Source organism: Paraburkholderia sp., from assembly GCF_028283785.1.
Classification (GTDB): Bacteria; Pseudomonadota; Gammaproteobacteria; order Burkholderiales; family Burkholderiaceae; genus Paraburkholderia.
Window position 1 is genome coordinate 114773 of sequence record NZ_JAPWKB010000013.1, and the last position, 57671, is coordinate 172443.

A 57671-nucleotide genomic window follows, 5' to 3' on the forward strand; every position below is an offset into this window, starting at 1 on the left:
ATGCCGTGCGCGAAGGCGCGCGCTACGCTGTGACGGGACGCAGCAATCTCGACCCCGCAGCGTCGAATCAGCAGCGCTATCTCGCGGTGTTGCAGGAGATCAAGGACAGCTCGATGGGGCTCTACAACCTCGTGTCGCCGAGTTACACGATCACCGTGAACGGCACGAAGCAGAGCTATGCCGGCGCAGGCAGTTATAGCAGCGGCATGTTCGGCAATCCGGGCGATATCGTCGTATTGCAGATCAACTGCGTATGGCCGTTGTTGACGCCGATGGTGCAGCCGTTTTTCGCGGCGGGAAATTTCAACTTCAGCGTCGCGGCGACGATGCGCAACGAGGGCTTCTGACATGGCACGGCCGTCGAAAACGCGAGGGTTCACACGTCGCCGCGCATCGGGCATCGTCGCGGTGGAATTCGCGTTGCTGCTGCCCGTGCTGATTGCGATTGCGCTGCCTGTCGTCGATATCGCGCGCAATATCCAGGCACAGTCGATTCTGATCAACGTCAGCCGCGAAGGAGCGAACCTGTCGTCGCGCGCGTCGTTGACGTATCCGATGCAGACCATCATGTCGTCGCTCGCGGCCACGACGCCGCCGCTGAGCATGAACACGCACGGCATGATCTATATCACCGAGATCATCGGCAACGACAGTTGCGATGCGCAAGGCAACGGCTGCACCGGTGTCGTGGTTGCGCAATACCGGTGGACGGGCGGCAACTATGCGCCTGCCAGCAAGATCTGGAATTGCGGCAGTAGCGGAAGTTCGTGGGCCACGGACGGTAGCGGCGGTTGCGCGAATCTGCCGGGCGTCGGTTCGAGCTCGCCGGCTGTGACCTTGCTGAAGGGCAAGCTGTCGAACGGGCAGATTGCATACGCGGTGGAATCGTTTTATCAGCAGTCGCAGATCGTCGGTTCGCTCGATCTGGGCGGCGGTTTCGTCACGCCTTCGCTGTCGCCGAACCTGTATGCGATGACGGTGTTTTAACGGCGGGTGTCCGGCGCGGGGGCAGCATCGCAAGCAGATTCATAAGCAACATTCATAAACAACATTCATAAGCAGCATAAGCAGTACGCTCGGGGGAGCAGCATGGCGGCCTTTCAACCTGCAAGCACGAAAAAGCGGCTGTATCGGCATACTCGTCGTCAGCGCGGCGCGGTCAATATTCTGGTCGCAGTGTTGCTGCTCGCGATGTGCGGCGTGCTCGGACTCGCGATCGATTCCGGCCTTGGCTATATGGTCCGCGCGCGTCTCGACGCAGCCACCGACGGCGCGGTGATCGCGGCCGGTCAGGCGGTGACGCGCGGCAATAACCAGTCCGAGCAGATTGCCAATGCGAAAGCGGCGGCTTCGGCATTTTTCGATGCGAATTTCCCGGTCGGCTTTCTCGGCTCCACGGTGACGGCGGGCACACCGTCCATCGTGTTCGATCAGGGCACCGTCACGATCGATATGTCCGCAAGCGCGAAATTGCCGGTGACCTTCGCGCAGACGATGGGCTTCAACTTGCTGAACATCTCCGCCGCGTCGCAGGCGATCCGCAAGACGCTGGATATGGCGTTCGTGGTGGACACGACCGGCTCGATGAATACTTCGGGCGTGCCGGCGGCTGTGCGTGCGAATGCAATCAACTTTCTGAACAACTTCGATGTGACGAACGATCGCGTCGCGTTGATGCACTTCGCGTATGGCACGCAGATCGATGTGCCGTTCAACGGCAATACCCGCGGCTTCGATCGCACCGCGATGGCCACCGCAATCAACAAGTACGCGTTTTCGGGCAGCACGAACTCCGCTGAAGGTTTGTGGCACGCGCGCGACCAGTTGAACAACGCGATCACGCAACCATCGAGTCTGCGCGTGATCGTGTTCTTTTCCGACGGCTCGCCGAACAGCTTCGCGTCGATGTTCGACACGACGGCGACCGCGTGTAACAACACGGCGGGCACGGTCGTGACGGACGATAACGGCAAACTGGGCGGTGCGCTTTACCGGATCGATCAGTTGAGTCAGGCGGTTGCTTCGCCTTGTTACAACGGCAACGCGGCCAGTCTGATCAAGACCTTGCCGCAGTGGTACAACGCGCACGACAAGAACGATCAGACCTTCCCGATCTGGCCGGTCAGTTCACCGCGTCCGGTGACGAATGGCAATGTGACCGGCACGAACGTCAACAACATCTCCCGCAACCTGCTCGAAGCGATTGCGGCGAAAGCGCGCTCGGAAGGCATCTACGTGTTCACGCTCGGCCTGGGCGACCTGTTGCTGACGAAGCAGGGCGCGGGAGATACCGAATATGGACAGGACGTGCTCAAGTGCATCGCGAATACGCCGGATTCGCTGTCGCGTTGCTATAACCCGAAACAGCCGGTCGGCGTGTATTGCCATGCGGCGACGGCGGCAGATCTGAAGCCGTGTTTCTCGCAGCTGGCATCGCAGATTCTGCGGATCTCGAAGTAGCTGCGATGCGCGTGACGCATACGCGTATGCATGCATGCGTCATGCATCGTGAGTGATGCATGCATGAGGCCAACGCATGCATGACCGCGATGCGCGTGACGTAAGTCCGTCTAGAACGAACCGACGATCGACCCGAGCACGATCACCGCGACGAGTGCGATCAACGCACCGAGAATGCCGACGATCACGATGTCGCGATAACTTTCTCGATGCGTCGAGCCGCAGACGGCGAGCAGCGTCACCACCGCGCCGTTGTGCGGCAAGCTGTCGAGCGTGCCCGACGAAATCACCGCGACGCGATGCAGCAGCGCGGGATCGATCCCGTGTTGTGCGGCAAGTTGCAGATAGGTACTGCCGAGCGCATCGAGCGCGATGGTCAGTCCGCCCGATGCCGAACCCGTCAGCGCGGCAAGCAGATTGGTCGAGACGGCCAGCGATACCAACGGTCCGCCGCCGATGCCGAGCACCCATTCGCGCACCAGCGAAAACGCGGGCAATGCGGCGATCACCGCACCGTATCCGACCAGACTGCCGACGCTCAGTACCGGCAACACCGACGCATTCGCGCCTGCATCGATGCTGTCGCGCAATGCGGGCAAGCGGCTGCGATTGAGCAGCACCAGCACGACGATCGCCACCGCCAGCGCAACGCACACGCCCCACACGCCGCCGACCGCCGCCAGCGACGTCGCGCCCCAGCGGGCGTCGGCGAGATAGCCGGCATCGAGGCGCGGCAGCACGATCATGTTCATCACGAAGTTCACGCAGACCACCAGCACCAGCGGCGTGAGCGCAACGCCGAACGACGGCAGATCTGCGCTGATATGGCCGCGTCCGGCTTCTTCGGGATCGAACGCTTGCGACACCGACGCCCGTTCGCGAACCAGATTCGCGCTGGGCTTCGACTTCGGCGCAGACGGCGTGGCCGCAGGCGAAACCACGGCCACGCCGTCGAAACCTTCGTTGGCCGAGCGCGCGCGCGCCTGTTGCCGCATCAGCCACCACATGCCGAACCCCGCCATCACGACGCTGGCGATCACGCCGAGTCCCGGCGCGGCAAACGGCGTGGTGCCGAAGAACGGCATCGGGATGGCGTTCTGGATCGCGGGCGTGCCGGGCAGCGCGGACATCGTGAACGTCGATGTGCCGAGCGCAATCGCGGCGGGCATCAGGCGACGCGGAATGTCGGCGGCCTGGAACAGCGCGGTTGCCATCGGCGCGATCACGAAGAACGCGACGAACAGGCTGACGCCGCCATACGTGACCAGCGCGCCGCCGATCACGACCGCGAGAATCGCGCGATGCGCGCCGAGCCGCTCGGTCATGAAACTCGCGATGGCCGTCACCGAACCGCTGTCTTCCATCAGCTTGCCGAACAGCGCGCCGAGCAGAAAGATCGGGAAGAACTGCGCGAGAAAGCGCGCCGCGCTGCTCATGAAGGTTTGCGTCCAGTGCGCGAGAACCGGCTCGCCGGAAATCGCGGCGGCGAGCATCGCGGCGATCGGCGCGAGCAGCAATACGCTCCAGCCGCGATACGCAAAGCCGATCAGCAGCGCGAGACTCGCGAGCATGCCGGCCAGTCCGACGACGAGCGCGAGCGGTGACAGGGCGGTCACGTCCATGGTCAGGCTCCGTCGAACAGCGAGTCGGGATTGTCGAGGCGGCGATCGGCCACGCCCAGGGTGAAAGCGCCGTGCGAACCGCCGGCTCGCCGTGCGCGACAGACGGGAGCAGGCGTGCGACGTACCGGTAGATCGGTTGAATCGGCCAAAAGAACTCCGGGTCGGGGAGTGGTCGAATCACGGGCGAATCCTGGACTAATCAACGAAGAATCCAGGCCCGTAGCGATGCGTCGGAATTTTAAAATGCCCGTTTGAATCTGTTATGGCAGTGATGGCAGTGAAAATGACGGGAATCGTCGGCAGGTAATCGTCGTATTACACCGGGCACCATTCGTATTCAAATTGGCAGGCGCTTAAAAGTCAAGAACGGATCACCGCGATGCCCATTGGAATAGTTCAGCCAGGCGTTGGAATAATTTTGGCGGCTTAATGGATTCGGCCTTGCGTTGAATTGGTCGCTTGATGCAGTATCGGTCGATATTCGCGTAGAGCACGATTATCGTCAAAATGGCGTCAAATTCACGATAGATCGAAGCGCGCGACGATTCACCGATAAAAACTGATGAGAGAGGGACCGTTATGCCTGTCGTCGATGGAGCGTGGGAGGATTGGCTCAAAACCAACGTGAATCGGGGCTGCACGGTGGATTCGATGATCGACGCGATGATGAGCGCGGGGTTCGATCGGATGTCGGCGGGCGCGGCGGTGCAGCGGGCCACCGGCGGCGCGACGACGGCCGCTGTCAAAGCCGGCACGGAAGCCGTAGCACCCGAGCGCCGGTCGCATGCCGACGCGCTGGACGAATATCAGTACGACGCCGCGCCGATCGCGCGCGGCAACGTGATCCGCGCGCACGACCGCGACGTCAGGGTCCTGATGCGTTGTGACCGTCCGCAGATCGTGGTGTTGGGCGACGTGTTGTCGGCGCAAGAGTGCGAGCAGATGATCGAACGGTCGCGTCACCGGATGAAGCGCTCGACCACCGTGAACCCGGAAACGGGCACCGAGGACGTGATCCGCAATCGCACCAGCGAGGGCGTCTGGTATCAGCGCGCGGAAGACGCGTTTATCGAGAATCTGGAGCAACGGCTCGCGGCGCTGATGAACTGGCCGGTTGAAAACGGCGAAGGCTTGCAGATTCTGCATTACGGACCAACCGGCGAATACCGGCCGCATTTCGATTATTTTCCGCCGGACCAATCCGGCAGTGCTGTCCATGTGGCGCGAGGCGGTCAGCGTACCGCGACCTTGATCGTTTATCTGAACGACGTGCCGGATGGCGGCGAAACGATATTTCCGGAAGTGGGAATATCGGTGGCGGCAAAGCAGGGTAGCGGAGTCTATTTCCGGTATATGAATGGCGACCGGCAACTCGATCCATTGAGTTTGCATGGAGGCTCGCCTGTCGTTTCAGGCGATAAATGGATCATGACGAAGTGGGTTCGCGAACGCGCTTACGTTTGAGTCGCTGACATTCGGATTCAGCCGGACACACGGCGATCGAACATGAAAAAGGGCGGTCCGCTTTCGCGAACCGCCCTTGTTTATTACGGAGACGATGACCGGTCGGCGATATCGCGTCAACCGGAAACCTGACTCACACGCGAGCCGTTCAGCTCGCTTGCAATGCGCCTTCAGTCAGCACCGCATCGAAGAATGTCGCCTTGGCTTCCGGATCCGAGCGGCCGTACGCGCGGTTGATACCGCTGATCGCGGCGCGAATCGATGCCGTCACCAGATTGGCGTCGATGCCCACGCCGAATGCACTGCCCACGACCGCAGCGCCCGCCATTTCGGCGATCGCGATTGCACGGGCGTCGGCGCCTTGCGTCAATGCACGTTCCTCGTAGTGCTGAATACGCACCGGCGTTTGCAATGCGTGCATCAACGCGTCCAGAGGACCGTTTCCTTCGCCGTTCAGCACCATCCGCTTGCCGAGCACATCGACGGTCAGCTTGATCCGCTCACGTTCACCGGCTTCCGACAACGAGTGCGACACGTACTTGACCGGCTCGGTCACGCGCACGTATTCGTCCTGGAACGCTTCCCAGATTTGCGCGGCGTTGACTTCCTGGCCGCTGTCGTCCGTCAAACGCTGGACGGCCGAGCTGAAATCGACCTGCAAGCGACGCGGCAACACCACGCCATGCGTCTGTTCGAGCAGATACGCGATGCCGCCCTTGCCCGACTGGCTGTTCACGCGGATCACCGAGTCGTACGTGCGCCCGAGATCGTGCGGGTCGATCGGCATGTACGGCACTTCCCAACGCGCGTCGGCCTTTTGTGCGGCGAGGCCCTTCTTAATCGCGTCCTGATGCGAACCGGAGAACGCCGTGAACACCAGATCGCCGACGTACGGATGACGCGGATGCACCGGCAATTGCGTGCATTCTTCGGCGGTGCGCGCGACTTCGTTGATGTTCGAGAAGTCGAGGCCCGGATCGATGCCTTGCGTGTACAGATTCAGCGCGAGCGTCACGAGATCGACGTTGCCGGTGCGTTCGCCGTTGCCGAACAGGCAACCTTCGACGCGATCGGCGCCGGCCATCACCGCGAGTTCCGCTGCGGCGACTGCCGTGCCGCGGTCGTTGTGCGGGTGAACCGAAATGATCAGCGAATCGCGGCGAGCGAGGTTGCGGTGCATCCACTCGATCTGGTCCGCGTAGATGTTCGGCGTGCTCATCTCGACCGTGGCCGGCAAGTTGACGATCGCCTTCTTTTCCGGCGTGGGTTGCCAGACGTCGAACACGGCGTCGGCGACTTCCTTCGCGAATTCGAGTTCGGTGCCCGAGAACACTTCCGGGCTGTATTGCAGCGTCCAGTCGGTTTCCGGCGATGCATCGACGAGGCGCTTCATGGTCGTCGCGGCGTTGACGGCGAGTTTCTTCACGCCCGGCTGATCGAGGTTGAACACGATCTTGCGGAATTCCGGCGCGGTCGCGTTGTACAGATGGACGATCGCGCGCTTCGCGCCGCGCAGCGATTCGAAAGTGCGTTCGATCAGGTCGTCGCGCGCTTGCGTCAACACTTCGATCGTCACGTCGTCAGGAATGTGATTGCCTTCGATCAGTTCACGCACGAAGTTGAAATCCGTCTCCGATGCCGACGGGAACGCCACTTCGATTTCCTTGAAACCAATCTGCACCAGCGTCTTGAACATGCGCATCTTGCGCTGCGCGTTCATCGGTTCGAACAGCGCCTGATTGCCGTCGCGCAGGTCGGTGCTCATCCAGATCGGCGCTTTCGTGATCGTGCGCGACGGCCACGTACGGTCGGGAATGTTGATCGGAGCGAACGGGCGGTACTTGGCGGCGGGATTTTTCAACATGTTGAGCCTCGGCAGATCGGATAGTCGAAATCAGAGAATTCGAGCGTGAAAAAAAGAATCAGGGAACGGTAGAAACGAGACGAAGCGCGGCCGCCGGTTGGGCAACCGGGGCAAGGTCAGCAATGCGGGAAATTCGTTGCGCTTGAGTGCTGGTTTATCAGCAGGCGCGTAGCAGCAGACCTAGCCCGGTAGAGCGGGCTAGTAGGAGGGATAGGGTGGTCTGTGCGGCAAACATGGGCGTAATGGAATCACATCCGGTGGCGCGCGTCAAGTTGTCGCTTGATTCGAGATAGCTTCTGTGCACGGTTTTGCAAAGAATTTGTGAATAAATTCAGCGCTCAAGCGAGCTTGCAATAAAACGCGGATCGACCGGCCGGACCGGTCGAAATCCGTCAACGGCCGGACGTATTGCCGATCGGCGACGACAGTCCTTCGCCGCGTTCGCGACGGGCGGTCGATGCGCCGGGTTGCCGCAAGCGCCTCGACGTCTTCCATTCTTTCGACGCCCGTCTGACCGTCTGATAGCCCATTCTCAGAATCAGCACGCCGATCATCGCCGAGGCGACGTGATCGAGCAGGGTGAGTCCGGCCATGCTGCCCGCGATCCCGAGCATCGCGACACAGGCCGATATCGCATCGACTCGCGCATGCCACGCGCTCGCTTCGATCAGGCTCGAACCGGTGCGGCGGCCTTCGGCGCGTAGAAAGCGGAACAGGATTTCCTTGGCGATGGCGACGAATACGGCGACGCCGAGCGCGCTCGCCTGCGTCGTCGTGCCGCCGCCGATCGCCGCCGGTTCCGCGATGCAACGCCAGAACAGTTCGATGGCGGTGGCGATCAGCAAGCCGCCGACCACCAGTTGCGCGATCGATTCAGGCGCATCGTGGCCGCGCCTGTCGCGGCCGCTGCCGGCGTTGCGCGTCCAGCCGGTCGCCCGCGATTGCGCGAGCGTGCCGACGAACAGCACGGCCAGCACGACGCCGTCGCCCGCGAGGTCGCCGAACGTATGCAAGCCGTCCGCGAGCAATGCGTCGGAGCCGACTGTGAGCGCAACGGCCAGCTGGAGCGTCATCAACGCCGCGTTCAGTGCGGCGCTGGCCGACGCGGCTTTGAGAAAGCGTCCGCGCGACGGGACAGGGTCGGCGGAATGGACGCTGGCGCTGCGGGTGGCGCAGTCGGCGGGCAGTGGCATCGTGGGAATATTTCTTGTAAGCGATGCGACACGCTAACCGCCCAACGTGGCGTGCAAATGACAATGTCTGACAATTGGATGTCAGTCGCCGGGGCGACCGACATCCGGTCGGTCGATCATCGACCCGACGACGTCCGTTGACGGCGCGATCCGCCGCCGACGCTCTGACCGGCATCGTGCGCCATGCCCCAGTAGCCGATCACGGAGACCAGCGTCAGCACGCCCGCGAACAGGAACGCCAGGCGGAAGTCGTCGAGCGAGAACGCGTGGCCCGTGTTTTCGCCGTGGACGAAGGCGCCCACGCGCAGCGACACCGCGCCGAACGCGATGCCCAGACCGATCGTCATTTGCGCGGCGGCGCTCCACAACGTACTGGCCGCGCTCATCTGCGGTTGCGCGACGTCGGCGTAGGCGAGGGTGGCGAGCGTCGAGAACTGCATCGAACGCGCGACGCCGTACACGAACACCACCAGCAGCACCCAGAACAGCGGCACTTCAGGCGTCAGCAAGCCGCAGACGATCGTGAAAATACCGCCGACCGTGACGTCGATGATCGACACCATCCGGAAACCGAAGCGCTGCAGAATGCGCGTGGTCAGCGCCTTCATCCCGAGATTGCCGACCGCGCTCGCGAGCAGCAGCAGCCCGGACTTGAACGCGGACATCCCGAAGCCGATCTGGAACATCAGCGGCATCAGATACGGCACCGCGCCGATGCCGATCCGCGTCACCGATCCGGTAACGACGGTCACGGAAAAAGTGGGAATCTTCAGCGTCGACACGTCGATCAGCGGATACGGATGCCGTTTCGCGTGCTGGAACGCGATCACGCCCGCCACCAGTCCGCCGACGATAAACGCGACCGCGACCCACGGGTTTTCGGTGGGCTGGCTCGCGAGTTCGGCGCCGTAGAGAATGGCCGTCAGCGTCAGCGCGCTGAGGATCAGGCCGACCACGTCGAGCGGACGACGCTCGGTGCCGCGCAGGTTCGGCACCATCGCCGCGACCGCGATCAGCACGGCGATGCCGAACGGCACGTTCAGCAGGAAAATCCAGCGCCACGACGCGTACGTCGTGATGAAGCCGCCGACCGGCGGACCGACCACGGGCGCGGCGATCGCGGGCCAGGTGATGGTCGAGATGGCCTGCATCATCCGGCTCTTGTCGGTGCTGCGGACCACGATCAGCCGTCCGACCGGCACCATCATCGCGCCGCCCATCCCTTGCAGCAGCCGAGCGGCGGTGAATTCCGTCACGTTCTGCGACAGCCCGCACAACACCGACGCGACCGTGAACACCACGACCGCGCTGAAGAACACCGTGCGCGAGCCGCAGCGGTCCGCGACCCAGCCGCTGACCGGAATGAAAATGGCGAGCGCGAGCATGTACGCGGTCATCCCGAGGCTCAGGCTGTTCGGCCCGACGCCGAACGAATGCGCCATCTGCGGCAGCGCGGTAGCGATCACCGTGGTGTCGAGGTATTCCATGAAAAAAGTCGCGGCGACGATATACGGCAGCCAGCCGATGCGGCTGGACGGGTCGCTGGAGGAGCGTGCGGTCATGCGGGTCGGGTTCCTTGCAAAAAGCTTTCTTATCAATGGTCAAGCGCCGAAAACGCGGCGAGTTGACGCGCAGACCGCCAGTATTGCGCAAGTGCTCTTGAATTTGCCGGGAATCCCACAATCTGCCGATGTCGGCAGTATGCCGAACCGCCATGTCGGGACCGGAACGGCGCAGAAGTTGAGGGATAGGGACAAGCAATGACCCTCATTTAAATAATCAACTTTTGCTATTAAGCGCGTCCCGACATAATGGCTTCACTTTCCAACCACCCAGAGAAGAGGACGCATCAAATGCCGATCATCAATTCCCAGATCAAACCGTTCAAGGCAACCGCGTACCACAACGGTGACTTCACGCAAGTCACGGAAGAAACGCTGAAGGGCAAGTGGTCCGTCGTGGTGTTCTACCCGGCCGACTTCACGTTCGTTTGCCCGACCGAACTGGGCGACCTGGCCGATCGTTACGCTGAATTCCAGAAGCTGGGCGTGGAAATCTACAGCGTCTCGACCGATACGCACTTCACGCACAAGGCATGGCACGACACGTCGGACACGATCCAGAAGATCAAGTACCCGATGCTCGCCGACCCGACGCTGGCAATCTCGCGCAACTTCGACGTTCTGATCGAAGAAGAAGGCCTGGCGCTGCGTGGCACGTTCGTGATCAACCCGGAAGGCGAAATCAAGCTGGCAGAAATCCACGACAACGGCATCGGCCGTGACGCTGGCGAACTGCTGCGCAAGGTGCAAGCGGCTCAATACGTCGCGTCGCATCCGGGTGAAGTCTGCCCGGCAAAGTGGACGCCGGGTGCGGACACGCTGACGCCGTCGCTGGACCTGATCGGCAAGATCTAAGCGCGGATCCGTCCACGCTTCAGCATCGAAGCTGCATCACGCGGTAAATCAAAAGTAGCACTCTGTAGCACGACGGCGCGCCTTATCCAGGGCGCGTCGATAGTGCGGGCCGGCGGCGCATCCCGCCGTCAGCCCGCACGTCATACCCGCCACGCCAACGCCGACAGGCGCTCGCTCACGCAAAACGTCAGGGAATCGAACACGCCATGCTGGACGCCAATCTCAAGACTCAACTGAAATCGTACCTGGAAAAGGTTAGCCGGCCGATCGAGATCGTCGCATCGGTCGATGACAGCGCCAAATCGCAAGAGCTGATGGCGTTGCTGAGCGATATCGCTACGCTGTCGGACCGTGTCACGGTGATCGAAAAGCGTGACGATGCCGAGCGCAAGCCGTCGTTCTCGATTGGCGAACCTGGCAAGGACATCGGCATCCGCTTCGCGGGCATCCCGATGGGCCACGAATTCACGTCGCTGGTGCTTGCACTGCTGCAAGTCGGCGGCCACCCGGTCAAACTCGACGACGCGGTGATCGAACAGATCCGCAGTCTCGACGGCGACTATCACTTTGAAACGTATTTCTCGCTGACGTGCCAGAACTGTCCTGAGGTGGTTCAGGCGCTCAACGTGATGGCGTTGATTAATCCGCGTATCCGTCACGTAGCGATCGACGGCGGTGTGTTTCCGGCGGAAGTCGAAGCGCGCCAGATCATGGCGGTACCGACCTTCTTCATGAACGGTGAAGTGTTCGGCCAGGGTCGCAGCGGCGTGAAGGAAATCCTCGCGAAGCTCGACACCAACGCCGGTGCGCGTGCTGCGAAAGAACTGGAAAACAAGCCGGTGTTCGACACGCTGATCGTCGGTGGCGGGCCTGCCGGCGCGGCGGCTGCCATTTACTCGGCGCGCAAGGGCATTAGCACCGGCGTGGTCGCGGAACGCTTCGGCGGCCAGGTGCTCGACACGCTGGCAATCGAAAACTTCGTCTCCGTGACGGAAACCGAAGGACCGAAGTTCGCGATGGCGCTCGAACAGCACGTCAAGAGCTACGAAGTGGACATCATGGACGTGCAGCGCGCCGAAGCGCTGGTTCCGGGCCGTATCCACGAAGTGCGGCTGGCCAACGGCGCAGTGCTGAAGGCGAAGACCATCATTCTGGCAACGGGTGCCCGCTGGCGCGAGATCAACGTGCCGGGCGAGCGCGAATACCGCAATCACGGCGTGGCGTACTGCCCGCACTGCGACGGCCCGCTGTTCAAGGGCAAGCGCGTCGCGGTGATCGGCGGCGGTAACTCGGGCGTCGAAGCGGCAATCGACCTCGCCGGTATCGTCAAGGAAGTGACGCTGCTCGAATTCGGCGCACAACTGCGCGCCGACGCGGTGCTGCAACGCAAGCTGCACAGCCTGCCGAACGTGAAGGTGATCACCCAGGCGCAGACCACGGAAGTGACCGGCGACGGCAAGAAAGTCGACGGCATCACCTACAAGGACCTGCAATCGGGCGACGTGAAGCGCATCGACCTCGAAGGCGTGTTCGTGCAGATCGGTCTGGTGCCGAACACCGAATGGCTGAAGGGTACGGTCGAACTGTCGAAGCACGGCGAGATCGTCGTCGATGCACGCGGCGCGACGTCGGTACCGGGCGTGTTTGCTGCAGGCGACGTCACCACGGTGCCGTTCAAGCAGATCGTGATCGCCGTGGGCGAAGGTGCGAAAGCATCGCTGTCCGCGTTCGATCACCTGATCCGTTCGAGCGTCGAAGACGAAACGCCGGTCGTCGTGGAAGAAGCGGCGCTCGACGCGGTGTAAAAGTTCTCTGGAAGGTTTGTCTCGCGCAACGACGCGGACAGAGGCCGGCTTCCGGCGCTGTCCGCCGTGTTCAAACCGAGTTTGAGCCGCGCTTGACGATTGGCCCGCCTGTCTCCGACAGGCGGGCTTTTTTTATGGCCGGCGGAGGCGCGCTTGCACCGGACGGCGTGGAATCCTCGACGGGCAAGCGCGCAGGCCTGTGCAATAATTGCAAAGTTTGCCCGGAGCGCGGCTCAAAAAGTTGTTCGCACGGGCGCGCGAGGGGCCTTTATCCCCGTGGCCCGCTTCCTTTTTGCGATCTTTCTTCAATAACCACGATGCCCGCATACCGTTCCAAAACTTCCACCGCCGGTCGCAACATGGCGGGGGCGCGCTCGCTGTGGCGCGCCACCGGCATGAAAGACGAAGACTTTTCCAAGCCCATCATCGCGGTGGTCAATTCGTTCACCCAGTTCGTGCCCGGCCACGTGCACCTGAAGGATCTGGGTCAACTCGTCGCGCGCGAGATCGAAGCCGCTGGCGGCGTCGCCAAGGAATTCAACACCATCGCCGTCGATGACGGCATCGCGATGGGCCACGACGGCATGCTGTATTCGCTGCCCAGCCGCGACATCATCGCGGACTCCGTCGAATACATGGTGAATGCGCACTGCGCGGACGCGATGGTCTGCATCTCGAACTGCGACAAGATCACCCCCGGCATGCTGATGGCTGCGATGCGCCTCGACATTCCGGTGATCTTCGTGTCCGGCGGTCCGATGGAAGCCGGCAAGACGCGTCTTGCCAATCCGAAGACCGGCACGATCGAGTTCAAGAAGCTCGACCTGGTCGATGCAATGGTGATCGCCGCCGACGCGTCCTATTCCGACGCCGACGTCGCCGAAGTGGAGCGTTCCGCGTGCCCGACCTGCGGTTCGTGCTCGGGCATGTTCACGGCCAACTCGATGAACTGCCTGACGGAAGCGCTGGGTCTGTCGCTGCCGGGTAACGGCACCGTGGTCGCCACGCACGCGGATCGCGAGCAGCTGTTCAAGCGCGCCGGCCGACGCATCGTCGAACTGGCTCACCGGTATTACGAGCAGGAAGACGCGTCGATCCTGCCACGCGCAGTGGGTTTCAAGGCGTTCGAAAACGCAATGACGCTCGACATCGCGATGGGCGGCTCGACCAACACGATTCTTCACCTGCTGGCGATCGCCCGCGAAGCCGAAATCGACTTCACGATGACCGACATCGACCGCCTGTCGCGGATCGTGCCGCAACTGTGCAAGGTCGCGCCGAACACCAACAAGTACCACATCGAAGACGTGCACCGCGCCGGCGGCATCATGGCGATCCTCGGTGAGCTGGACCGCGCCGGCAAGCTGCACACCGACGTCCCCACGGTGCACGCGCCCACGCTGAAAGACGCGCTGGACCAATGGGACATCGTTCGGACCGAAGACGAAGCCGTCCGTACGTTCTACATGGCAGGCCCGGCCGGCGTTCCGACGCAAATCGCGTTCAGCCAGAACACCCGCTGGCCGAGCCTCGACCTCGATCGTGCCGAAGGCTGCATCCGCTCGTATGAACACGCGTTCTCGAAGGAAGGCGGACTGGGCGTGCTGACCGGCAATATCGCACTCGACGGCTGCGTGGTGAAAACCGCGGGCGTGGACGAAAGCATTCTGGTGTTCGAAGGCACGGCGCACGTCACCGAATCGCAGGACGAGGCAGTCGAAAATATCCTGAACGACAAGGTCAAGGCCGGCGACGTGGTGATCGTCCGCTACGAAGGTCCGAAGGGCGGCCCGGGCATGCAGGAAATGCTCTATCCGACCAGCTATATCAAGTCGAAGGGTCTGGGCAAGGCGTGCGCGTTGCTGACCGATGGCCGCTTCTCGGGTGGCACGTCGGGTCTGTCGATCGGTCATTGCTCGCCGGAAGCGGCGGCGGGCGGGGCGATCGGCCTGGTTCGCGATGGCGACAAGATCCGTATCGACATCCCGAATCGCACGATCAACGTGCTGGTGTCCGACGAGGAACTGGCGCGTCGTCGCGCAGAGCAGGACGCGAAGGGCTGGAAGCCGGCCAAGCCGCGTCCGCGCAAGGTGTCGGCGGCGCTGAAGGCGTATGCGAAGCTGGTGATGTCGGCGGACAAGGGCGCAGTGCGCGACCTGTCGTTGCTGGACGACTGACGCTACGACGGGCTTCGCGCCCGTCCATAAAAAAGCCGCTCCGAGGAGCGGCTTTTTTTTCGCCGGCGCGGCGACTGTTTTTAGCTTTCAGCCGCCGCCGACACCATCAATTCCACAAATCCGACTGCTCGTTGTTGCGCAGGTCGAACGCGATCACTTCCGCGTCTTTGCCGTGGGTGAACGTCAACTGCTTTTCGTCGCGCACCCGCACGCCGTCGCCTTCGTTCAATTCCACGCCGTTCACCGTCACGTGACCGCGAGCGACGTGAATATACGCATAACGGTCGTCGGCCAGATCGAGTTGCGCGGTTTCGTCACCGTCGAACAGACCGGCATATACGCGTGCATCCTGTTGCAAGATCAACGAGTCGTTCGCGCCGTCCGGCGACATCACCAGACGCATCGTGCCGCGCTTGTCTTCCGGACCGAAACGACGCTGCTGATAACGCGGCGGCGTGCCCATCTTCGACGGCGCAATCCAGATCTGCAGGAAGTGCACGCGCTCTTCGGGCGAGTGGTTGTACTCGCTATGCGCGACACCCGTGCCTGCGCTCATCAACTGCACGTCGCCCGGCACGATCACCGATCCCGTGCCCATCGTGTCCTTGTGTTCCAGCGACCCTTCCAGCACGTACGAGAAAATTTCCATGTCGCGGTGCGGATGCTTGCCGAAACCCTGGCCCGGCGCCACGCGGTCGTCGTTGATCACGAGCAGATCCGAAAAACCGTTCTGCTTCGGGTCGTGGTAATTCGCGAAGGAAAACGTGTGACGCGAGCTGAGCCAGCCGTGTTCCGCGCGGCCGCGTTGATTGGCGTGTCTGATTTCAAGCATCTCTTGCTCCTCGTGAGTTCAATCTGGCGAACACCCGTGCGCCATCCATGAACAACATTGTAGTCAATTAAAACGCTTATAATCGACGCTGAAACGGAAACACTGTCTCACTGGAGTGGACGATAAAATGCAACTCGAAGACATGCGCATCTTCGTCGCGGCGGTTGACGCGCACAGTTTCACGACGGCGGCAAACCGGCTGTCGTTGTCCAAGCAGTTCGTCAGCCGTCGTGTCGCCGCGCTGGAAGAGGCGCTCGGCGTGCGGCTGCTGGTGCGCAATACGCGCAAGCTCGCCGTGACCGATCTCGGGCTGGAGTTCTACGAGCGCTCGAAACGCATCCTCGCCGAAGTGTCCGACGCGGAACAGGCGATGTCGCTGCGTCGCGCGGCGCCGCACGGTTTGCTGCGCGTCAGCGCGCCGATGTCGTTCGGCGTGCTGCATCTGTCGCCGCTGATCGCGCTGTTTCTGCACAAATACGACGAGGTGCGCTTCGATATGGAATTGAGCGATCGCACCGTCGATGTCGTCGGCGAAGGATTCGATATGGCGATCCGGATCGGCACGCTGACCGATTCGACGTTGATCGCGCAAAAACTCGCGGACGTGAGAATGATCGCGTGCTGCAGTCCGACCTATAAACGCCGGCGCGGCACGCCGGAGTCGCCCGCCGAACTCGAACGCCATGCGTGTCTGCTATACGGCCACGGCCGCCCGGCGAGCTGGTCGTTCGTGGTGGACGGCGCGCTGAAATCGTTCGACGTGCAAGGCCCGCTGCGCGCGAACAACGGCGATGTGATCCGCGACGCGGCGATCGCCGGGCTCGGCATTACGCTACTGCCCGATTTCATCGTCGCCGATGCGCTGAAGCGCGGCGACCTCGTGCCGGTGCTCGACGCGTATCTGCCGCGCGCGTCGACGCTGTATGCCGTGTACCCGCAGCATCGTCAAAGCTCCGCGACGATCCGCGCATTCACCGAATTTCTGCGTACCCAATTGTCGAGAGTGCTCCAGTAGAGGCTTCGCACTACGCGAAATGCCAGTTTTACCGCTGTCTGGCGGCGCGTAGGTCCGGTTTTTGCAGATCGCCGTACGCCGGGTGCGTGCACGGGGTGGTTGCGGAATCAGACGCGCGGGTGCCGGACGCCTGACACGGCGGTCCGCGCGCCCGATCGACGACATCGTCGCCGAACCGTTTTTTCGTACCGGCTGTGTGATGAAAGAATTACATGCCGTCACATCAAACGGCGGTCGTTCCGGACGGTTGCAGGAACGACGCGATCAACCATCTCCGCGGCAGCGGAATCGGAGGTTTGCGTGTCGAACAGGCGTACAACGCGGAGCAACACCCTCCGCCCACAAAAAATCCGCTTTGCAGCCACGCTGCTGACTTTCGCGGCCGTCGGCGGCGTCGTCGGCATGCCGGAACGCGCGCAGGCGCAAACGCCGTCGCCGCTTGGCGAATGGCAATACTCGGTAGGCATTCCGCTGCAAAAAATGTGGGAACCGCAACTTCCCACCTGGCAGGTGCGGGTCGGCGCGGCGGCGACCTTCGGGCCGCGCTACGACGGCGCGGAACGTTACCGGCCGCTCGGCGGCATCAACGTCGACGTGCGCTACAAAGACCTGTTCTTCGTCTCCACGGGCGAGGGCGCAGGCGTCAACTTCGCGCAGGGACCGAACTGGCGCGCGAGTCTGGCCGTCGTCTACGATTTGGGCCGACGCTCGCACGACGATCCGCAGCATCTCGACGGTCTGGTCAATATCAACGCCGCGCCCGCGATCAAGCTGTCCGGCGACTATGTGATCTCGAAGGACTTTCCGCTGGTGTTGCGCGCGGACGTGAAGCGCAGCCTCGGCGGCTCGAACGGCTGGGTCGGCGATCTCGGCGCGTATATGCCGTTGCCCGGCAGCAGCGACAAATTCTTCTGGTTCGCCGGACCGAGCGTGACGCTTGCCGATTCGACCTATATGAACAGCTGGTTCGGCGTGAATCGCAGCGCGCCCGGCGCGTCGAAATATCCGGACTACCACGCGAGCGCGGGCTTCAAGTCGATCAACTTCGGCGTGAGCCTGATCTGGGCGTTCAGGAAACACTGGTTCGCCACCGCCGACGGCGGCGTCGAACAACTGGTCGGCAACGCGGCGCGCAGTCCGATCGTGCAGCGCTCGACCAACGGTGTCGCCGACGTGTCGATCAATTATCAGTTCTAGCCGCTGCGATGTCTCGACGCCACGCATGAGGGCGCGCCCCATGCGTGGGAACAGGCATTGCTGACCTTCCTTGATGAAAAACGCCGAACCCCACCGGCGTCATTCGAACGCAAGGAGCGAGTCAAATGGCAGGTAAAACCAGCAAGCCGCAGTCTGCAAAAGCTGTCGATCATCAGTCACCGGGTCATGACCTGAAATCGAAAGACCTCGAACAGTTCCGCGTCAACCCTGAGGGCGCCGCGTTGCGCACCAACCAGGGCGTCAAGATCTCCGACAACCAGAACTCGTTGCGCGCCGGTCCGCGCGGCCCGTCGTTGCTCGAAGACTTCATCATGCGTGAAAAGATCACGCACTTCGACCATGAGCGCATTCCCGAGCGGATCGTTCATGCGCGCGGCTCGGCCGCGCATGGCGTGTTTCAGGTGTATGAATCGATGGCCGAGTATACGAAGGCGGGCTTTCTGCAGGACCCGTCGGTACAGACGCCGGTGTATGTGCGTTTCTCGACCGTGCAGGGCCCGCGCGGCTCGGCCGATACCGTGCGCGACGTGCGCGGTTTTGCCGTGAAGTTTTACACGCAGGAAGGCAATTACGATCTGGTCGGCAACAACATGCCGGTGTTCTTCATTCAGGACGCGATCAAGTTTCCCGACTTCGTGCACGCCGTGAAAATGGAAGCACCGAATGAAATGCCGACCGGCGGCTCGGCGCACGACACGTTCTGGGATTTCGTGTCGCTGGTGCCGGAATCCGCGCACATGGTGTTGTGGACCATGTCCGATCGCGCCATTCCGCGCAGTCTTCGCACGATGGAAGGCTTCGGGATTCACACGTTCCGCTTCGTCAACGCGGCGGGCAAGGCGCGCTTCGTCAAGTTTCACTGGCGGCCGGTGCTCGGCTCGTATTCGTTGCTGTGGGACGAAGCGCAAAAGCTCGCGGGCAAAGACCCGGATTTCCATCGACGCGATCTGTGGGAATCGATCGAGAGCGGCATGTATCCGGAATTCGAACTCGGCGTGCAACTGATCGAGGAAGAAGACGAGCATGCGTTCGACTTCGATCTGCTCGATCCGACCAAGCTGATTCCGGAAGAGCTCGTGCCCGTGAAGATCATCGGCAAGCTCACGCTGAACCGCAATCCCGACAACTTTTTCGCGGAAACCGAACAGGTGGCGTTCCATCCCGGTCACGTCGTGCCGGGCATCGACTTCACCAACGACCCGTTGTTGCAGGGGCGATTGTTCTCGTACACGGATACGCAGATCAGCCGTCTTGGCGGCCCGAATTTCCATGAAATTCCGATCAACCGTCCGGTCGCGCCGTTTCACAATAACCAGCGCGACGCGATGCATCGTCAGGCGATCAATGTCGGCCAGGCTTCGTACGAGCCGAATTCGGTGAGCGGCGGCTGGCCGGCGGAAACCGATCCGGCGCCGTCGGACGGTGGTTTCGAGAGCTATCAGGAGCGCGTGGACGGCACCAAGATTCGCGTGCGCAGCGACTCGTTCGCCGATCACTTCTCGCAAGCGGCGCTGTTCTATCAGAGCATGTCCGATGTCGAAAAGGCGCATATCGCCGCCGCGTATCAGTTCGAACTCGGCAAGGTGACGAAGCCGGAAATTCGCGCGCGCGTGGTCAACGAGATTCTCGCCCACTTCGCGCCGGATCTGGCGGCAACCGTCGCGCAAGGGCTCGGTTTGCCCGCGCCGAAAAAGGCGACGCCGCCCAAGGTCAAGCAGCCGTCGCCGGCGCTGAGTTTGCTGAATCGCGGCAAGCCCGGCATCAAGACGAAGAAGATTGCGTTGCTGGCGGCACCGGGCGCGGACGGCGCGTTGCTGAAGAAGCTCCAGCAGACGCTGAAGGCGCAAGGCGCGGTGCCGATGCTGATCGCGCCGACGCTCGGCGAGATCGACGGCCTCACGCCCGACGCGACGATTGCCGGTTTGCCGTCGATCATGTTCGACGCCGTGATCGTCAGCGACGGCGCGGCCAGCGCGAAGGCGCTGTCGCAATCGGGCGATGCACGCCATTTCGTGCTCGAAGCGTTCAAGCATCTGAAGGCGATCGCCGCATTCGGCGCGGGGCGCGACGTGCTGACGGCGGCACATCTGCCGGACAACGCCGACGGCGTCGAGACCGGCGACGCGTCGAAGATGGACAGCGTGCTGAAGGCGTTTATCGACACGGCGGGTCAGCATCGCGTGTGGTCGCGGGCGGCGTTGGCGGAATCGGTGCCGGCCTGAGCGGCGCGCGCGTCGCCGGCTTCGCCTGGCGCGTGATCGCAGCGTAACAGTCGTTGGAAACGGCGTGCTTCGGCACGCCGTTTGCTATTGCATGGCTACCCCTTCCGTTATGTCAGGACCGCCATGCAGGACCGCCCGACCGCTTCGCCCAGCGACGAACTCGACACCGTTCCCGACACCGTCAGTCCGGCGTATGCGTCCGCGCATCCGCTGACGCGCGCGTTCGACCGTTTTGCCAGCGCGGTGACGCGCTGGGCCGGCTCGCCGCTGTCGTTCACGGTCGCCGTGCTGTCGATCGTCGTGTGGATCGTGACCGGACCGCTCTTTCATTACTCCGACGGCTGGCAACTCGTAATCAACACCGGCACGACGATCGTAACGTTCCTGATGGTATTTCTGATCCAGCAAAGCCAGAACAAGGACAGCATCGCCGTGCATCTGAAACTGAACGAACTGCTCGCCGCGCAGCGCAACGCCAGCAACCGGCTGATCGGAATCGAAGATGCATCGGAAGACGAGTTACGCAAACTCGCGGCCGCGTATCTGCGCATGGCGAGCGCGCCGGACGCCACCGTGCCCAGCGATGGTGACGATGACGGCGCGGTTCAACGCACGGCGTCCCGCACATCGAACGAATCCACCGTTTCAAACGCTGCGGACGCACCTTCAAACGACGCCGGTTCGCCCAAAAAAGACACCGCGAAAGAAGATGCGAGAGTCGCAAACCAGAACGCTGAAGCGATGGCGCGCAAGTGCGACGACCGCGGCTAGCCAGCGGTTTCGGCTGCGATTCAGAGGCCGTGCATTCCGCGCGCTTTTCCGATTTTCACCACACCGGCATTTTCCAGAAGTTGGGAATAAACGTGACGATTTGCTTATGCCGTTTTAATCGCGCGCGATGACGCGTTTGATTCTTCGCACGAACGTGCCGGACTCGCCACAAGACCTGCGCCGGCTGGTTTATGATACGGCGTCGCCCTCGGGAACCCATGCTGGGCGGCAATCCGAAGCTTTTTTGCGATGCGCTGCCGCCGAACGAGTGGCTGGCGCCGTTCGTCCATTGAAACCGAGTCTTAACTCCGGTCGAAAATTCCGATCAGAGATAATTTGAACTGACGAAGACAGAAAAAATGACCGCTCTTTCCGCTGTCGATCAAAACAGTTTTCGCCGCATCATTCGACGCAATATCGCCTTTCCTTTAGGTCTCGGTGTCGTCACCGCGCTGGTATTCGTCGCGCTCATTGCCTATCTGGTGAACACGATGAGTTGGGCCGAGCATTCCGAGCGCGTGATCGGCAACGCGAACGACATGCTGCGTCTGGCTGTGGATCGCGAAACGGCGGTGCGTGGCTTTCTGATTACCGGCGACGAACAGTTTCTGGCGCCGTATTCGCTCGGTCAGCCGAAGTTCGTCACCGAACTCGCCGTGCTTCAGAATCTCGTGGCCGATAACCCGCCGCAAGTGGACAAGCTGAAGGAAATCGGCGCGATCCAGGCGCGGTGGGATGGCTTCGCACAGCAACTGATCGATTTGCGCCGCAGGAATCTCGACTACACGAGCGTCGTGAAAAGCGGTCGCGGCAAGATCGAATTCGACGAGACGCGGCGTCAGTTCGCGGATTTTCTCGACGTCGAACTCGGTTTGCGGCAGCAGCGCGCTGCGGCCGCGCGTCAACTGACCACCATCGTGGTCGCCGTTTTTCTCGCGTTGAGCCTGTCGATCAGCGTGTTTCTCGCGTATCTGGGCCGCCGCGAACTGATGAACCTGTCCAGCACCTACGACGGCGTGTTGCAAAAGCAGACAGAGCAAACCGAAAGCCTTCAGCAGCAGGTCTGGCTGCGCACCGGCCAGCGCCTGCTCGCGGAAAAAGTGATCGGCCAGACCACGCCGGGCCAGGTCGGTCGTTCGATGCTCGATTTCCTCGCCGAATATCTCGGCGTCGCGGTCGCCGCGCTGTATGTGCGCGACCGGCAGAGCGGGCGTTTGCGCCGCATCGCCGCGTACGGTTTCAACCAGGAAAGCGAGCAGGCCGCGCGCACCTTCGACGATGCGCAAAGCCTCGTCGGTCAGGCGGCTGCATCGCGTCGCGCGATTACCCTCGACGACGTTCCCGACGACTACATCAAGGTCGCATCGTCGCTCGGCGATGCGCCGCCCAAACATCTGATCGTGCTGCCGATCGAAAACGACGGCGACGTGAACGGCGTCGTCGAACTGGGCTTCCTGCGTGCCGCCGTCGCGCGCGACACCGAGTTCCTGCAACTGATCGCCGGCGGGATGGGCGACTTCCTCGAAGCCGCCGTCTATCGCGAGCGTCTGCAGGACGCATTGTCCGAGACGCAACAGCTGAACGAGGAATTGCAGGTTCAGCAGGAAGAGTTGCGGGTCTCGAACGAAGGTCTGGAAGAGCGCGGCCGCGTCGCTGATGGACTCGCAGGCGCGGCTTGAAATGCAGCAGGCCGAACTCGAGCAGACCAACGTGCAGCTCGAGGAATATGCGCAACGTCTGGAGCGTCAGAAATCCGATCTGCTGCACGCACAGGACGAACTCGCGGAAAACGCCGCGCGTCTCGAACAGTCGAGCCGCTACAAGTCGGAGTTTCTCGCCAACATGTCGCACGAACTGCGCACGCCGCTGAACAGTTCGCTGATTCTCGCCAAGCTGCTGCAACAGAACCGCAACGGCAATCTGAGCGAAGAACAGGTGCGCTACGCGGAAACCATTCACGCGTCGAATAGCGACCTGCTGGTGCTGATCAACGACATTCTCGATCTGTCGAAGGTCGAGGCGGGGCAGGTGACCGTCGAGCACGAAACGGTGTCGCTCGACGCGACGCTGCAGTCGTTGCAGGAAACGTTCACGCCGATCGCCGGATCGAAACATCTGAAGCTGGCGTTCGAACGCGCGCCGGGCACGCCCGACACGATCATCACCGACGGCCAGCGCACCGTGCAGATTCTGCGCAACCTGTTGTCGAACGCGGTGAAGTTCACGCAGCGCGGCGAGGTTTCGCTGACCGTGTCGCCGGCCGAAGCGGGGATGCTGCGTTTCGATGTTCGCGATTCGGGCATCGGCATCGCGCCGGACAAGCTCGACATGATTTTCGAGGCGTTCCAGCAGGCCGACGGTTCCACCAGCCGTCAATACGGCGGCAGCGGCCTCGGTTTGTCGATTTCGCGCGAATTCGCGCGACTGCTCGGCGGCCGGATCGGCCTGGCGAGCGAACTCGGCAAGGGCAGCGTGTTTTCGCTGTGGTTGCCGCTCGATAGTTCGCTAGCGGCCAACGGCGAACAGGGCGCGCCACGCGGCGCGCCGTTGCAGGGGGTGTCGGCGTCGCTCGCGTCGGCCGGTGCGTTGCGCGCTGCGCTGACGCCGATGCCCGGCGCGGTGCCGGCTTCGGCTGAAGACGTGCCGTTGCTGCGGCCGGCGGGCGGCGCGGTCGCGCCTCACATCGCCGCTCAAGCGGTGTTGCCGGGCAATGGACAGGGTGCGGCGCAGTTCGATGAACCGGCGGGCGCGAGCGGAGCGACCGAGTCCGGCTGGCACGTCGATGACGACCGCGGCAATCGCGTGCACGGCAGCCGGCTGATTCTCGCGATCGAGGACGACCGCGCGTTCGCCGAAATCCTGCGCGAGCTGACGCACGAACTCGACTTCGACTTCATCCACGCCACCGACGCCACCACCGGCGTCGCGCTGGTGCGCGACATGCGCCCGGCGGCGGTGCTGCTCGACGTCGGTTTGCCGGACCGTTCCGGGTTGACCGTGCTCGAATGGCTGAAGAACGACCCGCTGACGCGTCACATCCCGATCCATATCGTGTCGGCCACCGACCACGCCGACAAGGCGCTGCATCTCGGCGCGATCGGCTACACGCTGAAACCGGCGGCGCGCACCACGCTCGAAGAGTCGATCCGCCGCCTGGAAGCGCGTCTCGAACAGCGTCTGAAGCGCGTGCTGGTGATCGAGGACGACTCGCCGATGCGCGAAAGCATTCGTGCGCTGCTGCAAACCGATAACACCGAGATCGTCGCCGTGGCGACGCTCGCGGCCGCGCTCGATCAGTTGTCGCAAGGCAGCTTCGACTGCGTCGTCACCGATCTCGCGTTGCCCGACGGCACCGGCTACGATCTGCTCGAAAAACTCGCCACCGAACGCGCGCATCTCGCACTGCCGGTGATCGTCTACACCGGCCGGATGCTGTCGAACGACGAGGAGCACCGTCTGCGCCGTTATTCGAAATCGATCATCATCAAGGGCGCGAAATCGCCGGAGCGGCTGCTCGACGAAGTGACGCTGTTCCTGCACAGCGTCGAGTCGTCGCTGGCGCCGGAACAGCAACGGATGCTGCGCACGGTGCGTCAGCGCGACAACGCGTTCGAAGGCCGCACGATCCTGCTGGCCGAAGACGACGTGCGCAATATTTTCGCGCTGTCGCACGTGATCGAGCCGCTCGGCGCGAAGCTGCTGATTGCGCGCAACGGCCGCGAAGCGCTGGATATCCTGGAGCAGACCCCGGACGTCCATCTGATCCTGATGGACATCATGATGCCGGAGATGGACGGCTTGACGGCAATGGGCGAGATTCGCCGCAACGCGCGTTACGGTCATTTGCCGATCATCGCGCTGACCGCGAAAGCGATGGCGAACGACCGTCTGCGCTGCCTCGAAGCGGGCGCGGACGATTACATTTCGAAGCCGATCGACGTGGACAAGCTGGTGTCGCTGTGCCGTGTCTGGTTGCGTCAACGGTGATGCAACGTTGACGTCAACGCCCATCAACCGCCACGAGGAACCGATCACGATGACGCGCCCCGGACCCGACGCGCCGCCGCAGCGGATGAACGACACGGATATCGAGCTGAAGCTGCTGCTCGAAGCGATCTATCTGAAGTACCAGCACGATTTCCGGCACTATTCGATGTCGTCGCTGCGACGCAGGTTATTGCAGTCGCTCGACGAATTCGGCTTGCAGTCGCTGTCGCAACTGCAAGACCGGATCATGCACCACGGCGAAGATTTTTCGCGGTTGTTCCAGTATCTGACCGTTCAGGTCAGCGAGATGTTTCGCGACCCGTCATACTTCCTCGCGTTGCGCGAACATGTGTTGCCGCTGCTGCGCACGTACCCGTCGATCAAGGTGTGGGTTGCGGGATGCAGCACCGGCGAAGAACTCTGGTCGCTGAAGATTCTGTTCGACGAGGAAGGCCTCACCGACCGCACGATGTTCTATGCAACGGACATCAATCCGGATGCGTTGGCGCGCGCCGAATCGGGTATCTATGCGCTGGATCGGGTGGCCGGTTTTACGCAAAATTATCTGGCCGCTGGTGGTAAGCGTTCGCTGTCCGACTACTATCATGCAGCGTATGGCGGCGCGCGTTTTTCCGGGTCGCTGAAGGAGCGCGTGGTGTTCGCGGATCATAGTCTGTCCACAGATGAAGTATTCCTCGAAGCGCATCTCGTGTCGTGCCGCAACGTGCTGATCTATTTCGACCGGGCGTTGCAGGATCGCGCGTTGGGCCTGTTCGAAAACGCGCTGGTGCGACGTGGTTTTCTCGGTCTCGGCAGCAAGGAAACCCTGCGTTTTTCGAATCATTACGAAGCGTTCGACGAGTTTCGCCCGCGCGAACGCATTTACCAGAAGCGCTAGCGCGAGAGCCCGGAATCGCCATGTCAAACTTCACGTCCCCACCACGCATGCCTGCCGCGACGGCCGGCGCGCGCGCGTTCGACGCGGTCGTGATCGGCGGCTCGGCGGGCGGCGTCGAGGTGCTCAACGAGCTGATCGCGGCGTTGCCCGCGCAGTTCGCGCCGGCTGTCGTGATCGTCACGCATATGCCGCCCGATTCGCCGAGCTATCTGGTGCAAACCTTCGGTTATCGCAGTGCGTTGCCGGTGGTCGAGCCGGACGCAGGCGAACGTATCGAAGGCGGGCGCGTGCATGTCGCGCCGCCGGGCTATCACATGCTGGTCGAAAGCGACCGGACGGTCGCGTTGTCGATCGAAGCGGCGGTGCGTTTTTCGCGGCCGTCGATCGATGTCCTGTTCGAATCCGCCGCGTGGGTCTATCGCGAGCGATTACTGGCTATCCTGTTGTCCGGTGCCAACGACGACGGTGCGCTCGGGCTCGAAACGGTGCGCTCGCAAGGCGGCGTCGCCTGGGTGCAGTCGCCCGAGACCGCGAGTTCGCCGGAAATGCCGTCGGCCGCGATTGCACGCGGCGCGGTGGACGAAGTGCTTTCCCCCAAAACTATGGCCCGGCGGCTTGCCAGCTTGCCGGGCATCACTGATTCGATGCCATGACGACTTCTCCTGTCAACATTCTGATCGTCGACGACATCGCGCATAACATCACCGCGTTGCAGGCCTTGCTGGCCCGTCCCGAAGTCAATCTGCTGGTCGCGGATTCCGGCACCGCCGCGCTCGATCTGCTGCTCAAACACGAAGTGGCGCTCGCGATTCTCGACGTCAACATGCCCGGCATGAATGGCTTCGAACTGGCCGCGCTGATGCGCGGCAGCCCGCGCACGTCGCACGTGCCGATCATCTTTCTGACTGCAACCGCACAGGATGCATCGCGCACGTTTCGCGGCTATGAAGCCGGTGCGGTGGACTTTCTGTACAAGCCGTTCGATCCGCGCATCCTGCAATCGAAGGTAGACGTGTTCGTGCAACTCGAACAGCAGAAGCGTCAGCTCGCCGCGCAACTCGTGACCACGCAGCAGATGCTCGCCGCGAACGAAATGCTGATGGCGGTGCTGAGCCACGACTTGCGCACGCCGCTAGGTGCGGTGCTTGCATCCGCCGAATATCTGATGCGCGCGGGTAGCACCGATCAAACGCCGGTGGTCGCAACGCGGATCAAGAACAGCTCGCTGCGAATGGCGCGAATGGTCGATCAACTGCTGAATCTGGCGCGGCTGCAAGGTGGTCGTTTGCAGTTGCAACCGCGTACCGTCGATCTTGCATCGCTGTGTAAATCGGTGATCGACGAGTTCGCGAACCGTGACGGCGGCGAGCGGATCGCGTTCAGTTGCGACGGCGATGGCTACGGCGCATGGGATGCGGATCTGTTGTGGCAAGCCATTTCGAACCTGATCAACAACGCGTTGCTGCATGGCGAATCGAGCGGCGCGATTCGCGTGCACGTCGATGCGCGCGAATGCGAGACCCTGAAGCTGACGGTATCCAATCGCGGCACGATTCCCGCCGATGTGTTTCCGCATCTGTTCAAGGCGTTCGGATCGAGCGGCGCGGGCGCGCGTTCGCGTGAAGGCCTGGGACTCGGACTGCATATCGTTCAGGAGATCGTCCAGATGCATGGCGGCGAAGTCGCCGTACATTCGGACGATACCGACGGCACCGTGTTTACGATCGATCTTCCTCGCAAGGTGCGTTCGGCGCGATGAGCCGATCGCGCATGTTTGTGAGCCTCTCCGGCATTCATTGACGTGGACTGAATCCCTAAACTGACTCCCATGCCATACGACATGGCAACGTGTACAACCTCACAGGAGTCGATCATGTCCCGTCTTTCCCAAATCCAGCCTGAAGCCGCAACCGGTGTGACCGCCGATCTGTTCGCGAAGATCAGAAAGGCCATTGGCAAGGTGCCGAACGCGTACGCGACCATCGGCACGCACAGCCCGGAAGCGTTGGGCGCGATGCTCGCCGTCGACGCGGTCGTGTCGAGCGGAAGTCTGTCGAAGGCCGAAATCGAAACCATCAAGCTCGCGGTCAGCGAAGTGGCCGGCTGTGATTACTGTGTCGCCGCACATACGCTGGCAGGCAAATTCGTGGGCTTTTCCGCGGAGACGATGCAGCAGATCCGGTCCGGCGAGCCGACCGGCGACGCAAAGCGCGACGCGCTGGTGCGCTTCGTCCGGGCATTGACCGGCACGCGTGGCACGCTGCCCGCAGCCGAACTCGGCGCATTGCGCGAAGCCGGTTACGACGAACATCAGGTGGTCGAAATCAGTCTCGCCATCACGTCGATCACGTTCACGAACCTGGTGAACCGGATCAACGACACGACGCTAGATTTTCCGGCCGTGAAGTAACGGCGAGCGACGGCTACTGTTGCGCACGTGCTTCGTTGCGCTGGTTTGTTCAGAGGGCGTGTGGTTGCAGTCGCAACCAATGCGAAAAACGCATGCGAAGTTTTCATGCGTAAGTCAGTAGCCTTTCATTCCGGGTACAGGGATTGCGCGGATACGTGAAAGCCGCGTCGCGAAAGCCTCGCGGCGACATGCAATCACGTAATCCACCGGGAAGAAATAACATGGCGCGACACAAGGCCGTCGAATCCGACGACGACTTCGAAATCTACGCGAGCTACCACGGCACAGGTGACGGCAGATACGTGGGCGGGTTGAAGGTCGTCAGAAAGGCGGACCGGCGCGTGCTGTTTCCGTTCGATGGCGCGCCGGAGATCGGACCGTACGTCACCGCCGACGAAGCGCGTCGCGCGGCCATCGACTACGGTCGTGAAATCATCGCGGCAGATCGCGCCGCACCGGAAAAATAGTGCGGCGCGTGTCGCCGTAATCGGGCATCACGGCATGCCGCCGAGCGAGGGCGTGATCGCACTGCCGCCCGTACCGCCTCGATTGGGATCGTCGGGTTGTTCGTCGGGCATGGTGGGACGCACGGACACGGGCGGATGCTGCTGGTAGCACGCTTCCACGGATGCGTCGGCGATACAGCCTTCAAATGCATCTGCATCGGCGGACTGCGCAAACGAATACAAGCTGCGTTCGACCTGGACTTCGGTGTCGGACACGCGGATCGTCGTCAGGGGCATGGTCTTCTCCTTTTCTATTCCCGTTTCGCGCAATGCGTGTGCCAGAAAAACGGCAGCCGGTCCGCGTGTTCGATGCGGTCCGCTTGTTGCTCGGAATCTTCGTGCGCATCGTTGCGCTTCGAACGGAGAATGTCATGACGCAAGATCCACGCAAATCATCCGAACCGACCCAGCCCGAAAAGGATACGAATCCGCCGCGCTCGAACGAACGCCCGCATCAAACGGCCGAAGTGCCGCTTGGATCGGGCGGGCATCCCGAGCCGCCCGGTGGTGGGGGCCGCCCGTCGCCGCGCGTGTCGCAGACGCGGACCAGCGAGCATCCCGTCACGCCCGACGGCGAGTCGCACGCGAGACGCCGGTAAACCGCCGCATCCGGGCGCCGAAACCTCGTCTGGTGCAACGGCACGCGCCGGTAACGCCAAACGCTCGCAACACTCCGCTCGCGCAAACGCATTGAAAAAGATGCGTATCGCGGTGCAGAGTTTGCGCGCGCCGCTTGGTACACGTCTGGCACACGCATGCGATTCACGCATGCCAGCATGTCTGCATTCCGTAAACGCATCCAATCCCCGTGACGTCTGCGCGCCGCAGCTGCCGAGAATTGCTGCTCATGGAAAACACCAGGAGCGGTTTATGCGTGCTCGCTGGTTTTACGCATTGCGGAGCGCAACATGTACGACGATTCGCGGCACACGCTGAAGGCGGACGACGGCCACACGGGCGAGGTTGAGATATTCAAACTGGAAGCGCGCGGTTGGGTCCCGAACAACCGGAAATTGCCGGTCGTCGTTTATCGACGCGCATTGGTGGCCGCGCCCAACGGTAATCTCGCCGATGCATTCGAAGCGGTGTTCGAACGCAATGCGTGGCCGCCGCAATGGCGCGACGGCATTTTCGACTATCACCATTTCCATTCGACCGCGCATGAAGTGCTCGGCGTGGCGTCTTCGAGCGCCGAAGTAATCGTTGGCGGTCCGGGTGGACGCGTGTTGAACCTCGAAGCCGGCGACGTGTTGCTGCTACCGGCGGGCACCGGTCATTGCCTGCAATCGTTCGCACGCAAATTCCAGGTGGTCGGCGCGTACCCGGGCGGACAGCAATGGGACATTCGCCGCGATGCGCTGACGCCTGACGAGCGCGAGCGCATGGAGTCCTTGCCGTTTCCCGCCAGCGATCCGGTGTACGGCGCACGCGGACCGGTCATCGAGACGTGGGTCGGCGCGCGTTGAACGGCCGCTGCAAGCACGCTTACAAAACCGACATCTTCATTTCCCCGGCGACATCCCAGCCGCACCACGCGTGCGATGGGCACCGTCGCTGCACTGCAATCCATCGTGACGTACAGTGACGAAGACGACGCTACGTTGTCCTTCTCCTTATCGTCGAACAGGAGTGTCCCATGCAAAGCGATCCCGCCCTCGACCAGCTGTGCGTCAATACGATTCGCACGCTGTCGATGGACGCCGTTCAGAAAGCGAATTCCGGCCACCCAGGTACGCCGATGGCGCTTGCGCCGGTCGCTTATCACCTGTGGCAAAACCATCTGCGCTACGACCCTGACGAACCGTTGTGGCCCAATCGCGACCGCTTCGTGCTGTCGGTCGGCCATGCGTCGATGCTGCTGTATTCGATGCTTCATCTGACCGGCGTGAAAGCCGTCGATCACGCAGGCAAGCCGACCGACGGTCCGGCCGTGTCGCTACAGGATATCGAGCAGTTCCGTCAGCTCGACAGCAAGACGCCGGGGCACCCCGAATACCGGATGACGACCGGCGTCGAGACCACCACGGGTCCGCTGGGTCAAGGTCTCGGCAACAGCGTCGGCATGGCGATGGCGGCGCGCTGGTACGAGTCGCGCTTCAACCAGCCTGCGGCGCAACTGTTCGATTACCGCGTGTATGCGCTATGCGGTGACGGCGACATGATGGAAGGGGTGTCGCACGAAGCGGCATCGCTCGCGGGTCACCTGAAGTTGTCGAACCTGATCTGGATTTACGACAGCAACCGCGTGACCATCGAAGGTCACACGGATCTCGCCTATAGCGACGACGTCGAATCGCGCTTTCGCGGCTACAACTGGCACACGCTGCACGTGGACGATGTCAACGACGCCGCAGCACTCGAAGCGGCAATCGTCGAAGCGAAAAGCGTCACCGACCGGCCGACGCTGATCGTCGTGAAGAGCATTATCGGTTGGGGCGCGCCGAACAAGCAGGACACGTCCGCGGCGCACGGTGAAGCGCTCGGCGTCGAAGAAGTGAAACTCGCAAAACGGGCATACGGGTGGCCCGAAGACAAATTCTTCTATGTCCCGGACGGCGTGTATCAGCGTTTCGCGGACGGCATGGGCGCGCGCGGCAAGGCCGCAAACACGGCATGGAAAGCGAAATTCGACGCGTATGCGATGGAGTATCCGCAACTTGCCGGCGAGCTTACGCAAATCGATGCGCATCAGTTGCCGGATGGCTGGGACGTCGATCTACCCACGTTCGAGCCGGATGTGAAAGGCATCGCAACGCGCGATTCATCGGGCAAGGTGTTGAACGAGATCGCAAAGCGGGTGCCCTGGCTGCTCGGCGGCGCGGCGGATCTCTCACCGTCCACCAAGACCAATCTGAAGTTCGAGGGCGCAGGCAGCTTCGAATTCGATAACTACGGTGGCCGCAATCTGCATTTCGGCATTCGCGAACATGGAATGGGCGCGGTAGCCAACGGGCTCGCGTTGTCCAATTTGCGGCCTTATGCATCGACGTTCCTGATCTTCAGCGACTACATGAAGCCACCCATCCGGCTCTCGTCGATCATGGAAGTGCCGGTGATCTACGTGTTCACGCATGATTCGATCGGCGTCGGCGAGGACGGTCCCACTCACCAGCCGATCGAGCAGCTCGCGTCGTTGCGTGCGGTCCCCGGTCTGACGGTGTTGCGTCCCGGCGATGCCAACGAAGTGACGCAGTCGTGGCGAGTCGCGTTGTCGAAGCCGCAACGGCCCGCATGCCTCGTGTTGACGCGGCAGCCGTTGCCGACGCTCGACCGCACGAAATACGGATCGGCAGAAGGTGTCGAAAAGGGTGCTTACGTGCTCGCCGACGCACCTGACGGTCAGAAGCCGAAGGTCTTGCTGCTGGCCACCGGCAGCGAAGTGTCGTTGTGCGTCGATGCGTATGAAAAGCTGAAAGCGGAAGGTATCGCGGCGCGTGTCGTGTCGATGCCATCCTGGGATCTCTTCGAGGCTCAGGACGACGCGTATAAAGATTCGGTGCTACCGCCCGATGTCGATGCGCGCGTATGCGTCGAGCAGGCCGCGACGCTCGGTTGGGACCGCTATGTGGGACGGCTCGGCGCGCAGATCGTGATGCATACGTTCGGTGCGTCCGCGCCGTTGAAGGCGCTGCAGACGAAGTTCGGGTTCACGCCCGAGCGCGTGTACGAAGCCGCGAAACAGCAATTGACGCGCGTCGGGAACGGTTGACGCGCGAACGGAGCACGCGTTTTACGCCGGCGAAAGCCACCGGCGTAAAACCCTTATTCGAGCAGTCTTAGCAAATCTCGCGGATCGACGGGTTTCGTGAAGTGATGATCGAAACCCGCTTCGATCGCCGCCTGTTTGTCCTGTTGCTGGCCCCAGCCCGTTACCGCGATCAAAAGAATGCCGGTCATGCGCGTATCGGCGCGAATGCGACGTGCTACCTCGTAACCGTTCAGGTTCGGCAAGCCGATATCGAGCACCACGACATCCGGCGCAAAGGCCACGAGCGCGTCCAGTCCCGCCGCGCCGTCACCTGCGGTTTGCACCGCGTGTCCCTCCAGTTCGAGCACCATCGCAAGGCTGAGGGCGGCATCTTCGTTGTCGTCCACGACCAGTACGCGGCGGATCGCGGTGTGGCTGTCACATTCATCCGGGGCATCGTTCCCCGATGCATGACTCGCCTGACTGACCGGCAGGCGGATCGTGAATTCACTGCCTTTGCCGATTCCTTCGCTGTGCGCGGTGATCGTACCGCCGTGCAGTTCGACGAGTCCGCGAACCAGCGCGAGCCCGATGCCGAGTCCGCCTTGCGAGCGGTCCAGCGCGGGCGCGAGTTGCGAAAACATTTCGAACACGCTCGACAGATGTTCCTGCGGAATGCCGATACCCGAATCGCGCACCGTAATGACCGCTTCGTCTCCCATGCGCTCAGCGCATAGCAGGATCTGGCCGCCCGGTGGCGTGTATTTCGCGGCGTTATTGAGCAGATTCAGAATCATCTGTGACAGCCGGGTGGGATCGGCGTCGAGAAAGATCGGTTCGGCCGGCAGAGTTACGCTCAAGTGATGCGACGACGCTTGCACCGAAGGGCGTGCCGCTTCCATCGCCGCCTGCATCGCCCATGCAAGTTCGAGATGCTGTTTGCGCAATTCGAGCTTGCCTTGTGTGATTCGCGATACTTCGAGAAGATCGTCGACCAGATGGGTCATATGTTGCAACTGGCGGTCGAACACTTCGCGCGCCCATTTCAATTGCGGATCGGCAACGTCTTTCAGGCGCAGCACTTCGAGCACGTTGCGCATCGGCGCAAGCGGATTGCGCAGTTCGTGCGCGAGCGTGGCGAGGAATTCATCCTTGCGCCGGTCCGCTTTCGACAGTTCGAGATTCAGATGCTGCAACTGTTCTTCGGCATGACGGCGATCGGTGATGTCGGTGCCGAGGCCATAGATGACGTCGGGCTGTCCGTCGCGGCCATAGGTTGAGCGGCCGCGTCCTTCCATCCAGCGCCACGTGTTATCCGCATGGCGATAGCGGAATTCGATCACGTAGTCGTCGCCGGTCGTGACCGCGTGCTCGACGGCGGTATCGAATGCCGGACGGTCTTCCGGATGAATGCGCCCGAAGAATCCACCGGGGATGCCGTCGAACGTGCCTTCGTCGAAGCCGGCGAGTTCTTCGAGTTCGCGGCTCCACCAGACATTCGATGCGTGCCGCTCATGCGACCATGCTCCCATGCGCGCGCCTCGCATCGCGAGGCTCAGCACGTCGCGGCTTTCCTGCAATGCGCGTTGCGCGGTCTGATGGGCGACCACGGATGCTTCGGCCTTTTGCCGCGCGAGCAGCAGTTCCTGTTCGTACTTGTGACGGTCCGCGACCATCATCACGGCGATTTCGACATACGTGGTGTCGCCGTGTTCGCGACGCACCGCATTGAGCAGCATCGGCACGTTATGGCCGTCACGATGCAACATGCTCAGTTTCACCTCCGCAACCGAGCCCTGCATGTGCAGCAGCGGCGCCCAGTGCGTCTGATGAAATACCTTGCCGCCTGCGGTCAGCAGGTCCTGGACGCGCAACTGGCCGATGCAGTCGGCGGCACGCAGTCCGAGCCAGTTGCAGAAGGTCGTGTTCGCACGCAGGATGCGGCCGTCCACGTCGGTCACGATCAGACCGCATGCGGCTTGTTCGAACAGCGTTTCGAACGATAAGGTCGGGTGGAATACCTGAGTCATCGGCTCAATGTAGAGGGGCGTTGCGCGCCGCGCTGCCCGTTGTGGGCACACGCATGCTCGCATGCGAAATCCGCATGTCAGCCGCCATTATCACGATGGTACTTTACTCAGACTAGAACGGGGGGCCGCGTGCACCCGTTGACGGCATTCAGCCGGTATGCAGTTCGGTGTCGATCCGCGGGGCTTGCGGCTCGCCGAACCGCTCGTATTCCGCGATCACCTGCGCGCCGAACAGCAGCAGCGTTGCCAGCCATTCGAGGCTGAACAGGATCACGATCGCCATGGTCAACGAACCATAAACGACGCTGACCTGCGACAAGGTCGCGAAATACCACGTCAGCACATGCCGCGTCACTTCCCAGAGGAATGCCGCAGTGACCGCGCCGATCAGCGCGCGACGCCAGGACAGGCGACCGACCGGCATGACCAGATATATCGACGTCAGGACGAAGATTTCGCCCGCGAGTCCGAACACATATAACAACGCGCGCGACAAGCCTTGCAACGAGATGTGTTCGCCGAACACATTCAGGCCTTCCGCGCCGACCGCATCCAGCGACGTCGACACCAGTGTTACGAGCAGCAAACCGATGCCGAGACACAGGATGTAGCAGTACGGCAGCAACGCCGACAGCAGAAAATGACGCCGCCGTATCGCGACACGATGAACAAAGATCACCGACATTGCATTTTCCAGCACGGTGAACGCCAGCGAACTGAAAAAGATCATCGTCACGAGCAACACCAGACCGATCACATTCTGATGCGCGAGGAAGTTCGCAAGCTCGCGAACCATTGCCGATGCCTGTCCCGGCAGCAGCCACCGCAACAGGTGGCCAACGGCCGACAGCACCGTGTGTCGATCGAATATCCGCGACAGCACGATCACAATCAGGATCAGCAGCGGCACGATCGACAGCAACGCGTAGTAGGCCACCGCCCCCGCGAGCAGCAAACCCTGATTGGCGCGAAACGCCTTCAGGGTTTGCCATAGGAACGCACCTGGATGAACGAGCACGTTGCGCGCGTGACTACGCGCGTCGAAGTGCCTGACCTGCAAAGGGTGCTGCATACGGACTCCGGATCGGGCGATGCCGCCACGGCATACGAAAAGGGCATGCGTCACGCGATAAACGCCGGTATTCCGTCAGCGCATCGCATGTCATTCCTTCCCATCAAGCAAGAATGCGACCAATGCGGATAACCGCAGGTTTCATGCCGTCCGGATGCGGGGAATATTCCGGTTGCGCGCGTTTTTATCGCGGTGTTTGATGGAAGCGCTTTCGCTCGCGTTGTCGCCGTGGCTTTTGGAAGGATGTTTCAGTACTCACCGAAAAACGACTCGCGGGAACAGCGGTTGCTGTGTTGCACCAATTGTTTTCTCACTGGACTGCCACGATTCCGCAGATGACGGTAAGCGTTGCACAGCGGTCCGGTTCCGGCTGTATGACCTGATTCTCCACGTGCTTGTCCGGTTCGCTTTCCGTATGGAATTTCGCCGATGCATTCGTTCGACATGCAAACCGCTCCACTTGAAACGGCCGACCTGATCGTTGCGCGGCCGGAAGGGCTTTATTGCCCGCCGGGTGGTTTTTACATCGATCCGTGGCGTCCAGTAGAACGCGCGGTGATTACGCACGCGCATTCGGACCATGCGCGCTTCGGTCATCGTCACTATCTGGTGGCACAGTCGGGCATCGGCGTATTGCTGTCGCGTTTGCCCGGTATCGATGTGCAGGCAATAGCGTACGGCGAGCGTGTGACGATCAACGGTGTGACAGTGTCGTTGCATCCGGCCGGGCACGTGCTGGGATCGTCGCAGGTGCGGGTCGAGCATGCGGGGCGAGTATGGGTGGCATCCGGCGATTACAAGCTCGACCCGGACCCAACCTGCGCTGCATTCGAACCGGTGCGATGCGATACGTTCATCACGGAATCCACCTTTGGTTTGCCGATTTATCGTTGGGATCCGCCGCAGACGATCTTCGACGGCATCGATGCATGGTGGCGTCACAACGCCGCGCAAGGGCGTGCGTCGGTGGTGTTCTGCTACGCGTTCGGCAAGGCGCAGCGCCTGCTTGCGAGCATCGACGCCGGTATCGGACCGATCTTCTGTCATGGCGCGGTCGAGCCGCTGAATCGCGAATATCGCGCGGCGGGCGTCGCGCTGCCGCCAGTGCGTCTGGTCAGTGAGATTCCCGCGAAAGAAAAGGCCTTGTTTAAAGGCGCATTGATCGTCGCGCCGCCTTCGGCGCAAGGCAGTACGTGGTTGCGTCGCTTTGGCGATTACAGCGACGCTTTCGCATCGGGCTGGATGCGTTTGCGGGGCGCGCGTCGGCGGCGAGGCGTCGATCGCGGCTTTGTATTGTCCGATCATGCCGATTGGCCGCAGTTGCAAACGGCGATTCGTTCGACTGGCGCATCGCGCGTCATCGTCACGCATGGTCAGGTGGAACCGATGGTGCGCTGGCTGCGCGAACAGGGCTTGCAGGCCGGTGCGTTCGTGACCGAATACGGCGACGACCCGGTCGAAGCCGATGCCGTCGGCGCCGATGGCGCAAATGCGCCGCGGACGGTTGCTTCCGCAACGGACCCGGGCGCCCGCATCGACGCGGATACCGCATTCGCGTCGCAGGTGGATCCATGAGGCCACCGCAATGAAGCGCTTTGCTGCCCTGTATACCGCGCTCGACGCCACGACATCGACCCATGACAAGCTCGATGCGCTGACGGCATACTTCGCCGCCGCGCAACCGGAAGATGCCGCGTGGGCGTCGTATTTCCTTGCGGGTGGCAAGCCGAGGCAGGCGGTGCCGACGCGTCAGCTGACTGACATTGCGTGCGAGCGCGCGGGTTTGCCGATGTGGTTGTTCGACGAGTCGTATCACGCAGTCGGCGATCTCGCGGAAACCATCGCGCATATCTTGCCGCCCGCACAGCGCTCGTCGGAACTTGGCTTGACGCAGTGGATCGAGCAGCGCGTGTTGCCATTGCGGGGCGTGACGGGCGATGAACTGCGCGAGCGCCTGGTCACGTATTGGGACGAACTCGACTGGAGCGGCCGTTTCCTGTTGAGCAAGCTGATCGGCGGCGGGTTCAGGGTTGGTGTCGCGCGACAACTGGTGGTGCGTGCACTGGCAGAAGTGGCGGGCGTCGATCACAAACGGATCGCGCAACGGATGGTCGGCTGGACCGATTCGACGCAAAAGCCCGATGCCGCGCGCTATCTGCGACTGATCGCTCCGGAGGCGGCCAACGATCCAAACGCCGCTGACATGACGTCCGTGGTTGCACACGATAGCGATCTCGGTTTGCCATACCCGTTCTTTCTCGCGCATCCGTTGCAGTCGGATGTCGATGCACTCGGTTCACCGGCAGACTGGTTGATCGAGTGGAAGTGGGACGGCATTCGCGCGCAAGTCGTGAAGCGCGCGGGGCGAGTGTGGGTGTGGTCGCGCGGTGAAGATCTGATCACCGAGCGTTTTCCCGAAATCGTTGCGATGGCGAACGACTTGCCCGACGGCACTGTGCTGGACGGCGAGATTCTCGCGTGGGAAGCGGGCGCGCCGATTCCATTGCCGTTTGCGCAGTTGCAACCACGAATCGCACGCAAGACGCTGACGAAAAAGATTCTGGCGGATTCGCCAGCTGCGTTTCTCGCATACGACCTGCTGGAAGCAAACAGCGAAGATCTGCGATTGACGCCGATCGCAACCCGTCGTGAACGGCTGGATGCGCTACGCGCATCGATGAATGGCTCGCATGCGCACAACGCATGGCAGGTTTCGCCGCTGATCGATGCGTCGAACTGGGATGCGCTGCGCGCATTGCGTGAAGAAAGCCGCGCGCGCGGCGTTGAAGGACTGATGTTGAAGCAGCGTCAGTCGATGTATGGCGTGGGCCGCACCAAGGCGTCGGGAACATGGTGGAAATGGAAGATCGACCCCTATGCGATCGATGCGGTGCTGCTCTACGCGCAACGCGGTCACGGGCGGCGGGCGAGCCTCTACACGGATTTCACGTTCGCGGTGTGGGACGAGGTGGACGGCATGCGTACCTTGGTGCCGTTCGCCAAGGCGTACTCCGGACTGACCGACGAGGAAATGCGACAGGTCGATGCGGTGGTCAGGAAGACGACCGTCGAAAAGTTCGGCCCGGTGCGCAGCGTCACGCCAAGCCTCGTGTTCGAAATCGGTTTTGAAGGAATACAGGCAAGTCCGCGTCACAAGTCCGGTGTGGCGGTGCGCTTTCCGCGCATGTTGCGCTGGCGCACCGACAAACAGATCGACGACGCGGACACGCTGGCGATGCTGAAAGGATTTATCGACGACCGGCCCGGTTGAACGGGCCGCCACGACACGTGTGCGTCGGGCGCGGCGCACCGTTTATTGACCGACAAGACGCGGACGAACGACCGTGCGGTTGGACTGTGCGTTGCAAGCCAGCAGAGGCCAGCGGCTTGCAGCGTGAGGAGATCGTTGTGACGGGCAAAGACACCTTCGACGACAATGAAGATGTTGTCGTGTGGCGACCCATACCGCATGCGCTGGCTCTCCATCGGCGCGTGCTTGTCGTCGACGATTACGAGGAGGCGGCCGAAGCGCTGCAACTGCTTTTGCATGCCGATGGATTCGACTGCAAGGCATTGAACGATCCGTTGTCCGTGTGCGAGATCGCACGGCAGTGGCAGCCGTTCGCCGTCGTGCTCGACATTGCGATGCCTGGACTCGACGGCCTCGAACTGGCGCGGCGGTTGCGCGCCAATCCTTCGACCGCGCATATGCTGCTGGTCGCATGTACCGCGTTCGCATCCCGCGACGACAAGGAACGCGCGCGCGCAGTCGGATTCGATGCGCACTGCGCGAAGCCGTTGACGCCGGAATTGCTGTTGCGGGTGCTGGAGCGGGCCACGGATCAGGTCGATCGCGGCCTTCAATGAGCGTGGCATTGTCAGAAGCGGGACGCACATCGGTGAGCATTGTGCATCCCCCGCCTGGCGTCTATTCAATTCAATGCCGGCGTGTTTGCGACACACCTTCCAGCGTATCCGCCAGTTCATCCAGGGATGCGCGTGGCGCATGCGTTCCCATTCCGGCGTGTATCGCGCCTTTTCCGTCATCCAGCGATAACGCGCCGACCAGATGTTGCTGGTGATCCACGACAGACATGCGCTGCACCTGTCCGGCCGTCATGCGTCGTTGAACAACATCGAGATCGTCATCATCGAAACACCATGTTGCGTTTTCGCTTGCGATTTCGCGCACCGGCGTGCTACTGCTCTTTCCTTCCGACATCGCACGCACGGCGATATCGCGGTCGGTCACCATGCCGACCAGCCGGTGGTTCTCGCAAATCGGCAGCACGCTGACGTCGTAGCGACGCATCAGTTCTGCCGCATGCTTGATCGTGTCGCTCGGGCTGATGTCCACGACATCGCGGGACATCACTTCAGAAACGTGATGCATGAAATCCTCCTTGCACTGAGTGGAAGGTGACGCTGGCTTGAAAACTTTACCGGTCGCACGCGTCGTTCGACACGCGACGACCGTATCGATCAATCCGGCGCGTACTTGAATTCGGGCATGGCCTTTAGCGATTCCGACGTCACATCGGGCATCACGACCTGCGTTTTCGATATCTGCAGATGTGACATCGGGACGGCAACCAGATGCTTGCCCATGCCCATGAAACCGCCCACCGAGAGGATGGCGAACGAGCCCTGATCGTTGGGCGCGATGATCAGGTCATCGACGGAACCGACCTTGTCCTTGTTACGATCGTAGACGGGCGCACCGCTCAGCTTCGATGCGCGAAAGCCGGACGCGACCTGAACCACATCGGTATGTTTTTCGGTGATCGACTGTGGCGTGCCTTGTGCGACAGCGCTGGCGGACCAACCGGTTGAAACAAGCGCGGCCAGCAGCGCGGTGGAACTCAGTCTCGTGATTGTTTTCATCTGCTTTCTCCCTGATGCATGACATGCGATATTGCATGGGCTCGCGCGTACTGCGCGGTCTCAACAGACGGTCTTGCAAGGACCGTGCCGCTATCTCCCGAGCGGGACCGGAACTTGCAGGAGCAGTGTGATCCGTCGCTTCGATCTCGCTTCGTTTCCTCCACCCATTGCCCAAGGAAATACCAACATGACAATCCCGGCCAGCACGAGACGTATCGCGGAAGGCGCGCCATTCCCGCTCGGTGCGTCATGGGACGGTAAAGGCGTCAACTTCGCGCTCTTCTCGGCGCATGCGTCGAAGGTGGAATTGTGTCTGTTCGACGCGACCGGAGAGCACGAGCTGGAACGGATCGAATTGCCCGAATTTACCGACGAGGTGTGGCATGTGTACGTGCCCAATCTCAAACCGGGCGCTGTCTACGGGTACCGCGTGCATGGGCCGTATGCGCCCGAGGAGGGGCATCGCTTCAATCCGAACAAGTTGTTGCTCGACCCGTACGCGAAGGCGCATATCGGTGAGCTGAAGTGGGGGCCGGAGGTTTTCGGCTACACGCTCGATTCCGAAGAAGCCGATCTCAGTTTCGATGAACGCGACAGCGCGCCCTTCGTGCCGAAGTGCAAGGTGGTGGATGCAAATTTCTCATGGACGCATCCAGAGCGCAGTCCACTGCCGTGGGAGCGCGTCATTTTCTATGAAACGCATGTTCGTGGCTTCACGAAACGCCATCCCGCCGTACCGGAAAATTTGCGTGGCACGTTCGCGGGTCTGGGTCAGCAGGCGATCGTCGATTACATCAAAGGGCTGGGCGTGACGTCGGTCGAACTGATGCCGATCCAGACTTTCGTCAACGACAACTATCTGCTGGATAAAGGGCTGACGAACTACTGGGGCTACAACACGATCGGTTTCTTCGCAGCGGATCCCCGCTTTTTTGCGGGGCAAAACGATTCGCTCGACGAGTTCAAGGAAATGGTGGACCGCTTTCATAATGCCGGTCTCGAAGTGATTCTGGACGTGGTGTACAACCACACGGCCGAAGGCAACGAACGCGGTCCGACGCTCTCGTTCAAGGGAATCGACAACGCGTCGTACTACCGTTTGATGCCTGATGAGAAGCGTTATTACATCAACGACACAGGCACCGGCAATACGCTGAACCTCTCGCATCCGCGCGTGCTGCAAATGGTGACGGACAGTTTGCGTTACTGGGTGACGGAGATGAAGGTCGATGGATTCCGCTTCGATCTCGCGACCATTCTGGGCCGTGAAGAGCATGGTTTCGACGAAGGTGGCGGGTTCCTCGATAGCTGCCGGCAAGACCCGGTTTTGTCGGCGGTGAGGCTGATTGCCGAGCCGTGGGATTGCGGCCCCGGTGGCTATCAGGTTGGCGGATTTCCGCCGGGCTGGGCCGAGTGGAACGACAAATTCCGCGACACGTCACGCGCATTCTGGAAAGGCGACGAAGCGACCGCCGCCGACTTCGCCACACGCGTCACCGGTTCTGGCGACAAGTTCAACCATCGCGGTCGCAGACCGTGGGCTAGCGTCAACTTCATTGCAGCACACGACGGCTTTACGTTGAACGATCTCGTGTCGTACAACGACAAGCATAACGACGGAAACGGCGAAGACAATAAAGACGGCCATTCGGATAACCGTTCGTGGAATATGGGCGTCGAAGGTCCGACCGACGACCTGGAAATTCGCCAGCAACGCGAGCGGCAGAAGCGCAATCTGCTCGCTACGCTGCTGATGTCGCAAGGCACACCGATGATTCTCGCCGGCGACGAATTTGGCCGCACGCAGAAAGGAAATAACAACGCGTATTGCCAGGACAACGAAATCAGCTGGCTGGATTGGGATGGCATCGACGACGATGGCCGGATGTTGACGGAGTTCGTCAAGAACCTGATCACGATGCGCAGCAAACTGCCCGCGTTGCGACGTGGGCGATTTTTGATGGGCGAATATAACGAAACGCTCGATGTCACGGATGCGCGCTGGCTATCGCCATCCAGCGACGATCTGACCCAGGAACAATGGGACGATCCGTCGATGCGTTGCTTCGGGCTGGTGATCGACGGTCGCGCGCAGGCTACCGGTATTCGTCGTCCGGCTTCGGATGCCACCTTGCTTCTGGTGTTCAACGCGCATCATGACGTCGTCAATTTCACGCTGCCCGATATTCCCGGACCGGATGAATGGATGTGTCTGCTCGATACCAATGCGCCCGTGCGTGAAGAGTTGCCACGCTTCACGGCGGGTGCAACGTATCAGGTGACCGCGCGTTCGATGCTGCTGTTTGCGCTCGAGGCGCACAGTCGCGCCACGCAACGCGTATTCGACGGATTGCAGGAGCAGTTGACGACGGATGAGATCGACATCCCCTGATCTGATCGACGAAACGACGAGGACATTGATATGGCAAAGATGTCGATTGATGAGCAGATCCGTACTCGCGCCTACTATCTGTGGCAGAACGCGAAGCATCCGAAGACCAGTCCGGATGATTACTGGGAACAGGCGCGGCTGGAGATAGAAGGCGAGGGTGTGGGCGGCGAAGCGAATGCGGAGGCCGACGCGCTCTCTAAACGAATCGACCCGCCGCCGAAGGAGTAATCCGCAGCGGCCTATGTGTCCCGAGCGATGTCCGACCCATGAACGACGCGACCGATCCGCCGCCGCAACGGCCCGCCACCCGCATTTCGCCATCGTCGACGCCGGGTATCGATGGGCTGGTGACGCTTGCGGTCGGCGTGACGGTGGTGGCCGGGCTTTACTTCGGCCGCGCGGTGTTGATTCCAATCACGCTCGCGATTCTGCTGAGTTTTCTCGTCGCGCCGCTGGCGGATTTCATGCGCCGTTTTCGGATCGGGCATGTGGCGTCGGTATTCGTCGCAGTCGGGTTGTCGGTTTCGGTGATCGTGCTATTTGGCACCGTGATCGCCACGCAATTGACCGATCTCGCCGCAGGTATTCCTCGCTATCAGGCGACCATCGAACGTAAGCTCGACGCCGCGCATAACGTCACCGTCGGCCGGCTGGATCATTTTGCAAGCGTCGCGGGTCAGGCATTGCAGCGCGTGACCGCAGAGCCGCCCGCTGCGCCCGCCGATCGCGCACCGCATGCGTTGACACCGACGCCTTCGCGTTCATCGCGTTCATCTCAGACCTCGCCGCCATCATCGCAATCGTCGGCGTCGTCGCAACCTGATGCTGCGATGCCCGTCGAAGTACGCGAGCCGGTTCCTACGCCGTTCGAGCTGGCTCGACGTGTCGTGTCGCCCGTCATCAGTCCGCTGGAAACCACCTTTATCGTATTCGTCGTGATGGTGGTGATTCTGCTGCAGCGCGACGATCTGCGCGATCGCGCAATCCGTTTGTTCGGATCGCGCGACCTGCACCGCACGACGACCGTGATGGACGAAGCCGCGCGACGGCTGAGTCGCTACTTCGTTTCGCAACTCGGTGTGAATGCCGGCGTGGGCGTCCTGGTCGGCGTGGGTTTGCAGATCATCGGCGTGCCGAGCCCTGTTTTGTGGGGCATTATGGCCGCGCTGCTGCGCCTCGTGCCGTACGTCGGCATCTGGATTTCAGCGGCGCTCGCGACGGCGCTGGCGGCCGCTGTCGGGCCCGGATGGTCGATGGCGTTGTGGTCGATTGCGTTGTTCGTGACTGTCGAAGTCGTCGTGGGACAAGTGGTCGAGCCTCTGCTTTACGGACACAGTACGGGCCTTTCGCCATTTTCGGTGGTGGTCGCCGCGATTTTCTGGAGTTCGATCTGGGGGCCGATCGGGCTGATCCTCTCGACGCCATTGACACTGTGCCTGCTCGTTCTTGGCCGCCATGTCCGACGGCTCGAATTTCTCGATGTGCTGCTCGGCGATCAACCCGCACTCACGCCCGTCGAAAATTTCTACCAGCGCGCATTGGCCGGCGATCCGGACGAGGCGATCGGCCAGGCGGAAATCATGCTGCGCGACAGATCGCTAGCGACGTATTACGACGAGGTCGCGATCAAAGGCTTGCGGCTCGCCGCAAACGACGTCGTGCGCGGGCGCGTGACCGCCGCCCAACTCGCGCGGATCGAAACGACGACCAACGACCTGATGGAAGGGTTGGAGAGCTACGACGATATAGAGCCCGGTTCGTCTATGCCAGCGTCGGTTGCTTCGACGTCGGAATCGATACAGGAAGAGCCGCCACTTGCGCCGGTTTCGTTATCGTCCGGTACGGAAGAGGAACATACGTCAGCATCCGGTAGCTTCGATCCACGCGCATCGAGCGAAACCGTTGCGTCAGGTGACACGATGACTGGCGCGCGTCATCGCGTGATCTGCATTTCCGGGCGTGGGCCGCTCGATGCGCTGGCGTCATCGATCGTCGTGCAGTTGCTCGGCAAGCATGAATTCGAATGCCGGATCGTCCCGAACGAGGCCGCTTCGCGAACCACGATCGCGACGCTCGATATCGCCGACGTCGATCTGGTTTGCATTTTCTACCTTCAGATAGAGGGTATTCCGTCTCATCTTCGCTATCTTGTGAAACGGGTGCGCGAGCGTTTGCCGGATGCATCGATCGTAGTGGGCTTGTGGCCGTCGGGTCTGACGGATCGCTGGAGCGAAGACCTGCAAAGCGCACTCGGCGCGGATCACTATGCGACGTCGATGAAAGACATGATTCATGCATGCATGAAGTTTTCGACGCAACCGCCTGCCGCGACGTATGCGAACGGTGTGCGTGAATCCGCGCATCCCGTCGATGGCGTCGCGGCCTGAGCGGTCAGTCGGTATCCTGCCAGCCTCCACCCAACGCCTTGTAAAGCGCGACGAGATCTGTCGTGACCTGCACGGTGCCTTGTTGTGCGTATTGCTGACGCGCGTGTTGCTCGCTCCGAACGGGTAGAACAGATGTGACCAACGCGACAGATCGCTGGCATTCGTAGCGCGTGTGCCGATGTAGCCCGTCAGCGATATGTCCGGATAAAACTGCGCGACGGCAACGCCGACATTCGCGAGTGCTGCGTGCAGGTCGGTCTCGGTACGGCGGGCACTCTGCCCGGCGTTGATAGCCCGTTCAGTGCTTATGTAATCTGCTGGTCGAGCTGACTTAAGCAATTGCGCGCGGCGGCATGCATGACCGGATGCCGCCGCGCGATACAGTCGTTATTTTTTGCTGCCCGAACCGGATGTGTCTTTCGACTTGTCGTCGTCGGTTTCGATGCGGGTCGTGCCGCCAGTGGACGGTGGATCGCTTGCCGGGAAGGTGTCTTCGTTGGCCTTGTCGATCTGCTTCTCAGATTTGTCGGCATGCGGATGCTGTTCTTTGGGTTCGCTCATCTTCATCTCCTTCGGATGCGGCACGTAAATGCCGTCAGTTGTCGCGGTTAGGGGCGAACGCCGAGCCGTGGCGGCTCCTTCAAACTGGGTGTTGCGCTCATGGCGCGTGGTGTGCCCATTTGCGACGTAGCAAGAACCGGACTCGACCCGAATTCGCGCGTCCCGATACAGGCACGATATGCATGCGTCCAACGCATGCATCGCAGACATGCGCTTATTCCTATTGTTTTTCGCCGATGAGCCTTACAGCGTCCGCTTGAGAAAGCGGCGCGCGCATCGCTTCGATCAGCCGCGCGGTGGTCGCTTCACGCTCGCATGCGAGCGCGGCGACCAGTTGTCCGTCCTTGACGAACAGCGCGATAAATTGCTGGGCAGAGAGTTTTCCTTCGATCACGACATCGTCCCAGTCGCGTGGATGCCCGAGATATTCGAAGCGCTTTCCGTAGTGGTAAGTCCAAAAGTACGGCACGCCGTCGTACTGCGCTGGCGCGGCGCGGCGCGGGACGGGTTCGACGCGAATCCGTCGACCATATTGCGAGCGGCGATACGCGCGTGCTGTTGCGCGACGCGCCAATGTTCTATCCGAACGTGCGGACCGTTTTTCGTCAAAGGAAAGCTCACGATATCGCCGGCAGCATAGAGACCCGGCGCGGCTTGCATGCCGGCATCGACCGCGATGGCCCCGTCTTTCTCCAGCGTCACCCCTTCGACAAAATCCGTGGCGGGCGTGACGCCGGTGCCGATCAGCACGGCGTCGGCGGGAAGATGGGCGCCGCTATCCAGCGTGACGGAGTGCACGGCGCCCTCATCGCCTTCGAGCGCGATCACTTTGGTCCCGAGCCGGAATGTCACGCCATTGTCTTCATGCAGGCGTTGAAACATGGTGCCGATTTCTTCGCAGAACTGCTTGGCAAAAGGAATTTTTTCGGGCGACGTGATCGTGACCGCAACGTGGCGCTTGCGCAGCGCGGACGCAGCTTCGAGGCCGATAAAGCTGCTACCGATAATGACCGCGCGCCGATGATCGGGCAGGCCGTCCATCAGCGCGCGCGAATCGTCGAGACTGCGCAGCAGATACACGCGCGAGAGGTGACGGCCGGGCAAGCCAGGCACGATCGGTTTGCCGCCCGGTGCGAGTAGCGCGGCATCGTATTCGAGTTCGCGGCCATCCTGAAGGTGGACGACCCGTTTGCGCGGATCGAGGCGTGTTACATCGGCAACGACGCGCTGGATATCTGCGCGTTCAAGGAATCCGTCGGGCAGCAGGGGTGGCACGTCGTCAGGTTTCATCTCGCCGGACATCACGAACTTGCTAAGCGCGGTGCGATCGTATGGCGGGGCGGTTTCGTTACCGACGAGGCTGATGCGTCCCGCGAAGCCGAACTCGCGCAGTGCAGCGCATGCGGCGGCGCCTGCCGCACCCGCACCGACAATCGCAACATGCCGCGAGTCCGCTTGTGCGGGCTGCGCGGCGGGCGGAATTTTGTCCGGCGATACCAGAACGTCGTCGCCGGAGATCGTCACCGGATAACGGTCTAGTGGAAAGAGTGCGGGTGGTTCGATCAGATCGCCAGTAGACGCGTCGAATGTCGCTTTATGCCACGGGCACACGATCCGCCCGTTACACAATGCGCCTTCTTCCAGCGGTGCGCCTGCATGCGGACAATCGGCGGTGAACGCATGGACCGTGCTTCCAGCGCGGACCAGCAACACTTTTTCGCCATCGACTTCGACGCGTGTTGCATGGCTTTCATGCAATTGCGAGAGGCGGGCAACGGGTTGGGCAGAGCGCGGCATCGGTTTCCCCTGAACTCGAAAGACGACAGGACGCGCACGCGTGCGATCGTCGTGAACGCACTAGCAAACCATGTGCCGTCGTTGTGCGCTGACTTGCGCTGTGTCCTTACGCATGCTCGCATGCACAGCGCGCATGCGAGCATGGGCAAGACGACCGATCCGCCCGAGCCGTGACCGGCAAAATCAGTTGGCCGGGATCGTGACGATCGGTGCTTTCGAATTCGTGTCGGCCTCGGCAAGCGCCATCAGGTTCTGCACCACGGTGAACGCATATTTCGAATCGAAGTCGTTGCGATCCACCCAATAGGTCGCATCGTTATACGCAATCGCGACGTAGGCGTTGGGCGGTGGCTTCGTCCCGGACCGCACGATGATCGTCGGACGCGTTTCCCCGCCGATCAGCCCGACGGTGGGCATCGTCGAGCCGTCTGCAATCCGGTCCTTGGGCACCTGAACTTGCGCGCCCAGATCGGTGAGGATGCCGAGGACCGAGCGCGTGACCATCGGTATGCGGTCGCCGGCTTCGGCTGACGGACCGTACACGACCTCATAGCTTCGTGTGTTCGGCGACAGATGCAGGAGTTCGCGCGCGCGACGCAAGTCGGCTGTGGTTTGCGGCGATAGCCCGCTCGTGGTCGCGCCCATCACGAGAAAGACGCGACTCGCATCTTTGTCGTTGCGCGAGTTCACGTTGAGTTCGCCTGCCATTTGCAGTCGCCGTAACACTTGAAGGAGTTCGAAGAAGCCAGGCGCGCCAGCGGCATTTTCTCCACCCAGTGCAGTGCCGTTCTGAAGTCCACCAATCGATTGCGCGGAGATGCGGAGCAGCAGATCGATCGGGATGCCACCTTCAGCGAGTGGCAACACGAGTGTCGGCGCAAGCGGGCGAATATAGGCGGATGCGTACGCGTCGCCGGTGGTCGGCGTAAACGTGAACGTGGGGTGATTCGAATACGACACGCTGCCGGTGGCAAGCGCGTAATTCGGCAAGCTGCCAGAGCCGATATTGCCGGTTGCACCCGCTGTCGTATCGAAGGTGTACGCAGCGATGATCTGGCTAACCGTGAGGAAGGCGGGCGAATCGGCGTATCGCAAGCCGACCACGGCAGCGAGAATTTCGCGCTTTTTAGCATCGCCGAGTGCGCGTGCGTAGTCCACCTGATCGGCCTTGAGGCGGTTAGGTCCGACGTGAACGCAAGCGGAGGTCAGGCAGGCAACGGACAACGTGATGGCGAGAGAGGCGGGTCTGAACATTGGCTGGGCGCGATAGCGAGTGGCGGGCACGGAGGCTGGGGTAGCAGGGGATGTGCCTGCGTGCATTCCGCTTGCATGTATCGCTCGCGCTTTAAGTCGCGCAATCGGGCGTGCTGCCGTCGTCGGGCCGCTCTATTGCGAGCCGGCAAGCACGCTCAATCAGTTCAATGGAAACTGGTTGCGCGATCGACGATCAATGTCGGATCGCAAGCGACCAATAATGCTCGGGCGCAAAGACATCGTCATAGCCGGACTCGTCAGAAGCCTTCAGGTGGCTTTTATACGCATGGACGGCCTCGCTCTTCATGGCCGCATAGCGCCCACGACGCACTGAACCTTCGCCCACACCGCGCTCCAGCACGGGTACAGGCGTCGCAATGTATCCGCGTTGTTCCAGATCGCCCAGCCGTTTCTGCACGACGCCCGGTTCGCGGCGGTAGATTGCTTCTTCGTAGGCAAACCATTTCATGCCCGGCAGTCTTGGCATCACCTTGCAGCATGCGTCGAATACCAGTTCATGGTCGGAGTGGCCGAGTCCCAATGGAATCAGAAGCTCACTGGCATTCGATGCGCGCACAGCTTTTTCCAGGACGTCTGCGATATCCGCAGCGGCCGGCGTGTCGTTGTACTGGCTATCGCTAAAGGGTAAGCGGGCCGCTTTGGCTTCGAGGATCGCAAGTGCACGATCGTCTTCAATGGTCCGTGCACGGAGTGCCTCGTAAGCACTGTCGAACCCGCATCGTGTGTCCCAATGCGTGGACATGTCGCGTTCAGGAGGCGCAGCGAATACCGTGCAAACGATTGCTGCCGGGTTAGCGGCGATGAGTTCGCCGCAACTGAATACCGCGTCATCGAAATGTGGCGACACGACAAATAAACGGAGGGTGTCTGGTGTCATAAATCGGGTATGCGCCGTTGCGGCGGGTTAAATTCAAGCGGCGTGAGTCGATGTCGGTCGCACGTACATATTGCGAAGTGGCATTTCGCAGGATCGCGTTATGCGATCCCATTCGATTCGTCGGACCGTCTACGCGCCGGGACTCATTGCGTTAGCTCATGGGTAAATCGGGTTACTTCTCTTATAGAGCATTTGGTGTGCCATCGTTGGACTGTGGCTTGCTTTTGACGTCGCGATCGACAGCATGGTGTTTTTGCTTTCAATCTGTTTTCAGGCGCATTCCACCCGGGCGCGGAGTGCACGCCAATGGTGCGAGTTGCACATAGCCGCTTAAGCAATGCGATGCTTTTTACAAAGGCTTGTAAGGAGGTGGCGGATCGGGCTAAGCAGCGTGATCGTCCCAGTACTGCGTTGGCCCCGCGTCGCATAACCGGCAAAGATTACCCTTTAAAGCATCTTCTTTCTTAGCCATGAGGTAAGAAATATCCGTGCCCCGTAATCCCGTTGTAGCGACGTCAACGGCCATGCTAGAGTCCCTGCACTTAGTTGAAGCGGACGTCGGTACGCGGTTGGCAACGCACTCGGAACGCGAAATCGCTGCGCAAAAAAAGCTGCCACGACGGCTCGCAAATCCAAATCCAGCCAGCCTCCTGTGAGGCTGCGAAATACATGGGGAACTGTGAATGGAAACGGTCGGCGGATTGCGTCTCGCCCAATTGTTCAATGACCGCCAGGCGGATCTGCTAGGCGAATGGGTTGCACAGCAACACGCAATCGCTGCGCGTCGGGGTGTCAGCGAAGCGCAGTTGCGCACCCAGTTCATGCAGTTCGTCGGACTGACCTGCGCGGCATTGTCTTCGTCGGATCGCATCAACGTGCAATCCAGTACGTGGGACGAAGTGCGCGGCTTCCTCGCTGAAGTCTCCACGCAGCGTGCCCGCCAGGGTTTCTCCCCGGTCGAAACGGCGATGTTCGTGTTCTCGCTGAAACAGCCGCTGTTTATGCGCTTGCGCAGCGAACTTGCGGCGGAACCGGTCGTGCTGGCGGATCTCACGTGGTCGATCAGCACGTTGCTCGATGCGCTGGGGTTGCATACCACAGAGGTCTATCAGACCAGTCGCGAGCAGGTCATCGTGCGCCAGCAGCAAGAACTGCTCGAACTGTCCACGCCGGTCGTGCAACTCTGGAACGGCGTGCTCGCGTTGCCGTTGATCGGCACGCTCGACTCCGCGCGCACGCAAGTGGTGATGGAAAGCCTGTTGCAGAAGATCGTCGAGACCGGCGCTGCAATCGCGATTATCGACATCACGGGTGTTCCGACCGTGGATACGCTGGTTGCACAGCATCTGTTGAAAACGGTCGCGGCTGCACGTTTGATGGGCGCGGACTGCATCATCAGCGGCATCCGTCCGCAGATCGCGCAAACCATCGTGCATCTCGGCGTGAACCTGTCCAACGTGATCACCAAAGCCACGCTTGCCGATGCATTCATCATCGCGTTGCAGCGCTCGGGTCAATCGGTCACGGATTCGATCTCCGCGAGAAGCGACGGTCCGTTTACCAACGGCCCGTTGCGCGGTTCCCAGTTCGGCGGCGATTAATCCGGCGCCGACGAGTCAGCGGCACGGCATCTAGCCGCGCAATCAATACAAGGGAACCGCGATGGAACGCATTCCGATTTTGCGCATGGGCCGCTTCCTGCTCGTGACGATTCAGGTGGATATGCACGACCGCCTCGCGCTCGCGTTGCAGGACGATCTGACTACGCGCATCGTCAAGGATCGCGCTAAAGGCGTGCTGATCGATATTTCGTCGCTAGACGTGGTGGATTCATTCATTGGACGGATGATCGGCGATACCGCTGCGATGGCAAGCGTGCTCGATGCACAAACGGTCGTAGTTGGCATGCAGCCTTCGGTTGCGATCACTCTGGTCGAACTGGGCCTCGCACTCACCGGTGTGCGCACCGCGTTGAACGTCGAGAAGGGGATGGCGCTACTGACCGGGAACACACCGTTTTGAGCACCGACGCCGACAAACGGTATGCGCCACCAGGCGCATCGACGTCGCCTTATGGCGAACGTGCTTCGTCTTCGCGCGATGCGAATGCGGACGCGTCGTCGTTTGGCGGCGGCGCGATTCCACCCGAAGCGGACGTCGCGCCTAATGAAATTCTGCCGATCCGTTCCGACGAACAGATCGTCCGGTTGCGTCAGTACGTCCGCGAAAAAGCCGTTGCGCAAGGGCTATCGTTGATCGATCAGACCAAGTTCGTGACCGCAGCCAGCGAACTGGCACGCAACACGCTTACGTATGGTGGCGGAGGCGACGTCCACTGCTATGTGCTCGAACGAAACGGCCGCAAGGGCTTGCGTCTGGAGTTTATCGATAACGGGCCGGGGATCGTGGATATCCCGCGTGCACTAACGGACGGTTATACGTCGGGCTCCGGTTTAGGGCTCGGCCTGGGCGGCGCAAAACGTTTGTGCGACGAATTTTCGATCCGCTCCGCGCCGGGCGAGGGAACCCATATTTCGATCAGCAAATGGAAGCCGTATTAAGTCAGGCAATGCCCGCACAACAGCGCTTCGAGATCGGCGATCCGAGTCAGGTTTCGTATGCGCGACGCGGCATCGGGGAGATCGCCGCGCATCTCGGCTTCAGTGACACGCTCACCGGCCGTATCGCGATCATCGTCACGGAATGCGGCACCAATCTGCTGAAGCATGCGAAGCATGGCGAACTGCTGGTGCGTCCGCTGACCGACAGTGTCGGGCCGCAACAGGGCGCATCGGACCGCTTCGGAATCGAGATCCTGTCGATCGATAACGGTCCGGGCATCGCCGATATCCGCGCCTGTTTCGTCGACGGCTATACGACGGCGGGCAGTCCCGGCAACGGCATGGGCGCGATCCAGCGCCTCGCTAGCGAACTCGATATCTGGAGCGAGCCGGGTCAGGGCACCGTATTGCGCGTCGTCGTATGGAGCGATGCAGCAGCGACGCCCGGTGCGGACAGTACGCCCGCACGCGCGTCCGGTTCAGTCGAATATGGCGCGATCAATCTCGCGTTGCACGGCGAATTGCTGAGCGGCGACGCATGGACCTGCACGCAAGGTAACGACGGCTTTACCGTCATGATCGTGGATGGACTCGGTCACGGTCCGCTTGCCAACGTTGCCGCGGTTGCCGCGACAAGCACGTTGCCGCCGTTCGGTCACGCTACGCTCGCCGAAATAGTCAATGCCGCGCACGAAGCGTTGCGCCCGACACGCGGCGCTGCAATCGGCGTCGCACGGTTGCCGCCGCTGCCGCAGCAATCATCTGACGATGAGGCAGTAGCACCATTTTCCGGGCGCATCGCGCAAGATTTCGGCGTGGTGCGTTTTTGCGGTGTGGGCAATATTGCGGCAAGCGTGTGGACGCCGGAAAGCCATCGGCATCTCGTTTCGCATGCAGGCATCGTCGGGCACACGATTCGCAAGACGCAGGAATTCGATGTGCCGTGGTCGGCGGGCGCATTGCTGGTCATGCATTCGGATGGGCTGGCCACGCGTTGGGATCTCGGCCGGTATCCCGGCTTGACGTTGCGTCATCCGTCGCTGATCGCCGCCGTGCTGTATCGCGATTACTCGCGCGGCCGCGACGACCTGACAGTGTTCGTCGCGAGAGAAGTCCTGCCGTAATGACGCATGGCAGGCGCGATGGTAATGAAGGCATTGCAGGGAATTAGCGCTACCATGAGGCAGCACGTGATGCTGCTGCAAGCGCGCATCGTGCGCATGTCGTACTCGCATGCGTACCGCGCATGCATGAGCCGCATGCATGCATGCATCCATCCGGATACGGGAACGGGCGATCACAGCAGCACGACGGACACGACTTCCATGAGCGACGCGAGTGCCAGCCTGATTCTGAATGTCGATGACAACGACGGTGCGCGATATGCGAAAACCCGCATCCTGTCGCGTGCGGGTTTCAATGTCATCGAAGCATCCAACGGTCTCGAAGCGATCGAGCGGGCGCGTACGTCGTCGCCCGATCTCGTGTTGCTCGATATACGTCTGCCCGATCTGAACGGCTTCGAGGTGTGCCGCCAGTTGAAGGCCGCGCCCGAAACAGCGGGCATTCTGGTGTTGCAGACTTCGGCTGCGGCCGTGCAGAGCGTGGACCGGATTCGCGGGCTGGATGGCGGTGCGGACAGCTATCTGATCGAACCAACCGAACCGGCCGAGTTGATCGCACATGTGCGCGCGCTGCTGCGGGTGCGTCGTGCGGAAGGCGCGCTGCGTGAAAGCGAGGAGCGCTTTCGCCAGATGGCGGAAAACATCGACGACGTGTTCTGGATGCTCGATCCCGCGACAGGTGAATTGCTTTATGTGAGTCCGGCGTATTGCCGATTGTGGGGTGACGCGTCGGGTGTGCCGAAGCCGGGCGATGGACACTGGGCGGGCAGGATCGATCCGCTCGACGAAGCGCGCGTCGCCGCGTCGTATCGTGCGCTGGCCGACGGCGTGCCCTACGAAATCGAATACCGGATCGTCCGGCCGGACGGCGCGATGCGCTGGGTCGCGGAGCGTGGCTTCGCCGTGCGCGATGTGCGTGACCGCATCTATCGTCTCGCGGGGATCGTCAACGATATTTCCGAGCGCAAGGCGAACGACACGTTGCTGCGCGACGCCGATCGCCGCAAGGACGAATTCCTCGCGATGCTCGCACACGAACTTCGCAATCCGCTCGCACCGATCCGTAACGCGATCGAATTGCTCGACCCGGAACGGTCGCCATCGCCGGAGAGTTTCGACGCAATGCGCTCGATCATCGAACGGCAGGTCAAGCATCTGAGCCGACTCGTCGATGACCTGCTCGACGTCGCGCGCATTACGCAAGGCAAGATCACGCTGCGGCAGGAGATCGTCGGGCTGGCGGCTGCCATCGAGGCGGCAATCGAGACATCAGCGCCAGTCTTGACGCGCAAAGCGCACCGCCTGAGCACGAACTTGCCGGAGACGCCGCTCTATATCGTCGGCGACGGCGTGCGGATCGCGCAGGTGCTCGGCAATCTGTTGTCCAACGCGGCGAAATACACGCCGCAGGGCGGCGACATCCACATTGATGTAATCGAGTCTGGCGACGACGTGCACATCATGATTCGCGATAACGGTGTCGGCATGGATCCCGATACCGTGCCGCATATTTTCGAGCTGTTCGTACAGTCGGAGAATTCGCTCGAACGCTCCGAAGGCGGGCTCGGGATCGGCTTGCCGCTCGCGCGTACGCTGGTGGAATTGCACGGCGGACGCATCGATGCGTTTTCGTCAGGGCCCGGGCAGGGCAGCGAGTTTGTTGTTCGCTTGCCGTTGACGCGGGTTGCAGACGGCGCGGGTTTCGATCTGTTGCCTGCCATGCATGAAACGCATGCGAGCATGCGTGCGCGGCGTGTGTTGCTTGTCGATGACAGCGTCGATGCGGCGATCGCGATGTCGCTTGTGCTCGAATCGGACGGTTACGATGTTCGGGTGGCGCACGAAGCGCTTGCAGCGCTCGAAATCGCCGACGACTTTCTCCCTGAAATCATCCTGCTCGATCTCGGTTTGCCGGGCATGGATGGCTTTCAGCTTGCACGAGAGATGCGGTTGCGGCCGTCGGGCGCGAGTGCGCTGCTGATTGCGGTGACGGGGTACGGACAAAGCAGCGATCGGCAGCGCACGCGCGAAGCGGGCTTCGATCACCACTTTGTCAAACCCGTGTCCGTCGAAGAGATCCAACGGGCGATCGAGGCGCGATTCAAGGCTTGATGCACGTCTTTAAGGTCATATGCGACGCACGCGCGATCAACGATACCAGCGCGGCGTATAGACCCATTCACGACTCGCCTCGTGACCGAATCGACGCGTCAACGAGGACCCGATGATCACCATCGTACGCATATCCACGTCAGTCGAACGCAGCGCACCGAGTGTCGTGGTGGTCAGTGTCGCGCCCGGACGTCCGATATCGCGACCGAGTACGACAACCGTTTCCGGCAATCGCCGTTCACGCACAATGTCGAGCGCTTTATCCAGTTGCCACGGACGCGCGCGCGAAATCGGGTTGTAGAACGCCATCACGAGATCGGCTTGCGCCGCATGCCGCAAGCGGTCTTCGATAACGTCCCAAGGCTTCAGATTGTCCGACAGCGACAGCATGCAGAAGTCGTGGCCGAGCGGCGCGCCGGCTTGCGCGGCAGTCGCGAGTGCCGCGGATACGCCAGGCACGATCACGAGATCCACGCTCGACCAGCGCGGATCGGCGGAGGTGTCCAGTGCTTCGAGCACAGCCGCTGCCATCGCGAACACGCCGGGGTCGCCGGACGACACCATCGCAACGGAACGGCCTTCGCATGCGAGCTCGAATGCGTGGCGCGCGCGCTGCATTTCTTCGCGGTTGTCGGTGCCATGTACGCGCTGATCGGCGCGGAACGGGCCGGCCATGCGCACGTAGGTGTCGTAACCGAGAATGTCGGTCGCTTCGTCGAGCGCATTGCGAGCCGCTGGCGCCATCAGATCGGCGCGGCCGGGGCCGAGTCCAAGAACCGTCAGGCGGCCTCGTGCACGGCCGATAGCAGTCGGGTCCACTGGGCCACGCGTGACGGCCAGCGTGAGATCGTGCGTGCGATGGACGAACTCGCAGGGTACGCGCATCGCATGCATGAGCAGCGCATCGGATGACGTGGGCGCATGCGTGTCGGTGAGCCGCAACGGCACGCCTAAAGCGCTCGCTGCCTGCACGTATTCGTCGATGCGTTCGACGTTCGATGCAATGACAAGGGCCGCTAACGCTTCGCGAGCCAGATTGTGCTCGTTCAACGCCGCTAGAATCCGGGCTTCGATTGTCGCTTCATCGTTCGATCCCGCATGCAACGCAACCACTACGCTGCGCGGATAGATCACCAGTTCGTTCGTGTCACCGTTCCAGACATTCGGCGTCACGCGGATCGCAAGTCGTGACGCCGGCGTGCGCGGCACGTCGGTGCCGTCGAGCCACGGCGCGTCGCCTTCGATCCGGGTGCTTTCGCCCGCCAGCAGATCCGACACGAAACGCTTGCCTTGCGCGAGGCTGGCCAGCGCATAGCCGTCAGGCGGATTCAACACGCAGGTGCCGAAGCGCAACTCACCGCTTGTCGTGATTGCAGGCGCGACGTCGAGCGTAGCCGCGATGTCGCGCGCCATGATGTTGACGCCCGCGAGTCCGCCAAGCAACGGCACGACTGCGCTGCCGTCTTCGGCGACGGCGAGCACCGGCGGCTCGATGCCTTTGTTCGACAGCAACGGCGCAATGCAGCGAATCACGATGCCCGCGGCGCATAGCGCGACGATCGGCGTACCGCGCGCATACAGGTCACAAAGATGCGCGCCGAGTTCGCTGTATGCGAGATCCGCATCGACCCGTCCGCGCAGCCCGTGAACCTGTGCGCCGGGATAGCGCGCCTGGATGCGCGTCGCCGTTTCGAGCGCACCTGTACCGAGGATTACGATCGCGGGCGGCGTCATCCTTGCCATTTTTCCCCCGGTACGACCAGCAATGAAAAGTACGGCGAAGCCATCGGGTCGACTTCGGCAAGCGGCACGATGCGCTGATTCGCCATCGTCGCGCGTTCGACATACAGCGCGCGATCCGCGAGACCCAGGTCGGTCAGCACACGCCGCACCTTGTCGAAATTACGGCCGAGTTTCATGATTACCGCCGCGTCCGCCGTGGCGAGGCGTCGGCGCAAATCGTCTTCCGGCAACACGCCGGACAGCACGGACAGGCTCTGGTTGCGATACACGAGCGGTACGCCGAGCACCGCAACGCCACCGAGCATCG

Annotated in this window: 46 protein-coding genes and 3 pseudogenes (2 of these 49 running past the window's edge); 31 read left to right on the forward strand and 18 right to left on the reverse strand. The window is 61.7% G+C overall.

The window, feature by feature from the left end; translation table 11 throughout:
* The 3 genes from PW947_RS14590 to PW947_RS14600 all read left to right on the forward strand — a co-directional run.
* On the forward strand, positions 1 to 347 hold the 3' portion of the coding sequence (locus tag PW947_RS14590; protein ID WP_299633048.1) for a TadE/TadG family type IV pilus assembly protein. The gene continues 166 nt to the left of window position 1, outside the view; the window shows 347 of its 513 coding nt (coding positions 167-513); its start codon lies beyond the left edge, outside the window; the stop codon is at positions 345 to 347.
* A gap of 1 nt (position 348) precedes the next feature.
* On the forward strand, positions 349 to 987 hold the full coding sequence (locus PW947_RS14595) for a TadE/TadG family type IV pilus assembly protein (protein WP_299633049.1): 639 nt from the start codon (positions 349 to 351) through the stop codon (positions 985 to 987).
* A 102-nt stretch (positions 988 to 1089) separates the two neighbouring features.
* Positions 1090 to 2460: a VWA domain-containing protein gene (locus tag PW947_RS14600; RefSeq protein WP_299633050.1), complete on the forward strand. Its 1371-nt coding sequence runs from the start codon at positions 1090 to 1092 to the stop codon at positions 2458 to 2460.
* 110 nt (positions 2461 to 2570) lie between these two features.
* Here PW947_RS14600 and PW947_RS14605 read toward each other — a convergent pair whose 3' ends face one another.
* The gene (locus tag PW947_RS14605) at positions 2571 to 4082 is read right to left on the reverse strand and encodes a GntP family permease (protein WP_299633051.1); all 1512 of its coding nucleotides are present in this window, start codon (positions 4080 to 4082) and stop codon (positions 2571 to 2573) included.
* 579 nt (positions 4083 to 4661) lie between these two features.
* Between PW947_RS14605 and PW947_RS14610 the strand changes: the two genes are divergently transcribed.
* Positions 4662 to 5546: a 2OG-Fe(II) oxygenase gene (locus PW947_RS14610; RefSeq protein WP_299633052.1), complete on the forward strand. Its 885-nt coding sequence runs from the start codon at positions 4662 to 4664 to the stop codon at positions 5544 to 5546.
* 148 nt (positions 5547 to 5694) lie between these two features.
* Here the strand turns inward: PW947_RS14610 and leuA are convergent, their stop codons facing one another.
* The 3 genes from leuA to PW947_RS14625 form a co-directional block, all read right to left on the reverse strand.
* Complete coding sequence (gene leuA, locus PW947_RS14615; protein ID WP_299633053.1) at positions 5695 to 7410, reverse strand: 2-isopropylmalate synthase; 1716 nt, start codon at positions 7408 to 7410, stop codon at positions 5695 to 5697.
* Positions 7411 to 7802: 392 nt separating this feature from the next.
* Positions 7803 to 8603, reverse strand: a complete 801-nt coding sequence (locus PW947_RS14620; RefSeq protein ID WP_299633054.1) for a cation transporter — start codon at positions 8601 to 8603, stop codon at positions 7803 to 7805.
* Positions 8604 to 8719: 116 nt separating this feature from the next.
* On the reverse strand, positions 8720 to 10165 hold the full coding sequence (locus tag PW947_RS14625) for an MFS transporter (RefSeq protein ID WP_299633055.1): 1446 nt from the start codon (positions 10163 to 10165) through the stop codon (positions 8720 to 8722).
* Between the two features lie 291 nt (positions 10166 to 10456).
* Between PW947_RS14625 and ahpC the strand changes: the two genes are divergently transcribed.
* The 3 genes from ahpC (at position 10457) to ilvD (ending at position 15002) form a co-directional block, all read left to right on the forward strand.
* On the forward strand, positions 10457 to 11020 hold the full coding sequence (gene ahpC / locus PW947_RS14630; RefSeq protein WP_299633056.1) for an alkyl hydroperoxide reductase subunit C: 564 nt from the start codon (positions 10457 to 10459) through the stop codon (positions 11018 to 11020).
* Between the two features lie 206 nt (positions 11021 to 11226).
* Positions 11227 to 12825: an alkyl hydroperoxide reductase subunit F gene (ahpF, locus tag PW947_RS14635; protein ID WP_299633057.1), complete on the forward strand. Its 1599-nt coding sequence runs from the start codon at positions 11227 to 11229 to the stop codon at positions 12823 to 12825.
* Positions 12826 to 13142: 317 nt separating this feature from the next.
* Positions 13143 to 15002, forward strand: a complete 1860-nt coding sequence (gene ilvD / locus PW947_RS14640) for a dihydroxy-acid dehydratase (RefSeq protein ID WP_299633058.1) — start codon at positions 13143 to 13145, stop codon at positions 15000 to 15002.
* Positions 15003 to 15108: 106 nt separating this feature from the next.
* On the opposite strand, the gene PW947_RS14645 is transcribed toward ilvD, so the two are convergent.
* Positions 15109 to 15834 (reverse strand): pirin family protein, encoded by a 726-nt coding sequence (locus PW947_RS14645; protein WP_299633059.1) that lies wholly within the window; start codon positions 15832 to 15834, stop codon positions 15109 to 15111.
* Between the two features lie 127 nt (positions 15835 to 15961).
* Between PW947_RS14645 and PW947_RS14650 the strand changes: the two genes are divergently transcribed.
* The 10 genes and pseudogenes from PW947_RS14650 to PW947_RS14695 all read left to right on the forward strand — a co-directional run bounded on the left by PW947_RS14650 (position 15962) and on the right by PW947_RS14695 (position 28822).
* Complete coding sequence (locus tag PW947_RS14650) at positions 15962 to 16849, forward strand: LysR family transcriptional regulator (RefSeq protein ID WP_299633060.1); 888 nt, start codon at positions 15962 to 15964, stop codon at positions 16847 to 16849.
* Between the two features lie 366 nt (positions 16850 to 17215).
* Positions 17216 to 18046 (forward strand): MipA/OmpV family protein, encoded by an 831-nt coding sequence (locus PW947_RS14655; protein WP_366146123.1) that lies wholly within the window; start codon positions 17216 to 17218, stop codon positions 18044 to 18046.
* A 125-nt stretch (positions 18047 to 18171) separates the two neighbouring features.
* On the forward strand, positions 18172 to 20289 hold the full coding sequence (gene katE / locus PW947_RS14660) for a catalase HPII (protein ID WP_299633061.1): 2118 nt from the start codon (positions 18172 to 18174) through the stop codon (positions 20287 to 20289).
* Positions 20290 to 20412: 123 nt separating this feature from the next.
* Positions 20413 to 21060 carry a low affinity iron permease family protein gene (locus PW947_RS14665; RefSeq protein ID WP_299633062.1) on the forward strand — a complete coding sequence of 216 codons (648 nt, stop codon included), beginning with the start codon at positions 20413 to 20415 and terminating at the stop codon, positions 21058 to 21060.
* 359 nt (positions 21061 to 21419) lie between these two features.
* A pseudogene (locus PW947_RS14670) lies at positions 21420 to 25047 on the forward strand (response regulator).
* A gap of 49 nt (positions 25048 to 25096) precedes the next feature.
* A complete protein-coding gene (locus PW947_RS14675; RefSeq protein ID WP_299633063.1) occupies positions 25097 to 25945 on the forward strand; it encodes a CheR family methyltransferase in 849 nt (282 codons plus the stop codon).
* 20 nt (positions 25946 to 25965) lie between these two features.
* Positions 25966 to 26598 carry a chemotaxis protein CheB gene (locus PW947_RS14680; RefSeq protein WP_299633064.1) on the forward strand — a complete coding sequence of 211 codons (633 nt, stop codon included), beginning with the start codon at positions 25966 to 25968 and terminating at the stop codon, positions 26596 to 26598.
* Positions 26595 to 27704: a hybrid sensor histidine kinase/response regulator gene (locus PW947_RS14685; protein WP_299633065.1), complete on the forward strand. Its 1110-nt coding sequence runs from the start codon at positions 26595 to 26597 to the stop codon at positions 27702 to 27704. The genes PW947_RS14680 and PW947_RS14685 overlap by 4 nt, the downstream gene beginning before the upstream one ends.
* 114 nt (positions 27705 to 27818) lie before the next feature.
* Positions 27819 to 28355 carry a carboxymuconolactone decarboxylase family protein gene (locus PW947_RS14690; RefSeq protein ID WP_299633066.1) on the forward strand — a complete coding sequence of 179 codons (537 nt, stop codon included), beginning with the start codon at positions 27819 to 27821 and terminating at the stop codon, positions 28353 to 28355.
* A gap of 221 nt (positions 28356 to 28576) precedes the next feature.
* Positions 28577 to 28822: a DUF6723 family protein gene (locus tag PW947_RS14695; RefSeq protein ID WP_299633067.1), complete on the forward strand. Its 246-nt coding sequence runs from the start codon at positions 28577 to 28579 to the stop codon at positions 28820 to 28822.
* A 27-nt stretch (positions 28823 to 28849) separates the two neighbouring features.
* Here PW947_RS14695 and PW947_RS14700 read toward each other — a convergent pair whose 3' ends face one another.
* A complete protein-coding gene (locus tag PW947_RS14700) occupies positions 28850 to 29098 on the reverse strand; it encodes a hypothetical protein (RefSeq protein WP_299633068.1) in 249 nt (82 codons plus the stop codon).
* 176 nt (positions 29099 to 29274) lie between these two features.
* On the opposite strand from PW947_RS14700, the pseudogene PW947_RS14705 reads away from it, so the two are divergent.
* From PW947_RS14705 to tkt, 3 genes and pseudogenes are all read left to right on the forward strand, one after another.
* Positions 29275 to 29460, forward strand: a pseudogene (locus PW947_RS14705) (hypothetical protein); the annotation flags it as partial.
* A 309-nt stretch (positions 29461 to 29769) separates the two neighbouring features.
* On the forward strand, positions 29770 to 30327 hold the full coding sequence (locus tag PW947_RS14710) for a cupin (protein WP_299633069.1): 558 nt from the start codon (positions 29770 to 29772) through the stop codon (positions 30325 to 30327).
* Between the two features lie 170 nt (positions 30328 to 30497).
* Positions 30498 to 32570, forward strand: coding sequence for a transketolase (tkt, locus tag PW947_RS14715; protein WP_299633070.1), 2073 nt, complete (start codon positions 30498 to 30500; stop codon positions 32568 to 32570).
* 53 nt (positions 32571 to 32623) lie between these two features.
* Here tkt and PW947_RS14720 read toward each other — a convergent pair whose 3' ends face one another.
* A complete protein-coding gene (locus tag PW947_RS14720) occupies positions 32624 to 34579 on the reverse strand; it encodes an ATP-binding protein (protein ID WP_299633071.1) in 1956 nt (651 codons plus the stop codon).
* Between the two features lie 148 nt (positions 34580 to 34727).
* Complete coding sequence (locus PW947_RS14725) at positions 34728 to 35651, reverse strand: YihY/virulence factor BrkB family protein (RefSeq protein WP_299633072.1); 924 nt, start codon at positions 35649 to 35651, stop codon at positions 34728 to 34730.
* A 429-nt stretch (positions 35652 to 36080) separates the two neighbouring features.
* Between PW947_RS14725 and PW947_RS14730 the strand changes: the two genes are divergently transcribed.
* From PW947_RS14730 to PW947_RS14740, 3 genes are all read left to right on the forward strand, one after another.
* The gene (locus PW947_RS14730) at positions 36081 to 37226 is read left to right on the forward strand and encodes a ligase-associated DNA damage response exonuclease (protein ID WP_299633073.1); all 1146 of its coding nucleotides are present in this window, start codon (positions 36081 to 36083) and stop codon (positions 37224 to 37226) included.
* A 10-nt stretch (positions 37227 to 37236) separates the two neighbouring features.
* Positions 37237 to 38922 (forward strand): ATP-dependent DNA ligase, encoded by a 1686-nt coding sequence (locus tag PW947_RS14735; protein WP_299633074.1) that lies wholly within the window; start codon positions 37237 to 37239, stop codon positions 38920 to 38922.
* Positions 38923 to 39059: 137 nt separating this feature from the next.
* Positions 39060 to 39518, forward strand: a complete 459-nt coding sequence (locus PW947_RS14740; protein WP_299633075.1) for a response regulator — start codon at positions 39060 to 39062, stop codon at positions 39516 to 39518.
* A gap of 70 nt (positions 39519 to 39588) precedes the next feature.
* Here PW947_RS14740 and PW947_RS14745 read toward each other — a convergent pair whose 3' ends face one another.
* Positions 39589 to 40044 (reverse strand): CBS domain-containing protein, encoded by a 456-nt coding sequence (locus PW947_RS14745; RefSeq protein ID WP_299633313.1) that lies wholly within the window; start codon positions 40042 to 40044, stop codon positions 39589 to 39591.
* 89 nt (positions 40045 to 40133) lie between these two features.
* Positions 40134 to 40535, reverse strand: a complete 402-nt coding sequence (locus PW947_RS14750) for a PRC-barrel domain-containing protein (protein WP_299633076.1) — start codon at positions 40533 to 40535, stop codon at positions 40134 to 40136.
* 187 nt (positions 40536 to 40722) lie between these two features.
* Here PW947_RS14750 and glgX point away from each other — a divergent pair, with 187 nt between their 5' ends.
* Genes glgX through PW947_RS14765 form a run of 3 tightly spaced genes read left to right on the forward strand, consistent with a single transcriptional unit; the run spans position 40723 to position 45314 of the window.
* Entirely contained in the window at positions 40723 to 42927 is a 2205-nt protein-coding gene (glgX, locus tag PW947_RS14755) for a glycogen debranching protein GlgX (protein WP_299633077.1), read from the forward strand.
* A 30-nt stretch (positions 42928 to 42957) separates the two neighbouring features.
* Positions 42958 to 43155, forward strand: a complete 198-nt coding sequence (locus PW947_RS14760) for a DUF2934 domain-containing protein (RefSeq protein ID WP_299633078.1) — start codon at positions 42958 to 42960, stop codon at positions 43153 to 43155.
* 38 nt (positions 43156 to 43193) lie between these two features.
* Positions 43194 to 45314, forward strand: a complete 2121-nt coding sequence (locus tag PW947_RS14765; RefSeq protein ID WP_299633079.1) for an AI-2E family transporter — start codon at positions 43194 to 43196, stop codon at positions 45312 to 45314.
* Positions 45315 to 45318: 4 nt separating this feature from the next.
* On the opposite strand, the pseudogene PW947_RS14770 reads toward PW947_RS14765, so the two are convergent.
* From PW947_RS14770 to PW947_RS14790, 6 genes and pseudogenes are all read right to left on the reverse strand, one after another.
* A pseudogene (locus tag PW947_RS14770) lies at positions 45319 to 45584 on the reverse strand (hypothetical protein); the annotation flags it as partial.
* Positions 45585 to 45701: 117 nt separating this feature from the next.
* Entirely contained in the window at positions 45702 to 45875 is a 174-nt protein-coding gene (locus tag PW947_RS14775) for a hypothetical protein (protein ID WP_299633080.1), read from the reverse strand.
* 220 nt (positions 45876 to 46095) lie between these two features.
* Positions 46096 to 46344 carry an oxidoreductase C-terminal domain-containing protein gene (locus tag PW947_RS31235; protein ID WP_366146118.1) on the reverse strand — a complete coding sequence of 83 codons (249 nt, stop codon included), beginning with the start codon at positions 46342 to 46344 and terminating at the stop codon, positions 46096 to 46098.
* Positions 46266 to 47672, reverse strand: coding sequence for an FAD-dependent oxidoreductase (locus PW947_RS14780; RefSeq protein ID WP_366146119.1), 1407 nt, complete (start codon positions 47670 to 47672; stop codon positions 46266 to 46268). The genes PW947_RS31235 and PW947_RS14780 overlap by 79 nt, the downstream gene beginning before the upstream one ends.
* 183 nt (positions 47673 to 47855) lie before the next feature.
* Positions 47856 to 48926 (reverse strand): hypothetical protein, encoded by a 1071-nt coding sequence (locus tag PW947_RS14785; protein WP_299633081.1) that lies wholly within the window; start codon positions 48924 to 48926, stop codon positions 47856 to 47858.
* 193 nt (positions 48927 to 49119) lie between these two features.
* On the reverse strand, positions 49120 to 49824 hold the full coding sequence (locus PW947_RS14790; RefSeq protein WP_299633082.1) for a PIG-L family deacetylase: 705 nt from the start codon (positions 49822 to 49824) through the stop codon (positions 49120 to 49122).
* 683 nt (positions 49825 to 50507) lie between these two features.
* On the opposite strand from PW947_RS14790, the gene PW947_RS14795 reads away from it, so the two are divergent.
* The 5 genes from PW947_RS14795 to PW947_RS14815 all read left to right on the forward strand — a co-directional run bounded on the left by PW947_RS14795 (position 50508) and on the right by PW947_RS14815 (position 55621).
* Positions 50508 to 51425 carry an STAS domain-containing protein gene (locus tag PW947_RS14795; protein WP_299633083.1) on the forward strand — a complete coding sequence of 306 codons (918 nt, stop codon included), beginning with the start codon at positions 50508 to 50510 and terminating at the stop codon, positions 51423 to 51425.
* 61 nt (positions 51426 to 51486) lie between these two features.
* Positions 51487 to 51846, forward strand: a complete 360-nt coding sequence (locus PW947_RS14800; protein WP_299633084.1) for an STAS domain-containing protein — start codon at positions 51487 to 51489, stop codon at positions 51844 to 51846.
* Positions 51847 to 51962: 116 nt separating this feature from the next.
* Positions 51963 to 52385, forward strand: a complete 423-nt coding sequence (locus PW947_RS14805) for an anti-sigma regulatory factor (RefSeq protein WP_299633314.1) — start codon at positions 51963 to 51965, stop codon at positions 52383 to 52385.
* A complete protein-coding gene (locus tag PW947_RS14810) occupies positions 52370 to 53509 on the forward strand; it encodes an ATP-binding SpoIIE family protein phosphatase (RefSeq protein ID WP_299633085.1) in 1140 nt (379 codons plus the stop codon). Before PW947_RS14805 ends, PW947_RS14810 begins: the two co-directional genes overlap by 16 nt.
* A 54-nt stretch (positions 53510 to 53563) precedes the next feature.
* On the forward strand, positions 53564 to 55621 hold the full coding sequence (locus PW947_RS14815; RefSeq protein WP_366146120.1) for a response regulator: 2058 nt from the start codon (positions 53564 to 53566) through the stop codon (positions 55619 to 55621).
* Positions 55622 to 55657: 36 nt separating this feature from the next.
* Here the strand turns inward: PW947_RS14815 and cobJ are convergent, their stop codons facing one another.
* Positions 55658 to 57355: a precorrin-3B C(17)-methyltransferase gene (gene cobJ, locus PW947_RS14820; protein ID WP_299633316.1), complete on the reverse strand. Its 1698-nt coding sequence runs from the start codon at positions 57353 to 57355 to the stop codon at positions 55658 to 55660.
* On the reverse strand, positions 57352 to 57671 hold the 3' portion of the coding sequence (locus PW947_RS14825; RefSeq protein WP_299633317.1) for a precorrin-2 C(20)-methyltransferase. The gene runs 412 nt beyond the window's last position; 320 of the gene's 732 nt are visible here — the last part of the coding sequence; the start codon falls outside the window, past its right edge; it ends in the stop codon at positions 57352 to 57354. The genes cobJ and PW947_RS14825 overlap by 4 nt, the downstream gene beginning before the upstream one ends.

Bases quoted from the DNA above. Each gene is read 5' to 3' on its own strand.
- PW947_RS14785 (WP_299633081.1), bottom strand. From the start codon at position 48,926: ATGTTCAGACCCGCCTCTCTCGCCATCACGTTGTCCGTTGCCTGCCTG.
- PW947_RS14795 (WP_299633083.1), top strand. From the start codon at position 50,508: ATGGAAACGGTCGGCGGATTGCGTCTCGCCCAATTGTTCAATGACCGC.
- PW947_RS14605 (WP_299633051.1), bottom strand. From the start codon at position 4,082: ATGGACGTGACCGCCCTGTCACCGCTCGCGCTCGTCGTCGGACTGGCC.
- glgX (WP_299633077.1), top strand. From the start codon at position 40,723: ATGACAATCCCGGCCAGCACGAGACGTATCGCGGAAGGCGCGCCATTC.
- tkt (WP_299633070.1), top strand. From the start codon at position 30,498: ATGCAAAGCGATCCCGCCCTCGACCAGCTGTGCGTCAATACGATTCGC.
- PW947_RS14600 (WP_299633050.1), top strand. From the start codon at position 1,090: ATGGCGGCCTTTCAACCTGCAAGCACGAAAAAGCGGCTGTATCGGCAT.
- katE (WP_299633061.1), top strand. From the start codon at position 18,172: ATGGCAGGTAAAACCAGCAAGCCGCAGTCTGCAAAAGCTGTCGATCAT.
- PW947_RS14685 (WP_299633065.1), top strand. From the start codon at position 26,595: ATGACGACTTCTCCTGTCAACATTCTGATCGTCGACGACATCGCGCAT.
- PW947_RS14745 (WP_299633313.1), bottom strand. From the start codon at position 40,044: ATGCATCACGTTTCTGAAGTGATGTCCCGCGATGTCGTGGACATCAGC.
- PW947_RS14680 (WP_299633064.1), top strand. From the start codon at position 25,966: ATGTCAAACTTCACGTCCCCACCACGCATGCCTGCCGCGACGGCCGGC.
- PW947_RS14720 (WP_299633071.1), bottom strand. From the start codon at position 34,579: ATGACTCAGGTATTCCACCCGACCTTATCGTTCGAAACGCTGTTCGAA.
- PW947_RS14610 (WP_299633052.1), top strand. From the start codon at position 4,662: ATGCCTGTCGTCGATGGAGCGTGGGAGGATTGGCTCAAAACCAACGTG.
- ahpF (WP_299633057.1), top strand. From the start codon at position 11,227: ATGCTGGACGCCAATCTCAAGACTCAACTGAAATCGTACCTGGAAAAG.
- cobJ (WP_299633316.1), bottom strand. From the start codon at position 57,355: ATGACGCCGCCCGCGATCGTAATCCTCGGTACAGGTGCGCTCGAAACG.
- leuA (WP_299633053.1), bottom strand. From the start codon at position 7,410: ATGTTGAAAAATCCCGCCGCCAAGTACCGCCCGTTCGCTCCGATCAAC.
- PW947_RS14725 (WP_299633072.1), bottom strand. From the start codon at position 35,651: ATGCAGCACCCTTTGCAGGTCAGGCACTTCGACGCGCGTAGTCACGCG.
- PW947_RS14790 (WP_299633082.1), bottom strand. From the start codon at position 49,824: ATGACACCAGACACCCTCCGTTTATTTGTCGTGTCGCCACATTTCGAT.
- PW947_RS14645 (WP_299633059.1), bottom strand. From the start codon at position 15,834: ATGCTTGAAATCAGACACGCCAATCAACGCGGCCGCGCGGAACACGGC.
- PW947_RS14675 (WP_299633063.1), top strand. From the start codon at position 25,097: ATGACGCGCCCCGGACCCGACGCGCCGCCGCAGCGGATGAACGACACG.
- PW947_RS14695 (WP_299633067.1), top strand. From the start codon at position 28,577: ATGGCGCGACACAAGGCCGTCGAATCCGACGACGACTTCGAAATCTAC.
- PW947_RS14765 (WP_299633079.1), top strand. From the start codon at position 43,194: ATGAACGACGCGACCGATCCGCCGCCGCAACGGCCCGCCACCCGCATT.
- ahpC (WP_299633056.1), top strand. From the start codon at position 10,457: ATGCCGATCATCAATTCCCAGATCAAACCGTTCAAGGCAACCGCGTAC.
- PW947_RS14690 (WP_299633066.1), top strand. From the start codon at position 27,819: ATGTCCCGTCTTTCCCAAATCCAGCCTGAAGCCGCAACCGGTGTGACC.
- PW947_RS14735 (WP_299633074.1), top strand. From the start codon at position 37,237: ATGAAGCGCTTTGCTGCCCTGTATACCGCGCTCGACGCCACGACATCG.
- PW947_RS14700 (WP_299633068.1), bottom strand. From the start codon at position 29,098: ATGCCCCTGACGACGATCCGCGTGTCCGACACCGAAGTCCAGGTCGAA.
- ilvD (WP_299633058.1), top strand. From the start codon at position 13,143: ATGCCCGCATACCGTTCCAAAACTTCCACCGCCGGTCGCAACATGGCG.
- PW947_RS14800 (WP_299633084.1), top strand. From the start codon at position 51,487: ATGGAACGCATTCCGATTTTGCGCATGGGCCGCTTCCTGCTCGTGACG.
- PW947_RS14775 (WP_299633080.1), bottom strand. From the start codon at position 45,875: ATGAGCGAACCCAAAGAACAGCATCCGCATGCCGACAAATCTGAGAAG.
- PW947_RS14665 (WP_299633062.1), top strand. From the start codon at position 20,413: ATGCAGGACCGCCCGACCGCTTCGCCCAGCGACGAACTCGACACCGTT.
- PW947_RS14815 (WP_366146120.1), top strand. From the start codon at position 53,564: ATGAGGCAGCACGTGATGCTGCTGCAAGCGCGCATCGTGCGCATGTCG.
- PW947_RS14760 (WP_299633078.1), top strand. From the start codon at position 42,958: ATGGCAAAGATGTCGATTGATGAGCAGATCCGTACTCGCGCCTACTAT.
- PW947_RS14625 (WP_299633055.1), bottom strand. From the start codon at position 10,165: ATGACCGCACGCTCCTCCAGCGACCCGTCCAGCCGCATCGGCTGGCTG.
- PW947_RS14650 (WP_299633060.1), top strand. From the start codon at position 15,962: ATGCAACTCGAAGACATGCGCATCTTCGTCGCGGCGGTTGACGCGCAC.
- PW947_RS14620 (WP_299633054.1), bottom strand. From the start codon at position 8,603: ATGCCACTGCCCGCCGACTGCGCCACCCGCAGCGCCAGCGTCCATTCC.
- PW947_RS14810 (WP_299633085.1), top strand. From the start codon at position 52,370: ATGGAAGCCGTATTAAGTCAGGCAATGCCCGCACAACAGCGCTTCGAG.
- PW947_RS14750 (WP_299633076.1), bottom strand. From the start codon at position 40,535: ATGAAAACAATCACGAGACTGAGTTCCACCGCGCTGCTGGCCGCGCTT.
- PW947_RS14780 (WP_366146119.1), bottom strand. From the start codon at position 47,672: ATGCCGCGCTCTGCCCAACCCGTTGCCCGCCTCTCGCAATTGCATGAA.
- PW947_RS14595 (WP_299633049.1), top strand. From the start codon at position 349: ATGGCACGGCCGTCGAAAACGCGAGGGTTCACACGTCGCCGCGCATCG.
- PW947_RS14730 (WP_299633073.1), top strand. From the start codon at position 36,081: ATGCATTCGTTCGACATGCAAACCGCTCCACTTGAAACGGCCGACCTG.
- PW947_RS14710 (WP_299633069.1), top strand. From the start codon at position 29,770: ATGTACGACGATTCGCGGCACACGCTGAAGGCGGACGACGGCCACACG.